Annotated in this window: 67 protein-coding genes and 2 pseudogenes; 44 read left to right on the top strand and 25 right to left on the bottom strand. The window is 49.8% G+C overall.

Going from position 1 to position 48,442, the window contains the following annotated elements:
- The first annotated feature begins 136 nt into the window (after positions 1-136).
- From J5M67_RS24255 to J5M67_RS24370, 25 genes and pseudogenes are all read left to right on the top strand, one after another.
- Positions 137-682, top strand: coding sequence for a DNA-packaging protein (locus tag J5M67_RS24255; protein WP_000453580.1), 546 nt, complete (start codon positions 137-139; stop codon positions 680-682).
- The gene (locus J5M67_RS24260) at positions 657-2,582 is read left to right on the top strand and encodes a phage terminase large subunit family protein (RefSeq protein ID WP_001027292.1); all 1,926 of its coding nucleotides are present in this window, start codon (positions 657-659) and stop codon (positions 2,580-2,582) included. Before J5M67_RS24255 ends, J5M67_RS24260 begins: the two co-directional genes overlap by 26 nt.
- A complete protein-coding gene (locus J5M67_RS24265) occupies positions 2,579-2,785 on the top strand; it encodes a phage head-tail joining protein (RefSeq protein ID WP_000198149.1) in 207 nt (68 codons plus the stop codon). The genes J5M67_RS24260 and J5M67_RS24265 overlap by 4 nt, the downstream gene beginning before the upstream one ends.
- Positions 2,782-4,383 carry a phage portal protein gene (locus J5M67_RS24270; protein ID WP_001359455.1) on the top strand — a complete coding sequence of 534 codons (1,602 nt, stop codon included), beginning with the start codon at positions 2,782-2,784 and terminating at the stop codon, positions 4,381-4,383. The genes J5M67_RS24265 and J5M67_RS24270 overlap by 4 nt, the downstream gene beginning before the upstream one ends.
- The gene (locus J5M67_RS24275; protein ID WP_000123343.1) at positions 4,364-5,683 is read left to right on the top strand and encodes a S49 family peptidase; all 1,320 of its coding nucleotides are present in this window, start codon (positions 4,364-4,366) and stop codon (positions 5,681-5,683) included. Before J5M67_RS24270 ends, J5M67_RS24275 begins: the two co-directional genes overlap by 20 nt.
- 9 nt (positions 5,684-5,692) lie before the next feature.
- Positions 5,693-6,025, top strand: a complete 333-nt coding sequence (locus J5M67_RS24280; protein WP_001297109.1) for a head decoration protein — start codon at positions 5,693-5,695, stop codon at positions 6,023-6,025.
- 55 nt (positions 6,026-6,080) lie between these two features.
- Entirely contained in the window at positions 6,081-7,106 is a 1,026-nt protein-coding gene (locus tag J5M67_RS24285) for a major capsid protein (protein ID WP_000063280.1), read from the top strand.
- Positions 7,107-7,147: 41 nt separating this feature from the next.
- The gene (locus tag J5M67_RS24290; protein ID WP_000158919.1) at positions 7,148-7,546 is read left to right on the top strand and encodes a DNA-packaging protein FI; all 399 of its coding nucleotides are present in this window, start codon (positions 7,148-7,150) and stop codon (positions 7,544-7,546) included.
- Positions 7,547-7,557: 11 nt separating this feature from the next.
- Positions 7,558-7,911, top strand: a complete 354-nt coding sequence (locus J5M67_RS24295; protein WP_000752979.1) for a head-tail joining protein — start codon at positions 7,558-7,560, stop codon at positions 7,909-7,911.
- A gap of 11 nt (positions 7,912-7,922) precedes the next feature.
- Positions 7,923-8,501 (top strand): phage tail protein, encoded by a 579-nt coding sequence (locus J5M67_RS24300; RefSeq protein ID WP_000975070.1) that lies wholly within the window; start codon positions 7,923-7,925, stop codon positions 8,499-8,501.
- Positions 8,498-8,893: a phage minor tail U family protein gene (locus J5M67_RS24305; protein WP_000683105.1), complete on the top strand. Its 396-nt coding sequence runs from the start codon at positions 8,498-8,500 to the stop codon at positions 8,891-8,893. Before J5M67_RS24300 ends, J5M67_RS24305 begins: the two co-directional genes overlap by 4 nt.
- Positions 8,894-8,900: 7 nt before the next feature.
- Positions 8,901-9,641, top strand: a complete 741-nt coding sequence (locus tag J5M67_RS24310; protein ID WP_001349920.1) for a phage tail protein — start codon at positions 8,901-8,903, stop codon at positions 9,639-9,641.
- 15 nt (positions 9,642-9,656) lie between these two features.
- A complete protein-coding gene (gene gpG, locus J5M67_RS24315) occupies positions 9,657-10,079 on the top strand; it encodes a phage tail assembly chaperone G (protein WP_000479153.1) in 423 nt (140 codons plus the stop codon).
- Positions 10,061-10,495: a phage tail assembly protein T gene (locus J5M67_RS24320; RefSeq protein WP_000459457.1), complete on the top strand. Its 435-nt coding sequence runs from the start codon at positions 10,061-10,063 to the stop codon at positions 10,493-10,495. Before gpG ends, J5M67_RS24320 begins: the two co-directional genes overlap by 19 nt.
- On the top strand, positions 10,488-13,049 hold the full coding sequence (locus J5M67_RS24325; protein ID WP_000840207.1) for a phage tail tape measure protein: 2,562 nt from the start codon (positions 10,488-10,490) through the stop codon (positions 13,047-13,049). The genes J5M67_RS24320 and J5M67_RS24325 overlap by 8 nt, the downstream gene beginning before the upstream one ends.
- Positions 13,046-13,375: a phage tail protein gene (locus tag J5M67_RS24330; protein ID WP_000847379.1), complete on the top strand. Its 330-nt coding sequence runs from the start codon at positions 13,046-13,048 to the stop codon at positions 13,373-13,375. The genes J5M67_RS24325 and J5M67_RS24330 overlap by 4 nt, the downstream gene beginning before the upstream one ends.
- The gene (locus J5M67_RS24335; RefSeq protein ID WP_001152639.1) at positions 13,375-14,073 is read left to right on the top strand and encodes a phage minor tail protein L; all 699 of its coding nucleotides are present in this window, start codon (positions 13,375-13,377) and stop codon (positions 14,071-14,073) included. The genes J5M67_RS24330 and J5M67_RS24335 overlap by 1 nt, the downstream gene beginning before the upstream one ends.
- Before the next feature lie 5 nt (positions 14,074-14,078).
- Positions 14,079-14,822: a C40 family peptidase gene (locus tag J5M67_RS24340; protein ID WP_000194780.1), complete on the top strand. Its 744-nt coding sequence runs from the start codon at positions 14,079-14,081 to the stop codon at positions 14,820-14,822.
- The gene (locus J5M67_RS24345) at positions 14,819-15,391 is read left to right on the top strand and encodes a tail assembly protein (RefSeq protein WP_001407644.1); all 573 of its coding nucleotides are present in this window, start codon (positions 14,819-14,821) and stop codon (positions 15,389-15,391) included. The genes J5M67_RS24340 and J5M67_RS24345 overlap by 4 nt, the downstream gene beginning before the upstream one ends.
- Before the next feature lie 60 nt (positions 15,392-15,451).
- A complete protein-coding gene (locus J5M67_RS24350; RefSeq protein WP_000515495.1) occupies positions 15,452-18,850 on the top strand; it encodes a host specificity protein J in 3,399 nt (1,132 codons plus the stop codon).
- 61 nt (positions 18,851-18,911) lie between these two features.
- A complete protein-coding gene (lom, locus tag J5M67_RS24355) occupies positions 18,912-19,532 on the top strand; it encodes an outer membrane beta-barrel protein Lom (protein WP_001246632.1) in 621 nt (206 codons plus the stop codon).
- 64 nt (positions 19,533-19,596) lie between these two features.
- Positions 19,597-19,986, top strand: a pseudogene (locus tag J5M67_RS29970) (prophage tail fiber N-terminal domain-containing protein); the annotation flags it as partial.
- Positions 19,987-20,634: 648 nt separating this feature from the next.
- Positions 20,635-20,802: a phage tail protein gene (locus J5M67_RS29975; RefSeq protein ID WP_080484622.1), complete on the top strand. Its 168-nt coding sequence runs from the start codon at positions 20,635-20,637 to the stop codon at positions 20,800-20,802.
- Positions 20,803-20,975: 173 nt separating this feature from the next.
- Complete coding sequence (locus J5M67_RS24365; protein WP_015979257.1) at positions 20,976-21,920, top strand: phage tail protein; 945 nt, start codon at positions 20,976-20,978, stop codon at positions 21,918-21,920.
- Positions 21,920-22,504: a tail fiber assembly protein gene (locus J5M67_RS24370; protein WP_015979258.1), complete on the top strand. Its 585-nt coding sequence runs from the start codon at positions 21,920-21,922 to the stop codon at positions 22,502-22,504. The genes J5M67_RS24365 and J5M67_RS24370 overlap by 1 nt, the downstream gene beginning before the upstream one ends.
- A 128-nt stretch (positions 22,505-22,632) precedes the next feature.
- Here J5M67_RS24370 and J5M67_RS24375 read toward each other — a convergent pair whose 3' ends face one another.
- From J5M67_RS24375 to J5M67_RS24460, 18 genes are all read right to left on the bottom strand, one after another.
- Complete coding sequence (locus J5M67_RS24375; RefSeq protein WP_000162952.1) at positions 22,633-23,865, bottom strand: hypothetical protein; 1,233 nt, start codon at positions 23,863-23,865, stop codon at positions 22,633-22,635.
- 590 nt (positions 23,866-24,455) lie between these two features.
- On the bottom strand, positions 24,456-25,346 hold the full coding sequence (locus J5M67_RS24380) for an HNH endonuclease (protein ID WP_000735931.1): 891 nt from the start codon (positions 25,344-25,346) through the stop codon (positions 24,456-24,458).
- Positions 25,343-26,920, bottom strand: a complete 1,578-nt coding sequence (locus tag J5M67_RS24385; protein ID WP_015979259.1) for an AAA family ATPase — start codon at positions 26,918-26,920, stop codon at positions 25,343-25,345. The genes J5M67_RS24380 and J5M67_RS24385 overlap by 4 nt, the downstream gene beginning before the upstream one ends.
- Before the next feature lie 838 nt (positions 26,921-27,758).
- Positions 27,759-28,829, bottom strand: a complete 1,071-nt coding sequence (locus J5M67_RS24390; RefSeq protein WP_000533640.1) for a tyrosine-type recombinase/integrase — start codon at positions 28,827-28,829, stop codon at positions 27,759-27,761.
- Complete coding sequence (locus tag J5M67_RS24395; protein ID WP_002414258.1) at positions 28,807-29,025, bottom strand: excisionase; 219 nt, start codon at positions 29,023-29,025, stop codon at positions 28,807-28,809. Before J5M67_RS24395 ends, J5M67_RS24390 begins: the two co-directional genes overlap by 23 nt.
- A 39-nt stretch (positions 29,026-29,064) precedes the next feature.
- The gene (locus tag J5M67_RS24400; protein WP_000545733.1) at positions 29,065-29,232 is read right to left on the bottom strand and encodes a hypothetical protein; all 168 of its coding nucleotides are present in this window, start codon (positions 29,230-29,232) and stop codon (positions 29,065-29,067) included.
- Between the two features lie 88 nt (positions 29,233-29,320).
- A complete protein-coding gene (locus J5M67_RS24405; protein WP_000026224.1) occupies positions 29,321-29,602 on the bottom strand; it encodes a hypothetical protein in 282 nt (93 codons plus the stop codon).
- 191 nt (positions 29,603-29,793) lie between these two features.
- Entirely contained in the window at positions 29,794-30,342 is a 549-nt protein-coding gene (locus J5M67_RS24410; protein WP_001289873.1) for an ead/Ea22-like family protein, read from the bottom strand.
- A complete protein-coding gene (locus J5M67_RS24415; RefSeq protein ID WP_000763367.1) occupies positions 30,339-30,560 on the bottom strand; it encodes a TraR/DksA family transcriptional regulator in 222 nt (73 codons plus the stop codon). The genes J5M67_RS24410 and J5M67_RS24415 overlap by 4 nt, the downstream gene beginning before the upstream one ends.
- Before the next feature lie 391 nt (positions 30,561-30,951).
- Positions 30,952-31,143 carry a DUF1382 family protein gene (locus tag J5M67_RS24420; protein WP_015979260.1) on the bottom strand — a complete coding sequence of 64 codons (192 nt, stop codon included), beginning with the start codon at positions 31,141-31,143 and terminating at the stop codon, positions 30,952-30,954.
- On the bottom strand, positions 31,116-31,304 hold the full coding sequence (locus J5M67_RS24425) for a DUF1317 domain-containing protein (RefSeq protein WP_001251812.1): 189 nt from the start codon (positions 31,302-31,304) through the stop codon (positions 31,116-31,118). The genes J5M67_RS24420 and J5M67_RS24425 overlap by 28 nt, the downstream gene beginning before the upstream one ends.
- Positions 31,295-31,975 (bottom strand): lambda exonuclease family protein, encoded by a 681-nt coding sequence (locus tag J5M67_RS24430; protein ID WP_000186853.1) that lies wholly within the window; start codon positions 31,973-31,975, stop codon positions 31,295-31,297. The genes J5M67_RS24425 and J5M67_RS24430 overlap by 10 nt, the downstream gene beginning before the upstream one ends.
- Entirely contained in the window at positions 31,972-32,757 is a 786-nt protein-coding gene (gene bet / locus J5M67_RS24435; protein WP_000100844.1) for a phage recombination protein Bet, read from the bottom strand. Before bet ends, J5M67_RS24430 begins: the two co-directional genes overlap by 4 nt.
- A gap of 5 nt (positions 32,758-32,762) precedes the next feature.
- On the bottom strand, positions 32,763-33,059 hold the full coding sequence (locus J5M67_RS24440; protein ID WP_000995451.1) for a host-nuclease inhibitor Gam family protein: 297 nt from the start codon (positions 33,057-33,059) through the stop codon (positions 32,763-32,765).
- Between the two features lie 74 nt (positions 33,060-33,133).
- Positions 33,134-33,277, bottom strand: a complete 144-nt coding sequence (gene kil, locus J5M67_RS24445; protein ID WP_000372937.1) for a host cell division inhibitory peptide Kil — start codon at positions 33,275-33,277, stop codon at positions 33,134-33,136.
- A complete protein-coding gene (locus J5M67_RS24450; RefSeq protein WP_001198861.1) occupies positions 33,246-33,410 on the bottom strand; it encodes a protease FtsH-inhibitory lysogeny factor CIII in 165 nt (54 codons plus the stop codon). Before J5M67_RS24450 ends, kil begins: the two co-directional genes overlap by 32 nt.
- Before the next feature lie 72 nt (positions 33,411-33,482).
- A complete protein-coding gene (locus J5M67_RS24455; RefSeq protein WP_000065374.1) occupies positions 33,483-33,851 on the bottom strand; it encodes a DUF2528 family protein in 369 nt (122 codons plus the stop codon).
- A gap of 182 nt (positions 33,852-34,033) precedes the next feature.
- Complete coding sequence (locus J5M67_RS24460; RefSeq protein ID WP_000213975.1) at positions 34,034-34,234, bottom strand: antirestriction Ral family protein; 201 nt, start codon at positions 34,232-34,234, stop codon at positions 34,034-34,036.
- Positions 34,235-34,500: 266 nt separating this feature from the next.
- On the opposite strand from J5M67_RS24460, the gene J5M67_RS24465 reads away from it, so the two are divergent.
- Positions 34,501-34,983, top strand: coding sequence for a superinfection exclusion B family protein (locus J5M67_RS24465; protein WP_000281856.1), 483 nt, complete (start codon positions 34,501-34,503; stop codon positions 34,981-34,983).
- Here J5M67_RS24465 and J5M67_RS24470 read toward each other — a convergent pair whose 3' ends face one another.
- The 4 genes from J5M67_RS24470 to J5M67_RS24485 all read right to left on the bottom strand — a co-directional run bounded on the left by J5M67_RS24470 (position 34,984) and on the right by J5M67_RS24485 (position 37,887).
- Positions 34,984-35,307, bottom strand: coding sequence for an antitermination protein N (locus J5M67_RS24470; protein ID WP_001564525.1), 324 nt, complete (start codon positions 35,305-35,307; stop codon positions 34,984-34,986). It lies immediately after the preceding gene.
- A 464-nt stretch (positions 35,308-35,771) separates the two neighbouring features.
- On the bottom strand, positions 35,772-36,206 hold the full coding sequence (locus J5M67_RS24475; protein ID WP_001245922.1) for a protein rexB: 435 nt from the start codon (positions 36,204-36,206) through the stop codon (positions 35,772-35,774).
- 15 nt (positions 36,207-36,221) lie between these two features.
- A complete protein-coding gene (locus tag J5M67_RS24480; protein WP_000788349.1) occupies positions 36,222-37,061 on the bottom strand; it encodes a protein rexA in 840 nt (279 codons plus the stop codon).
- Positions 37,062-37,173: 112 nt separating this feature from the next.
- A complete protein-coding gene (locus J5M67_RS24485; protein ID WP_000104864.1) occupies positions 37,174-37,887 on the bottom strand; it encodes a LexA family transcriptional regulator in 714 nt (237 codons plus the stop codon).
- A gap of 100 nt (positions 37,888-37,987) precedes the next feature.
- Between J5M67_RS24485 and J5M67_RS24490 the strand changes: the two genes are divergently transcribed.
- The 17 genes and pseudogenes from J5M67_RS24490 (at position 37,988) to rzpD (ending at position 46,374) form a co-directional block, all read left to right on the top strand.
- Positions 37,988-38,188: a Cro/CI family transcriptional regulator gene (locus J5M67_RS24490; RefSeq protein WP_000437875.1), complete on the top strand. Its 201-nt coding sequence runs from the start codon at positions 37,988-37,990 to the stop codon at positions 38,186-38,188.
- Between the two features lie 118 nt (positions 38,189-38,306).
- Positions 38,307-38,600: a lambda phage CII family protein gene (locus tag J5M67_RS24495; RefSeq protein ID WP_000251069.1), complete on the top strand. Its 294-nt coding sequence runs from the start codon at positions 38,307-38,309 to the stop codon at positions 38,598-38,600.
- 32 nt (positions 38,601-38,632) lie between these two features.
- Positions 38,633-39,532, top strand: a complete 900-nt coding sequence (locus J5M67_RS24500) for a replication protein (protein WP_000185505.1) — start codon at positions 38,633-38,635, stop codon at positions 39,530-39,532.
- Positions 39,529-40,230, top strand: coding sequence for a replication protein P (locus J5M67_RS24505; RefSeq protein ID WP_000788910.1), 702 nt, complete (start codon positions 39,529-39,531; stop codon positions 40,228-40,230). The genes J5M67_RS24500 and J5M67_RS24505 overlap by 4 nt, the downstream gene beginning before the upstream one ends.
- Positions 40,227-40,517, top strand: a complete 291-nt coding sequence (locus J5M67_RS24510; RefSeq protein WP_000145933.1) for a protein ren — start codon at positions 40,227-40,229, stop codon at positions 40,515-40,517. The genes J5M67_RS24505 and J5M67_RS24510 overlap by 4 nt, the downstream gene beginning before the upstream one ends.
- A 73-nt stretch (positions 40,518-40,590) precedes the next feature.
- A complete protein-coding gene (locus J5M67_RS24515) occupies positions 40,591-41,031 on the top strand; it encodes a recombination protein NinB (protein WP_000736903.1) in 441 nt (146 codons plus the stop codon).
- Positions 41,028-41,900: a phosphoadenosine phosphosulfate reductase family protein gene (locus J5M67_RS24520; RefSeq protein ID WP_000611491.1), complete on the top strand. Its 873-nt coding sequence runs from the start codon at positions 41,028-41,030 to the stop codon at positions 41,898-41,900. Before J5M67_RS24515 ends, J5M67_RS24520 begins: the two co-directional genes overlap by 4 nt.
- Positions 41,900-42,070: a protein NinD gene (gene ninD / locus J5M67_RS24525; RefSeq protein WP_223368622.1), complete on the top strand. Its 171-nt coding sequence runs from the start codon at positions 41,900-41,902 to the stop codon at positions 42,068-42,070. Before J5M67_RS24520 ends, ninD begins: the two co-directional genes overlap by 1 nt.
- A complete protein-coding gene (locus J5M67_RS24530; protein ID WP_000113775.1) occupies positions 42,037-42,219 on the top strand; it encodes a NinE family protein in 183 nt (60 codons plus the stop codon). Before ninD ends, J5M67_RS24530 begins: the two co-directional genes overlap by 34 nt.
- Positions 42,216-42,386, top strand: a complete 171-nt coding sequence (locus tag J5M67_RS29980) for a protein NinF (protein ID WP_000566997.1) — start codon at positions 42,216-42,218, stop codon at positions 42,384-42,386. Before J5M67_RS24530 ends, J5M67_RS29980 begins: the two co-directional genes overlap by 4 nt.
- Complete coding sequence (locus J5M67_RS24540; RefSeq protein ID WP_001108044.1) at positions 42,379-42,990, top strand: recombination protein NinG; 612 nt, start codon at positions 42,379-42,381, stop codon at positions 42,988-42,990. Before J5M67_RS29980 ends, J5M67_RS24540 begins: the two co-directional genes overlap by 8 nt.
- Positions 42,987-43,193, top strand: coding sequence for a phage NinH family protein (locus J5M67_RS24545; RefSeq protein WP_002901791.1), 207 nt, complete (start codon positions 42,987-42,989; stop codon positions 43,191-43,193). The genes J5M67_RS24540 and J5M67_RS24545 overlap by 4 nt, the downstream gene beginning before the upstream one ends.
- Complete coding sequence (locus J5M67_RS24550) at positions 43,171-43,836, top strand: serine/threonine protein phosphatase (RefSeq protein WP_001271136.1); 666 nt, start codon at positions 43,171-43,173, stop codon at positions 43,834-43,836. Before J5M67_RS24545 ends, J5M67_RS24550 begins: the two co-directional genes overlap by 23 nt.
- A complete protein-coding gene (locus J5M67_RS24555) occupies positions 43,833-44,456 on the top strand; it encodes an antitermination protein (protein WP_001235459.1) in 624 nt (207 codons plus the stop codon). Before J5M67_RS24550 ends, J5M67_RS24555 begins: the two co-directional genes overlap by 4 nt.
- Positions 44,457-45,138: 682 nt before the next feature.
- A pseudogene (locus J5M67_RS29660) lies at positions 45,139-45,456 on the top strand (phage holin, lambda family).
- Positions 45,440-45,916, top strand: a complete 477-nt coding sequence (locus J5M67_RS24570) for a glycoside hydrolase family protein (RefSeq protein ID WP_000229403.1) — start codon at positions 45,440-45,442, stop codon at positions 45,914-45,916. The pseudogene J5M67_RS29660 and the gene J5M67_RS24570 overlap by 17 nt, the downstream one beginning before the upstream one ends.
- The gene (rzpD, locus tag J5M67_RS24575; RefSeq protein WP_000092275.1) at positions 45,913-46,374 is read left to right on the top strand and encodes a prophage endopeptidase RzpD; all 462 of its coding nucleotides are present in this window, start codon (positions 45,913-45,915) and stop codon (positions 46,372-46,374) included. The genes J5M67_RS24570 and rzpD overlap by 4 nt, the downstream gene beginning before the upstream one ends.
- A gap of 31 nt (positions 46,375-46,405) precedes the next feature.
- Here rzpD and bor read toward each other — a convergent pair whose 3' ends face one another.
- On the bottom strand, positions 46,406-46,699 hold the full coding sequence (gene bor, locus J5M67_RS24580) for a serum resistance lipoprotein Bor (protein WP_000738492.1): 294 nt from the start codon (positions 46,697-46,699) through the stop codon (positions 46,406-46,408).
- 289 nt (positions 46,700-46,988) lie between these two features.
- Positions 46,989-47,441 (bottom strand): DUF1398 domain-containing protein, encoded by a 453-nt coding sequence (locus J5M67_RS24585; RefSeq protein WP_223248938.1) that lies wholly within the window; start codon positions 47,439-47,441, stop codon positions 46,989-46,991.
- Positions 47,442-47,684: 243 nt separating this feature from the next.
- On the opposite strand from J5M67_RS24585, the gene ybcW reads away from it, so the two are divergent.
- The gene (gene ybcW, locus J5M67_RS24590; RefSeq protein ID WP_001031427.1) at positions 47,685-47,891 is read left to right on the top strand and encodes a protein YbcW; all 207 of its coding nucleotides are present in this window, start codon (positions 47,685-47,687) and stop codon (positions 47,889-47,891) included.
- 164 nt (positions 47,892-48,055) lie between these two features.
- On the opposite strand, the gene J5M67_RS24595 is transcribed toward ybcW, so the two are convergent.
- Positions 48,056-48,250: a YlcI/YnfO family protein gene (locus J5M67_RS24595; RefSeq protein ID WP_001421937.1), complete on the bottom strand. Its 195-nt coding sequence runs from the start codon at positions 48,248-48,250 to the stop codon at positions 48,056-48,058.
- Between the last annotated feature and the right edge of the window lie 192 nt (positions 48,251-48,442).

A 48,442-nucleotide genomic window follows, 5' to 3' on the forward strand; every position in this document is an offset into this window, starting at 1 on the left:
GTTTCCGTTCTTCTTCGTCATAACTTAATGTTTTTATTTAAAATACCCTCTGAAAAGAAAGGAAACGACAGGTGCTGAAAGCGAGCTTTTTGGCCTCTGTCGTTTCCTTTCTCTGTTTTTGTCCGTGGAATGAACAATGGAAGTCAACAAAAAGCAGCTGGCTGACATTTTCGGTGCGAGTATCCGTACCATTCAGAACTGGCAGGAACAGGGAATGCCCGTTCTGCGAGGCGGTGGCAAGGGTAATGAGGTGCTTTATGACTCTGCCGCCGTCATAAAATGGTATGCCGAAAGGGATGCTGAAATTGAGAACGAAAAGCTGCGCCGGGAGGTTGAAGAACTGCGGCAGGCCAGCGAGGCAGATCTCCAGCCAGGAACTATTGAGTACGAACGCCATCGACTTACGCGTGCGCAGGCCGACGCACAGGAACTGAAGAATGCCAGAGACTCCGCTGAAGTGGTGGAAACCGCATTCTGTACTTTCGTGCTGTCGCGGATCGCAGGTGAAATTGCCAGTATTCTCGACGGGCTCCCCCTGTCGGTGCAGCGGCGTTTTCCGGAACTGGAAAACCGACATGTTGATTTCCTGAAACGGGATATCATCAAAGCCATGAACAAAGCAGCCGCGCTGGATGAACTGATACCGGGGTTGCTGAGTGAATATATCGAACAGTCAGGTTAACAGGCTGCGGCATTTTGTCCGCGCCGGGCTTCGCTCACTGTTCAGGCCGGAGCCACAGACCGCCGTTGAATGGGCGGATGCTAATTACTATCTCCCGAAAGAATCCGCATACCAGGAAGGGCGCTGGGAAACACTGCCCTTTCAGCGGGCCATCATGAATGCGATGGGCAGCGACTACATCCGTGAGGTGAATGTGGTGAAGTCTGCCCGTGTCGGTTATTCCAAAATGCTGCTGGGTGTTTATGCCTACTTTATAGAGCATAAGCAGCGCAACACCCTTATCTGGTTGCCGACGGATGGTGATGCCGAGAACTTTATGAAAACCCACGTTGAGCCGACTATTCGTGATATTCCGTCGCTGCTGGCGCTGGCCCCGTGGTATGGCAAAAAGCACCGGGATAACACGCTCACCATGAAGCGTTTCACTAATGGGCGTGGCTTCTGGTGCCTGGGCGGTAAAGCGGCAAAAAACTACCGTGAAAAGTCGGTGGATGTGGCGGGTTATGATGAACTTGCTGCTTTTGATGATGATATTGAACAGGAAGGCTCTCCGACGTTCCTGGGTGACAAGCGTATTGAAGGCTCGGTCTGGCCAAAGTCCATCCGTGGCTCCACGCCAAAAGTGAGAGGCACCTGTCAGATTGAGCGTGCAGCCAGTGAATCCCCGCATTTTATGCGTTTTCATGTTGCCTGCCCGCATTGCGGGGAGGAGCAGTATCTTAAATTTGGCGACAAAGAGACGCCGTTTGGCCTCAAATGGACGCCGGATGACCCCTCCAGCGTGTTTTATCTCTGCGAGCATAATGCCTGCGTCATCCGCCAGCAGGAGCTGGACTTTACTGATGCCCGTTATATCTGCGAAAAGACCGGGATCTGGACCCGTGATGGCATTCTCTGGTTTTCGTCATCCGGTGAAGAGATTGAGCCACCTGACAGTGTGACCTTTCACATCTGGACAGCGTACAGCCCGTTCACCACCTGGGTGCAGATTGTCAAAGACTGGATGAAAACGAAAGGGGATACGGGAAAACGTAAAACCTTCGTAAACACCACGCTCGGTGAGACGTGGGAGGCGAAAATTGGCGAACGTCCGGATGCTGAAGTGATGGCAGAGCGGAAAGAGCATTATTCAGCGCCCGTTCCTGACCGTGTGGCTTACCTGACCGCCGGTATCGACTCCCAGCTGGACCGCTACGAAATGCGCGTATGGGGATGGGGGCCGGGTGAGGAAAGCTGGCTGATTGACCGGCAGATTATTATGGGCCGCCACGACGATGAACAGACGCTGCTGCGTGTGGATGAGGCCATCAATAAAACCTATACCCGCCGGAATGGTGCAGAAATGTCGATATCCCGTATCTGCTGGGATACTGGCGGGATTGACCCGACCATTGTGTATGAACGCTCGAAAAAACATGGGCTGTTCCGGGTGATCCCCATTAAAGGGGCATCCGTCTACGGAAAGCCGGTGGCCAGCATGCCACGTAAGCGAAACAAAAACGGGGTTTACCTTACCGAAATCGGTACGGATACCGCGAAAGAGCAGATTTATAACCGCTTCACACTGACGCCGGAAGGGGATGAACCGCTTCCCGGTGCCGTTCACTTCCCGAATAACCCGGATATTTTTGATCTGACCGAAGCGCAGCAGCTGACTGCTGAAGAGCAGGTCGAAAAATGGGTGGATGGCAGGAAAAAAATACTGTGGGACAGCAAAAAGCGACGCAATGAGGCACTCGACTGCTTCGTTTATGCGCTGGCGGCGCTGCGCATCAGTATTTCCCGCTGGCAGCTGGATCTCAGTGCGCTGCTGGCGAGCCTGCAGGAAGAGGATGGTGCAGCAACCAACAAGAAAACACTGGCAGATTACGCCCGTGCCTTATCCGGAGAGGATGAATGACGCGACAGGAAGAACTTGCCGCTGCCCGTGCGGCACTGCATGACCTGATGACAGGTAAACGGGTGGCAACAGTACAGAAAGACGGACGAAGGGTGGAGTTTACGGCCACTTCCGTGTCTGACCTGAAAAAATATATTGCAGAGCTGGAAGTGCAGACCGGCATGACACAGCGACGCAGGGGACCTGCAGGATTTTATGTATGAAAACGCCCACCATTCCCACCCTTCTGGGGCCGGACGGCATGACATCGCTGCGCGAATATGCCGGTTATCACGGCGGTGGCAGCGGATTTGGAGGGCAGTTGCGGTCGTGGAACCCACCGAGTGAAAGTGTGGATGCAGCCCTGTTGCCCAACTTTACCCGTGGCAATGCCCGCGCAGACGATCTGGTACGCAATAACGGCTATGCCGCCAACGCCATCCAGCTGCATCAGGATCATATCGTCGGGTCTTTTTTCCGGCTCAGTCATCGCCCAAGCTGGCGCTATCTGGGCATCGGGGAGGAAGAAGCCCGTGCCTTTTCCCGCGAGGTTGAAGCGGCATGGAAAGAGTTTGCCGAGGATGACTGCTGCTGCATTGACGTTGAGCGAAAACGCACGTTTACCATGATGATTCGGGAAGGTGTGGCCATGCACGCCTTTAACGGTGAACTGTTCGTTCAGGCCACCTGGGATACCAGTTCGTCGCGGCTTTTCCGGACACAGTTCCGGATGGTCAGCCCGAAGCGCATCAGCAACCCGAACAATACCGGCGACAGCCGGAACTGCCGTGCCGGTGTGCAGATTAATGACAGCGGTGCGGCGCTGGGATATTACGTCAGCGAGGACGGGTATCCTGGCTGGATGCCGCAGAAATGGACATGGATACCCCGTGAGTTACCCGGCGGGCGCGCCTCGTTCATTCACGTTTTTGAACCCGTGGAGGACGGGCAGACTCGCGGTGCAAATGTGTTTTACAGCGTGATGGAGCAGATGAAGATGCTCGACACGCTGCAGAACACGCAGCTGCAGAGCGCCATTGTGAAGGCGATGTATGCCGCCACCATTGAGAGTGAGCTGGATACGCAGTCAGCGATGGATTTTATTCTGGGCGCGAACAGTCAGGAGCAGCGGGAAAGGCTGACCGGCTGGATTGGTGAAATTGCCGCGTATTACGCCGCAGCGCCGGTCCGGCTGGGAGGCGCAAAAGTACCGCACCTGATGCCGGGTGACTCACTGAACCTGCAGACGGCTCAGGATACGGATAACGGCTACTCCGTGTTTGAGCAGTCACTGCTGCGGTATATCGCTGCCGGGCTGGGTGTCTCGTATGAGCAGCTTTCCCGGAATTACGCCCAGATGAGCTACTCCACGGCACGGGCCAGTGCGAACGAGTCGTGGGCGTACTTTATGGGGCGGCGAAAATTCGTCGCATCCCGTCAGGCGAGCCAGATGTTTCTGTGCTGGCTGGAAGAGGCCATCGTTCGCCGCGTGGTGACGTTACCTTCAAAAGCGCGCTTCAGTTTTCAGGAAGCCCGCAGTGCCTGGGGGAACTGCGACTGGATAGGCTCCGGTCGTATGGCCATCGATGGTCTGAAAGAAGTTCAGGAAGCGGTGATGCTGATAGAAGCCGGACTGAGTACCTACGAGAAAGAGTGCGCAAAACGCGGTGACGACTATCAGGAAATTTTTGCCCAGCAGGTCCGTGAAACGATGGAGCGCCGTGCAGCCGGTCTTAAACCGCCCGCCTGGGCGGCTGCAGCATTTGAATCCGGGCTGCGACAATCAACAGAGGAGGAGAAGAGTGACAGCAGAGCTGCGTAATCTCCCGCATATTGCCAGCATGGCCTTTAATGAGCCGCTGATGCTTGAACCCGCCTATGCGCGGGTTTTCTTTTGTGCGCTTGCAGGCCAGCTTGGGATCAGCAGCCTGACGGATGCGGTGTCCGGCGACAGCCTGACTGCCCAGGAGGCACTCGCGACGCTGGCATTATCCGGTGATGATGACGGACCACGACAGGCCCGCAGTTATCAGGTCATGAACGGCATCGCCGTGCTGCCGGTGTCCGGCACGCTGGTCAGCCGGACGCGGGCGCTGCAGCCGTACTCGGGGATGACCGGTTACAACGGCATTATCGCCCGTCTGCAACAGGCTGCCAGCGATCCGATGGTGGACGGCATTCTGCTCGATATGGACACGCCCGGCGGGATGGTGGCGGGGGCATTTGACTGCGCTGACATCATCGCCCGTGTGCGTGACATAAAACCGGTATGGGCGCTTGCCAACGACATGAACTGCAGTGCAGGTCAGTTGCTTGCCAGTGCCGCCTCCCGGCGTCTGGTCACGCAGACCGCCCGGACAGGCTCCATCGGCGTCATGATGGCTCACAGTAATTACGGTGCTGCGCTGGAGAAACAGGGTGTGGAAATCACGCTGATTTACAGCGGCAGCCATAAGGTGGATGGCAACCCCTACAGCCATCTTCCGGATGACGTCCGGGAGACACTGCAGTCCCGGATGGACGCAACCCGCCAGATGTTTGCGCAGAAGGTGTCGGCATATACCGGCCTGTCCGTGCAGGTTGTGCTGGATACCGAGGCTGCAGTGTACAGCGGTCAGGAGGCCATTGATGCCGGACTGGCTGATGAACTTGTTAACAGCACCGATGCGATCACCGTCATGCGTGATGCACTGGATGCACGTAAATCCCGTCTCTCAGGAGGGCGAATGACCAAAGAGACTCAATCAACAACTGTTTCAGCCACTGCTTCGCAGGCTGACGTTACTGACGTGGTGCCAGCGACGGAGGGCGAGAACGCCAGCGCGGCGCAGCCGGACGTGAACGCGCAGATCACCGCAGCGGTTGCGGCAGAAAACAGCCGCATTATGGGGATCCTCAACTGTGAGGAGGCTCACGGACGCGAAGAACAGGCACGCGTGCTGGCAGAAACCCCCGGTATGACCGTGAAAACGGCCCGCCGCATTCTGGCCGCAGCACCACAGAGTGCACAGGCGCGCAGTGACACTGCGCTGGATCGTCTGATGCAGGGGGCACCGGCACCGCTGGCTGCAGGTAACCCGGCATCTGATGCCGTTAACGATTTGCTGAACACACCAGTGTAAGGGATGTTTATGACGAGCAAAGAAACCTTTACCCATTACCAGCCGCAGGGCAACAGTGACCCGGCTCATACCGCAACCGCGCCCGGCGGATTGAGTGCGAAAGCGCCTGCAATGACCCCGCTGATGCTGGACACCTCCAGCCGTAAGCTGGTTGCGTGGGATGGCACCACCGACGGTGCTGCCGTTGGCATTCTTGCGGTTGCTGCTGACCAGACCAGCACCACGCTGACGTTCTACAAGTCCGGCACGTTCCGTTATGAGGATGTGCTCTGGCCGGAGGCTGCCAGCGACGAGACGAAAAAACGGACCGCGTTTGCCGGAACGGCAATCAGCATCGTTTAACTTTACCCTTCATCACTAAAGGCCGCCTGTGCGGCTTTTTTTACGGGATTTTTTTATGTCGATGTACACAACCGCCCAACTGCTGGCGGCAAATGAGCAGAAATTTAAGTTTGATCCGCTGTTTCTGCGTCTCTTTTTCCGTGAGAGCTATCCCTTCACCACGGAGAAAGTCTATCTCTCACAAATTCCGGGACTGGTAAACATGGCGCTGTACGTTTCGCCGATTGTTTCCGGTGAGGTTATCCGTTCCCGTGGCGGCTCCACCTCTGAATTTACGCCGGGATATGTCAAGCCGAAGCATGAAGTGAATCCGCAGATGACCCTGCGTCGCCTGCCGGATGAAGATCCGCAGAATCTGGCGGACCCGGCTTACCGCCGCCGTCGCATCATCATGCAGAACATGCGTGACGAAGAGCTGGCCATTGCTCAGGTCGAAGAGATGCAGGCAGTTTCTGCCGTGCTTAAGGGCAAATACACCATGACCGGTGAAGCCTTCGATCCGGTTGAGGTGGATATGGGCCGCAGTGAGGAGAATAACATCACGCAGTCCGGCGGCACGGAGTGGAGCAAGCGTGACAAGTCCACGTATGACCCGACCGACGATATCGAAGCCTACGCGCTGAACGCCAGCGGTGTGGTGAATATCATCGTGTTCGATCCGAAAGGCTGGGCGCTGTTCCGTTCCTTCAAAGCCGTCAAGGAGAAGCTGGATACCCGTCGTGGCTCTAATTCCGAGCTGGAGACAGCGGTGAAAGACCTGGGCAAAGCGGTGTCCTATAAGGGGATGTATGGCGATGTGGCCATCGTCGTGTATTCCGGACAGTACGTGGAAAACGGCGTCAAAAAGAACTTCCTGCCGGACAACACGATGGTGCTGGGGAACACTCAGGCACGCGGTCTGCGCACCTATGGCTGCATTCAGGATGCGGACGCACAGCGCGAAGGCATTAACGCCTCTGCCCGTTACCCGAAAAACTGGGTGACCACCGGCGATCCGGCGCGTGAGTTCACCATGATTCAGTCAGCACCGCTGATGCTGCTGGCTGACCCTGATGAGTTCGTGTCCGTACAACTGGCGTAATCATGGCCCTTCGGGGCCATTGTTTCTCTGTGGAGGAGTCCATGACGAAAGATGAACTGATTGCCCGTCTCCGCTCGCTGGGTGAACAACTGAACCGTGATGTCAGCCTGACGGGGACGAAAGAAGAACTGGCGCTCCGTGTGGCAGAGCTGAAAGAGGAGCTTGATGACACGGATGAAACTGCCGGTCAGGACACCCCTCTCAGCCGGGAAAATGTGCTGACCGGACATGAAAATGAGGTGGGATCAGCGCAGCCGGATACCGTGATTCTGGATACGTCTGAACTGGTCACGGTCGTGGCACTGGTGAAGCTGCATACTGATGCACTTCACGCCACGCGGGATGAACCTGTGGCATTTGTGCTGCCGGGAACGGCGTTTCGTGTCTCTGCCGGTGTGGCAGCCGAAATGACAGAGCGCGGCCTGGCCAGAATGCAATAACGGGAGGCGCTGTGGCTGATTTCGATAACCTGTTCGATGCTGCCATTGCCCGCGCCGATGAAACGATACGCGGGTACATGGGAACGTCAGCCACCATTACATCCGGTGAGCAGTCAGGTGCGGTGATACGTGGTGTTTTTGATGACCCTGAAAATATCAGCTATGCCGGACAGGGCGTGCGCGTTGAAGGCTCCAGCCCGTCCCTGTTTGTCCGGACTGATGAGGTGCGGCAGCTGCGGCGTGGAGACACGCTGACCATCGGTGAGGAAAATTTCTGGGTAGATCGGGTTTCGCCGGATGATGGCGGAAGTTGTCATCTCTGGCTTGGACGGGGCGTACCGCCTGCCGTTAACCGTCGCCGCTGAAAGGGGGATGTATGGCCATAAAAGGTCTTGAGCAGGCCGTTGAAAACCTCAGCCGTATCAGCAAAACGGCGGTGCCTGGTGCCGCCGCAATGGCCATTAACCGCGTTGCTTCATCCGCGATATCGCAGTCGGCGTCACAGGTTGCCCGTGAGACAAAGGTACGCCGGAAACTGGTAAAGGAAAGGGCCAGGCTGAAAAGGGCCACGGTCAAAAATCCGCAGGCCAGAATCAAAGTTAACCGGGGGGATTTGCCCGTAATCAAGCTGGGTAATGCGCGGGTTGTCCTTTCGCGCCGCAGGCGTCGTAAAAAGGGGCAGCGTTCATCCCTGAAAGGTGGCGGCAGCGTGCTTGTGGTGGGTAACCGTCGTATTCCCGGCGCGTTTATTCAGCAACTGAAAAATGGCCGGTGGCATGTCATGCAGCGTGTGGCTGGGAAAAACCGTTACCCCATTGATGTGGTGAAAATCCCGATGGCGGTGCCGCTGACCACGGCGTTTAAACAAAATATTGAGCGGATACGGCGTGAACGTCTTCCGAAAGAGCTGGGCTATGCGCTGCAGCATCAACTGAGGATGGTAATAAAGCGATGAAACATACTGAACTCCGTGCAGCCGTACTGGATGCACTGGAGAAGCATGACACCGGGGCGACGTTTTTTGATGGTCGCCCCGCTGTTTTTGATGAGGCGGATTTTCCGGCAGTTGCCGTTTATCTCACCGGCGCTGAATACACGGGCGAAGAGCTGGACAGCGATACCTGGCAGGCGGAGCTGCATATCGAAGTTTTCCTGCCTGCTCAGGTGCCGGATTCAGAGCTGGATGCGTGGATGGAGTCCCGGATTTATCCGGTGATGAGCGATATCCCGGCACTGTCAGATTTGATCACCAGTATGGTGGCCAGCGGCTATGACTACCGGCGCGACGATGATGCGGGCTTGTGGAGTTCAGCCGATCTGACTTATGTCATTACCTATGAAATGTGAGGACGCTATGCCTGTACCAAATCCTACAATGCCGGTGAAAGGTGCCGGGACCACCCTGTGGGTTTATAAGGGGAGCGGTGACCCTTACGCGAATCCGCTTTCAGACGTTGACTGGTCGCGTCTGGCAAAAGTTAAAGACCTGACGCCCGGCGAACTGACCGCTGAGTCCTATGACGACAGCTATCTCGATGATGAAGATGCAGACTGGACTGCGACCGGGCAGGGGCAGAAATCTGCCGGAGATACCAGCTTCACGCTGGCGTGGATGCCCGGAGAGCAGGGGCAGCAGGCGCTGCTGGCGTGGTTTAATGAAGGCGATACCCGTGCCTATAAAATCCGCTTCCCGAACGGCACGGTCGATGTGTTCCGTGGCTGGGTCAGCAGTATCGGTAAGGCGGTGACGGCGAAGGAAGTGATCACCCGCACGGTGAAAGTCACCAATGTGGGACGTCCGTCGATGGCAGAAGATCGCAGCACGGTAACAGCGGCAACCGGCATGACCGTGACGCCTGCCAGCACCTCGGTGGTGAAAGGGCAGAGCACCACGCTGACCGTGGCCTTCCAGCCGGAGGGCGTAACCGACAAGAGCTTTCGTGCGGTGTCTGCGGATAAAACAAAAGCCACCGTGTCGGTCAGTGGTATGACCATCACCGTGAACGGCGTTGCTGCAGGCAAGGTCAACATTCCGGTTGTATCCGGTAATGGTGAGTTTGCTGCGGTTGCAGAAATTACCGTCACCGCCAGTTAATCCGGAGAGTCAGCGATGTTCCTGAAAACCGAATCATTTGAACATAACGGTGTGACCGTCACGCTTTCTGAACTGTCAGCCCTGCAGCGCATTGAGCATCTCGCCCTGATGAAACGGCAGGCAGAACAGGCGGAGTCAGACAGCAACCGGAAGTTTACTGTGGAAGACGCCATCAGAACCGGCGCGTTTCTGGTGGCGATGTCCCTGTGGCATAACCATCCGCAGAAGACGCAGATGCCGTCCATGAATGAAGCCGTTAAACAGATTGAGCAGGAAGTGCTTACCACCTGGCCCACGGAGGCAATTTCTCATGCTGAAAACGTGGTGTACCGGCTGTCTGGTATGTATGAGTTTGTGGTGAATAATGCCCCTGAACAGACAGAGGACGCCGGGCCCGCAGAGCCTGTTTCTGCGGGAAAGTGTTCGACGGTGAGCTGAGTTTTGCCCTGAAACTGGCGCGTGAGATGGGGCGACCCGACTGGCGTGCCATGCTTGCCGGGATGTCATCCACGGAGTATGCCGACTGGCACCGCTTTTACAGTACCCATTATTTTCATGATGTTCTGCTGGATATGCACTTTTCCGGGCTGACGTACACCGTGCTCAGCCTGTTTTTCAGCGATCCGGATATGCATCCGCTGGATTTCAGTCTGCTGAACCGGCGCGAGGCTGACGAAGAGCCTGAAGATGATGTGCTGATGCAGAAAGCGGCAGGGCTTGCCGGAGGTGTCCGCTTTGGCCCGGACGGGAATGAAGTTATCCCCGCTTCCCCGGATGTGGCGGACATGACGGAGGATGACGTAATGCTGATGACAGTATCAGAAGGGATCGCAGGAGGAGTCCGGTATGGCTGAACCGGTAGGCGATCTGGTCGTTGATTTGAGTCTGGATGCGGCCAGATTTGACGAGCAGATGGCCAGAGTCAGGCGTCATTTTTCTGGTACGGAAAGTGATGCGAAAAAAACAGCGGCAGTCGTTGAACAGTCGCTGAGCCGACAGGCGCTGGCTGCACAGAAAGCGGGGATTTCCGTCGGGCAGTATAAAGCCGCCATGCGTATGCTGCCTGCACAGTTCACCGACGTGGCCACGCAGCTTGCAGGCGGGCAAAGTCCGTGGCTGATCCTGCTGCAACAGGGGGGGCAGGTGAAGGACTCCTTCGGCGGGATGATCCCCATGTTCAGGGGGCTTGCCGGTGCGATCACCCTGCCGATGGTGGGGGCCACCTCGCTGGCGGTGGCGACCGGTGCGCTGGCGTATGCCTGGTATCAGGGCAACTCAACCCTGTCCGATTTCAACAAAACGCTGGTCCTTTCCGGCAATCAGGCGGGACTGACGGCAGATCGTATGCTGGTCCTGTCCAGAGCCGGGCAGGCGGCAGGGCTGACGTTTAACCAGACCAGCGAGTCACTCAGCGCACTGGTTAAGGCGGGGGTAAGCGGTGAGGCTCAGATTGCGTCCATCAGCCAGAGTGTGGCGCGTTTCTCCTCTGCATCCGGCGTGGAGGTGGACAAGGTCGCTGAAGCCTTCGGGAAGCTGACCACAGACCCGACGTCGGGGCTGACGGCGATGGCTCGCCAGTTCCATAACGTGTCGGCGGAGCAGATTGCGTATGTTGCTCAGTTGCAGCGTTCCGGCGATGAAGCCGGGGCATTGCAGGCGGCGAACGAGGCCGCAACGAAAGGGTTTGATGACCAGACCCGCCGCCTGAAAGAGAACATGGGCACGCTGGAGACCTGGGCAGACAGGACTGCGCGGGCATTCAAATCCATGTGGGATGCGGTGCTGGATATTGGTCGTCCTGATACCGCGCAGGAGATGCTGATTAAGGCAGAGGCTGCGTATAAGAAAGCAGACGACATCTGGAATCTGCGCAAGGATGATTATTTTGTTAACGATGAAGCGCGGGCGCGTTACTGGGATGATCGTGAAAAGGCCCGTCTTGCGCTTGAAGCCGCCCGAAAGAAGGCTGAGCAGCAGACTCAACAGGACAAAAATGCGCAGCAGCAGAGCGATACCGAAGCGTCACGGCTGAAATATACCGAAGAGGCGCAGAAGGCTTACGAACGGCTGCAGACGCCGCTGGAGAAATATACCGCCCGTCAGGAAGAACTGAACAAGGCACTGAAAGACGGGAAAATCCTGCAGGCGGATTACAACACGCTGATGGCGGCGGCGAAAAAGGATTATGAAGCGACGCTGAAAAAGCCGAAACAGTCCAGCGTGAAGGTGTCTGCGGGCGATCGTCAGGAAGACAGTGCTCATGCTGCCCTGCTGACGCTTCAGGCAGAACTCCGGACGCTGGAGAAGCATGCCGGAGCAAATGAGAAAATCAGCCAGCAGCGCCGGGATTTGTGGAAGGCGGAGAGTCAGTTCGCGGTACTGGAGGAGGCGGCGCAACGTCGCCAGCTGTCTGCACAGGAGAAATCCCTGCTGGCGCATAAAGATGAGACGCTGGAGTACAAACGCCAGCTGGCTGCACTTGGCGACAAGGTTACGTATCAGGAGCGCCTGAACGCGCTGGCGCAGCAGGCGGATAAATTCGCACAGCAGCAACGGGCAAAACGGGCCGCCATTGATGCGAAAAGCCGGGGGCTGACTGACCGGCAGGCAGAACGGGAAGCCACGGAACAGCGCCTGAAGGAACAGTATGGCGATAATCCGCTGGCGCTGAATAACGTCATGTCAGAGCAGAAAAAGACCTGGGCGGCTGAAGACCAGCTTCGCGGGAACTGGATGGCAGGCCTGAAGTCCGGCTGGAGTGAGTGGGAAGAGAGCGCCACGGACAGTATGTCGCAGGTAAAAAGTGCAGCCACGCAGACCTTTGATGGTATTGCACAGAATATGGCGGCGATGCTGACCGGCAGTGAGCAGAACTGGCGCAGCTTCACCCGTTCCGTGCTGTCCATGATGACAGAAATTCTGCTTAAGCAGGCAATGGTGGGGATTGTCGGGAGTATCGGCAGCGCCATTGGCGGGGCTGTTGGTGGCGGCGCATCCGCGTCAGGCGGTACAGCCATTCAGGCCGCTGCGGCGAAATTCCATTTTGCAACCGGAGGATTTACGGGAACCGGCGGCAAATATGAGCCAGCGGGGATTGTTCACCGTGGTGAGTTTGTCTTCACGAAGGAGGCAACCAGCCGGATTGGCGTGGGGAATCTTTACCGGCTGATGCGCGGCTATGCCACCGGCGGTTATGTCGGTACACCGGGCAGCATGGCAGACAGCCGGTCGCAGGCGTCCGGGACGTTTGAGCAGAATAACCATGTGGTGATTAACAACGACGGCACGAACGGGCAGATAGGTCCGGCTGCTCTGAAGGCGGTGTATGACATGGCCCGCAAGGGTGCCCGTGATGAAATTCAGACACAGATGCGTGATGGTGGCCTGTTCTCCGGAGGTGGACGATGAAGACCTTCCGCTGGAAAGTGAAACCCGGTATGGATGTGGCTTCGGTCCCTTCTGTAAGAAAGGTGCGCTTTGGTGATGGCTATTCTCAGCGAGCGCCTGCCGGGCTGAATGCCAACCTGAAAACGTACAGCGTGACGCTTTCTGTCCCCCGTGAGGAGGCCACGGTACTGGAGTCGTTTCTGGAAGAGCACGGGGGCTGGAAATCCTTTCTGTGGACGCCGCCTTATGAGTGGCGGCAGATAAAGGTGACCTGCGCAAAATGGTCGTCGCGGGTCAGTATGCTGCGTGTTGAGTTCAGCGCAGAGTTTGAACAGGTGGTGAACTGATGCAGGATATCCGGCAGGAAACACTGAATGAATGCACCCGTGCGGAGCAGTCGGCCAGCGTGGTGCTCTGGGAAATCGACCTGACAGAGGTCGGTGGAGAACGTTATTTTTTCTGTAATGAGCAGAACGAAAAAGGTGAGCCGGTCACCTGGCAGGGGCGACAGTATCAGCCGTATCCCATTCAGGGGAGCGGTTTTGAACTGAATGGCAAAGGCACCAGTACGCGCCCCACGCTGACGGTTTCTAACCTGTACGGTATGGTCACCGGGATGGCGGAAGATATGCAGAGTCTGGTCGGCGGAACGGTGGTCCGGCGTAAGGTTTACGCCCGTTTTCTGGATGCGGTGAACTTCGTCAACGGAAACAGTTACGCCGATCCGGAGCAGGAGGTGATCAGCCGCTGGCGCATTGAGCAGTGCAGCGAACTGAGCGCGGTGAGTGCCTCCTTTGTACTGTCCACGCCGACGGAAACGGATGGCGCTGTTTTTCCGGGACGTATCATGCTGGCCAACACCTGCACCTGGACCTATCGCGGTGACGAGTGCGGTTATAGCGGTCCGGCTGTCGCGGATGAATATGACCAGCCAACGTCCGATATCACGAAGGATAAATGCAGCAAATGCCTGAGCGGTTGTAAGTTCCGCAATAACGTCGGCAACTTTGGCGGCTTCCTTTCCATTAACAAACTTTCGCAGTAAATCCCATGACACAGACAGAATCAGCGATTCTGGCGCACGCCCGGCGATGTGCGCCAGCGGAGTCGTGCGGCTTCGTGGTAAGCACGCCGGAGGGGGAAAGATATTTCCCCTGCGTGAATATCTCCGGTGAGCCGGAGGCGTATTTCCGTATGTCGCCGGAAGACTGGCTGCAGGCAGAAATGCAGGGTGAGATTGTGGCGCTGGTCCACAGCCACCCCGGTGGTCTGCCCTGGCTGAGTGAGGCCGACCGGCGGCTGCAGGTGCAGAGTGATTTGCCGTGGTGGCTGGTCTGCCGGGGGACGATTCATAAGTTCCGCTGTGTGCCGCATCTCACCGGGCGGCGCTTTGAGCACGGTGTGACGGACTGTTACACACTGTTCCGGGATGCTTATCATCTGGCGGGGATTGAGATGCCGGACTTTCATCGTGAGGATGACTGGTGGCGTAACGGCCAGAATCTCTATCTGGATAATCTGGAGGCGACGGGGCTGTATCAGGTGCCGTTGTCAGCGGCACAGCCGGGCGATGTGCTGCTGTGCTGTTTTGGTTCATCAGTGCCGAATCACGCCGCAATTTACTGCGGCGACGGCGAGCTGCTGCACCATATTCCTGAACAACTGAGCAAACGAGAGAGGTACACCGACAAATGGCAGCGACGCACACACTCCCTCTGGCGTCACCGGGCATGGCGCGCATCTGCCTTTACGGGGATTTACAACGATTTGGTCGCCGCATCGACCTTCGTGTGAAAACGGGGGCTGAAGCCATCCGGGCACTGGCCACACAGCTCCCGGCGTTTCGTCAGAAACTGAGCGACGGCTGGTATCAGGTACGGATTGCCGGGCGGGACGTCAGCACGTCCGGGTTAACGGCGCAGTTACATGAGACTCTGCCTGATGGCGCTGTAATTCATATTGTTCCCAGAGTCGCCGGGGCCAAGTCAGGTGGCGTATTCCAGATTGTCCTGGGGGCTGCCGCCATTGCCGGATCATTCTTTACCGCCGGAGCCACCCTTGCAGCATGGGGGGCAGCCATTGGGGCCGGTGGTATGACCGGCATCCTGTTTTCTCTCGGTGCCAGTATGGTGCTCGGTGGTGTGGCGCAGATGCTGGCACCGAAAGCCAGAACTCCCCGTATACAGACAACGGATAACGGTAAGCAGAACACCTATTTCTCCTCACTGGATAACATGGTTGCCCAGGGCAATGTTCTGCCTGTTCTGTACGGGGAAATGCGCGTGGGGTCACGCGTGGTTTCTCAGGAGATCAGCACGGCAGACGAAGGGGACGGTGGTCAGGTTGTGGTGATTGGTCGCTGATGCAAAATGTTTTATGTGAAACCGCCTGCGGGCGGTTTTGTCATTTATGGAGCGTGAGGAATGGGTAAAGGAAGCAGTAAGGGGCATACCCCGCGCGAAGCGAAGGACAACCTGAAGTCCACGCAGTTGCTGAGTGTGATCGATGCCATCAGCGAAGGGCCGATTGAAGGTCCGGTGGATGGCTTAAAAAGCGTGCTGCTGAACAGTACGCCGGTGCTGGACACTGAGGGGAATACCAACATATCCGGTGTCACGGTGGTGTTCCGGGCTGGTGAGCAGGAGCAGACTCCGCCGGAGGGATTTGAATCCTCCGGCTCCGAGACGGTGCTGGGTACGGAAGTGAAATATGACACGCCGATCACCCGCACCATTACGTCTGCAAACATCGACCGTCTGCGCTTTACCTTCGGTGTACAGGCACTGGTGGAAACCACCTCAAAGGGTGACAGGAATCCGTCGGAAGTCCGCCTGCTGGTTCAGATACAACGTAACGGTGGCTGGGTGACGGAAAAAGACATCACCATTAAGGGCAAAACCACCTCGCAGTATCTGGCCTCGGTGGTGATGGGTAACCTGCCGCCGCGCCCGTTTAATATCCGGATGCGCAGGATGACGCCGGACAGCACCACAGACCAGCTGCAGAACAAAACGCTCTGGTCGTCATACACTGAAATCATCGATGTGAAACAGTGCTACCCGAACACGGCACTGGTCGGCGTGCAGGTGGACTCGGAGCAGTTCGGCAGCCAGCAGGTGAGCCGTAATTATCATCTGCGCGGGCGTATTCTGCAGGTGCCGTCGAACTATAACCCGCAGACGCGGCAATACAGCGGTATCTGGGACGGAACGTTTAAACCGGCATACAGCAACAACATGGCCTGGTGTCTGTGGGATATGCTGACCCATCCGCGCTACGGCATGGGGAAACGTCTTGGTGCGGCGGATGTGGATAAATGGGCGCTGTATGTCATCGGCCAGTACTGCGACCAGTCAGTGCCGGACGGCTTTGGCGGCACGGAGCCGCGCATCACCTGTAATGCGTACCTGACCACACAGCGTAAGGCGTGGGATGTGCTCAGCGATTTCTGCTCGGCGATGCGCTGTATGCCGGTATGGAACGGGCAGACGCTGACGTTCGTGCAGGACCGACCGTCGGATAAGACGTGGACCTATAACCGCAGTAATGTGGTGATGCCGGATGATGGCGCGCCGTTCCGCTACAGCTTCAGCGCCCTGAAGGACCGCCATAATGCCGTTGAGGTGAACTGGATTGACCCGAACAACGGCTGGGAGACGGCGACAGAGCTTGTTGAAGATACGCAGGCCATTGCCCGTTACGGTCGTAATGTTACGAAGATGGATGCCTTTGGCTGTACCAGCCGGGGGCAGGCACACCGCGCCGGGCTGTGGCTGATTAAAACAGAACTGCTGGAAACGCAGACCGTGGATTTCAGCGTCGGCGCAGAAGGGCTTCGCCATGTACCGGGCGATGTTATTGAAATCTGCGATGATGACTATGCCGGTATCAGCACCGGTGGTCGTGTGCTGGCGGTGAACAGCCAGACCCGGACGCTGACGCTCGACCGTGAAATCACGCTGCCATCCTCCGGTACCGCGCTGATAAGCCTGGTTGACGGAAGTGGCAATCCGGTCAGCGTGGAGGTTCAGTCCGTCACCGACGGCGTGAAGGTAAAAGTGAGCCGTGTTCCTGACGGTGTTGCTGAATACAGCGTATGGGAGCTGAAGCTGCCGACGCTGCGCCAGCGACTGTTCCGCTGCGTGAGTATCCGTGAGAACGACGACGGCACGTATGCCATCACCGCCGTGCAGCATGTGCCGGAAAAAGAGGCCATCGTGGATAACGGGGCGCACTTTGACGGCGAACAGAGTGGCACGGTGAATGGTGTCACGCCGCCAGCGGTGCAGCACCTGACCGCAGAAGTCACTGCAGACAGCGGGGAATATCAGGTGCTGGCGCGATGGGACACACCGAAGGTGGTGAAGGGCGTGAGTTTCCTGCTCCGTCTGACCGTAACAGCGGACGACGGCAGTGAGCGGCTGGTCAGCACGGCCCGGACGACGGAAACCACATACCGCTTCACGCAACTGGCGCTGGGGAACTACAGGCTGACAGTCCGGGCGGTAAATGCGTGGGGGCAGCAGGGCGATCCGGCGTCGGTATCGTTCCGGATTGCCGCACCGGCAGCACCGTCGAGGATTGAGCTGACGCCGGGCTATTTTCAGATAACCGCCACGCCGCATCTTGCCGTTTATGACCCGACGGTACAGTTTGAGTTCTGGTTCTCGGAAAAGCAGATTGCGGATATCAGACAGGTTGAAACCAGCACGCGTTATCTTGGTACGGCGCTGTACTGGATAGCCGCCAGTATCAATATCAAACCGGGCCATGATTATTACTTTTATATCCGCAGTGTGAACACCGTTGGCAAATCGGCATTCGTGGAGGCCGTCGGTCGGGCGAGCGATGATGCGGAAGGTTACCTGGATTTTTTCAAAGGCAAGATAACCGAATCCCATCTCGGCAAGGAGCTGCTGGAAAAAGTCGAGCTGACGGAGGATAACGCCAGCAGACTGGAGGAGTTTTCGAAAGAGTGGAAGGATGCCAGTGATAAGTGGAATGCCATGTGGGCTGTCAAAATTGAGCAGACCAAAGACGGCAAACATTATGTCGCGGGTATTGGCCTCAGCATGGAGGACACGGAGGAAGGCAAACTGAGCCAGTTTCTGGTTGCCGCCAATCGTATCGCATTTATTGACCCGGCAAACGGGAATGAAACGCCGATGTTTGTGGCGCAGGGCAACCAGATATTCATGAACGACGTGTTCCTGAAGCGCCTGACGGCCCCCACCATTACCAGCGGCGGCAATCCTCCGGCCTTTTCCCTGACACCGGACGGAAAGCTGACCGCTAAAAATGCGGATATCAGTGGCAGTGTGAATGCGAACTCCGGGACGCTCAGTAATGTGACGATAGCTGAAAACTGTACGATAAACGGTACGCTGAGGGCGGAAAAAATCGTCGGGGACATTGTAAAGGCGGCGAGCGCGGCTTTTCCGCGCCAGCGTGAAAGCAGTGTGGACTGGCCGTCAGGTACCCGTACTGTCACCGTGACCGATGACCATCCTTTTGATCGCCAGATAGTGGTGCTTCCGCTGACGTTTCGCGGAAGTAAGCGTACTGTCAGCGGCAGGACAACGTATTCGATGTGTTATCTGAAAGTACTGATGAACGGTGCGGTGATTTATGATGGCGCGGCGAACGAGGCGGTACAGGTGTTCTCCCGTATTGTTGACATGCCAGCGGGTCGGGGAAACGTGATCCTGACGTTCACGCTTACGTCCACACGGCATTCGGCAGATATTCCGCCGTATACGTTTGCCAGCGATGTGCAGGTTATGGTGATTAAGAAACAGGCGCTGGGCATCAGCGTGGTCTGAGTGTGTTACAGAGGTTCGTCCGGGAACGGGCGTTTTATTATAAAACAGTGAGAGGTGAACGATGCGTAATGTGTGTATTGCCGTTGCTGTCTTTGCCGCACTTGCGGTGACAGTCACTCCGGCCCGTGCGGAAGGTGGACATGGTACGTTTACGGTGGGCTATTTTCAAGTGAAACCGGGTACATTGCCGTCGTTGTCGGGCGGGGATACCGGTGTGAGTCATCTGAAAGGGATTAACGTGAAGTACCGTTATGAGCTGACGGACAGTGTGGGGGTGATGGCTTCCCTGGGGTTCGCCGCGTCGAAAAAGAGCAGCACAGTGATGACCGGGGAGGATACGTTTCACTATGAGAGCCTGCGTGGACGTTATGTGAGCGTGATGGCCGGACCGGTTTTACAAATCAGTAAGCAGGTCAGTGCGTACGCCATGGCCGGAGTGGCTCACAGTCGGTGGTCCGGCAGTACAATGGATTACCGTAAGACGGAAATCACTCCCGGGTATATGAAAGAGACGACCACTGCCAGGGACGAAAGTGCAATGCGGCATACCTCAGTGGCGTGGAGTGCAGGTATACAGATTAATCCGGCAGCGTCCGTCGTTGTTGATATTGCTTATGAAGGCTCCGGCAGTGGCGACTGGCGTACTGACGGATTCATCGTTGGGGTCGGTTATAAATTCTGATTAGCCAGGTAACACAGTGTTATGACAGCCCGCCGGAACCGGTGGGCTTTTTTGTGGGGTGAATATGGCAGTAAAGATTTCAGGAGTCCTGAAAGACGGCACAGGAAAACCGGTACAGAACTGCACCATTCAGCTGAAAGCCAGACGTAACAGCACCACGGTGGTGGTGAACACGGTGGGCTCAGAGAATCCGGATGAAGCCGGGCGTTACAGCATGGATGTGGAGTACGGTCAGTACAGTGTCATCCTGCAGGTTGACGGTTTTCCACCATCGCACGCCGGGACCATCACCGTGTATGAAGATTCACAACCGGGGACGCTGAATGATTTTCTCTGTGCCATGACGGAGGATGATGCCCGGCCGGAGGTGCTGCGTCGTCTTGAACTGATGGTGGAAGAGGTGGCGCGTAACGCGTCCGTGGTGGCACAGAGTACGGCAGACGCGAAGAAATCAGCCGGCGATGCCAGTGCATCAGCTGCTCAGGTCGCGGCCCTTGTGACTGATGCAACTGACTCAGCACGCGCCGCCAGCACGTCCGCCGGACAGGCTGCATCGTCAGCTCAGGAAGCGTCCTCCGGCGCAGAAGCGGCATCAGCAAAGGCCACTGAAGCGGAAAAAAGTGCCGCAGCCGCAGAGTCCTCAAAAAACGCGGCGGCCACCAGTGCCGGTGCGGCGAAAACGTCAGAAACGAATGCTGCAGCGTCACAACAATCAGCCGCCACGTCTGCCTCCACCGCGGCCACGAAAGCGTCAGAGGCCGCCACTTCAGCACGAGATGCGGTGGCCTCAAAAGAGGCAGCAAAATCATCAGAAACGAACGCATCATCAAGTGCCGGTCGTGCAGCTTCCTCGGCAACGGCGGCAGAAAATTCTGCCAGGGCGGCAAAAACGTCCGAGACGAATGCCAGGTCATCTGAAACAGCAGCGGAACGGAGCGCCTCTGCCGCGGCAGACGCAAAAACAGCGGCGGCGGGGAGTGCGTCAACGGCATCCACGAAGGCGACAGAGGCTGCGGGAAGTGCGGTATCAGCATCGCAGAGCAAAAGTGCGGCAGAAGCGGCGGCAATACGTGCAAAAAATTCGGCAAAACGTGCAGAAGATATAGCTTCAGCTGTCGCGCTTGAGGATGCGGACACAACGAGAAAGGGGATAGTGCAGCTCAGCAGTGCAACCAACAGCACGTCTGAAACGCTTGCTGCAACGCCAAAGGCGGTTAAGGTGGTAATGGATGAAACGAACAGAAAAGCCCACTGGACAGTCCGGCACTGACCGGAACGCCAACAGCACCAACCGCGCTCAGGGGAACAAACAATACCCAGATTGCGAACACCGCTTTTGTACTGGCCGCGATTGCAGATGTTATCGACGCGTCACCTGACGCACTGAATACGCTGAATGAACTGGCCGCAGCGCTCGGGAATGATCCAGATTTTGCTACCACCATGACTAACGCGCTTGCGGGTAAACAACCGAAGAATGCGACACTGACGGCGCTGGCAGGGCTTTCCACGGCGAAAAATAAATTACCGTATTTTGCGGAAAATGATGCCGCCAGCCTGACTGAACTGACTCAGGTTGGCAGGGATATTCTGGCAAAAAATTCCGTTGCAGATGTTCTTGAATACCTTGGGGCCGGTGAGAATTCGGCCTTTCCGGCAGGTGCGCCGATCCCGTGGCCATCAGATATCGTTCCGTCTGGCTACGTCCTGATGCAGGGGCAGGCGTTTGACAAATCAGCCTACCCAAAACTTGCTGTCGCGTATCCATCGGGTGTGCTTCCTGATATGCGAGGCTGGACAATCAAGGGGAAACCCGCCAGCGGTCGTGCTGTATTGTCTCAGGAACAGGATGGAATTAAGTCGCACACCCACAGTGCCAGTGCATCCGGTACGGATTTGGGGACGAAAACCACATCGTCGTTTGATTACGGGACGAAAACAACAGGCAGTTTCGATTACGGCACCAAATCGACGAATAACACGGGGGCTCATGCTCACAGTCTGAGCGGTTCAACAGGGGCCGCGGGTGCTCATGCCCACACAAGTGGTTTAAGGATGAACAGTTCTGGCTGGAGTCAGTATGGAACAGCAACCATTACAGGAAGTTTATCCACAGTTAAAGGAACCAGCACACAGGGTATTGCTTATTTATCGAAAACGGACAGTCAGGGCAGCCACAGTCACTCATTGTCCGGTACAGCCGTGAGTGCCGGTGCACATGCGCATACAGTTGGTATTGGTGCGCACCAGCATCCGGTTGTTATCGGTGCTCATGCCCATTCTTTCAGTATTGGTTCACACGGACACACCATCACCGTTAACGCTGCGGGTAACGCGGAAAACACCGTCAAAAACATTGCATTTAACTATATTGTGAGGCTTGCATAATGGCATTCAGAATGAGTGAACAACCACGGACCATAAAAATTTATAATCTGCTGGCCGGAACTAATGAATTTATTGGTGAAGGTGACGCATATATTCCGCCTCATACCGGTCTGCCTGCAAACAGTACCGATATTGCACCGCCAGATATTCCGGCTGGCTTTGTGGCTGTTTTCAACAGTGATGAGGCATCGTGGCATCTCGTTGAAGACCATCGGGGTAAAACCGTCTATGACGTGGCTTCCGGCGACGCGTTATTTATTTCTGAACTCGGTCCGTTACCGGAAAATTTTACCTGGTTATCGCCGGGAGGGGAATATCAGAAGTGGAACGGCACAGCCTGGGTGAAGGATACGGAAGCAGAAAAACTGTTCCGGATCCGGGAGGCGGAAGAAACAAAAAAAAGCCTGATGCAGGTAGCCAGTGAGCATATTGCGCCGCTTCAGGATGCTGCAGATCTGGAAATTGCAACGAAGGAAGAAACCTCGTTGCTGGAAGCCTGGAAGAAGTATCGGGTGTTGCTGAACCGTGTTGATACATCAACTGCACCTGATATTGAGTGGCCTGCTGTCCCTGTTATGGAGTAATCGTTTTGTGATATGCCGCAGAAACGTTGTATGAAATAACGTTCTGCGGTTAGTTAGTATATTGTAAAGCTGAGTATTGGTTTATTTGGCGATTATTATCTTCAGGAGAATAATGGAAGTTCTATGACTCAATTGTTCATAGTGTTTACATCACCGCCAATTGCTTTTAAGACTGAACGCATGAAATATGGTTTTTCGTCATGTTTTGAGTCTGCTGTTGATATTTCTAAAGTCGGTTTTTTTTCTTCGTTTTCTCTAACTATTTTCCATGAAATACATTTTTGATTATTATTTGAATCAATTCCAATTACCTGAAGTCTTTCATCTATAATTGGCATTGTATGTATTGGTTTATTGGAGTAGATGCTTGCTTTTCTGAGCCATAGCTCTGATATCCAAATGAAGCCATAGGCATTTGTTATTTTGGCTCTGTCAGCTGCATAACGCCAAAAAATATATTTATCTGCTTGATCTTCAAATGTTGTATTGATTAAATCAATTGGATGGAATTGTTTATCATAAAAAATTAATGTTTGAATGTGATAACCGTCCTTTAAAAAAGTCGTTTCTGCAAGCTTGGCTGTATAGTCAACTAACTCTTCTGTCGAAGTGATATTTTTAGGCTTATCTACCAGTTTTAGACGCTCTTTAATATCTTCAGGAATTATTTTATTGTCATATTGTATCATGCTAAATGACAATTTGCTTATGGAGTAATCTTTTAATTTTAAATAAGTTATTCTCCTGGCTTCATCAAATAAAGAGTCGAATGATGTTGGCGAAATCACATCGTCACCCATTGGATTGTTTATTTGTATGCCAAGAGAGTTACAGCAGTTATACATTCTGCCATAGATTATAGCTAAGGCATGTAATAATTCGTAATCTTTTAGCGTATTAGCGACCCATCGTCTTTCTGATTTAATAATAGATGATTCAGTTAAATATGAAGGTAATTTCTTTTGTGCAAGTCTGACTAACTTTTTTATACCAATGTTTAACATACTTTCATTTGTAATAAACTCAATGTCATTTTCTTCAATGTAAGATGAAATAAGAGTAGCCTTTGCCTCGCTATACATTTCTAAATCGCCTTGTTTTTCTATCGTATTGCGAGAATTTTTAGCCCAAGCCATTAATGGATCATTTTTCCATTTTTCAATAACATTATTGTTATACCAAATGTCATATCCTATAATCTGGTTTTTGTTTTTTTGAATAATAAATGTTACTGTTCTTGCGGTTTGGAGGAATTGATTCAAATTCAAGCGAAATAATTCAGGGTCAAAATATGTATCAATGCAGCATTTGAGCAAGTGCGATAAATCTTTAAGTCTTCTTTCCCATGGTTTTTTAGTCATAAAACTCTCCATTTTGATAGGTTGCATGCTAGATGCTGATATATTTTAGAGGTGATAAAATTAACTGCTTAACTGTCAATGTAATACAAGTTGTTTGATCTTTGCAATGATTCTTATCAGAAACCATATAGTAAATTAGTTACACAGGAAATTTTTAATATTATTATTATCATTCATTATGTATTAAAATTAGAGTTGTGGCTTGGCTCTGCTAACACGTTGCTCATAGGAGATATGGTAGAGCCGCAGACACGTCGTATGCAGGAACGTGCTGCGGCTGGCTGGTGAACTTCCGATAGTGCGGGTGTTGAATGATTTCCAGTTGCTACCGATTTTACATATTTTTTGCATGAGAGAATTTGTACCACCTCCCACCGACCATCTATGACTGTACGCCACTGTCCCTAGGACTGCTATGTGCCGGAGCGGACATTACAAACGTCCTTCTCGGTGCATGCCACTGTTGCCAATGACCTGCCTAGGAATTGGTTAGCAAGTTACTACCGGATTTTGTAAAAACAGCCCTCCTCATATAAAAAGTATTCGTTCACTTCCGATAAGCGTCGTAATTTTCTATCTTTCATCATATTCTAGATCCCTCTGAAAAAATCTTCCGAGTTTGCTAGGCACTGATACATAACTCTTTTCCAATAATTGGGGAAGTCATTCAAATCTATAATAGGTTTCAGATTTGCTTCAATAAATTCTGACTGTAGCTGCTGAAACGTTGCGGTTGAACTATATTTCCTTATAACTTTTACGAAAGAGTTTCTTTGAGTAATCACTTCACTCAAGTGCTTCCCTGCCTCCAAACGATACCTGTTAGCAATATTTAATAGCTTGAAATGATGAAGAGCTCTGTGTTTGTCTTCCTGCCTCCAGTTCGCCGGGCATTCAACATAAAAACTGATAGCACCCGGAGTTCCGGAAACGAAATTTGCATATACCCATTGCTCACGAAAAAAAATGTCCTTGTCGATATAGGGATGAATCGCTTGGTGTACCTCATCTACTGCGAAAACTTGACCTTTCTCTCCCATATTGCAGTCGCGGCACGATGGAACTAAATTAATAGGCATCACCGAAAATTCAGGATAATGTGCAATAGGAAGAAAATGATCTATATTTTTTGTCTGTCCTATATCACCACAAAATGGACATTTTTCACCTGATGAAACAAGCATGTCATCGTAATATGTTCTAGCGGGTTTGTTTTTATCTCGGAGATTATTTTCATAAAGCTTTTCTAATTTAACCTTTGTCAGGTTACCAACTACTAAGGTTGTAGGCTCAAGAGGGTGTGTCCTGTCGTAGGTAAATAACTGACCTGTCGAGCTTAATATTCTATATTGTTGTTCTTTCTGCAAAAAAGTGGGGAAGTGAGTAATGAAATTATTTCTAACATTTATCTGCATCATACCTTCCGAGCATTTATTAAGCATTTCGCTATAAGTTCTCGCTGGAAGAGGTAGTTTTTTCATTGTACTTTACCTTCATCTCTGTTCATTATCATCGCTTTTAAAACGGTTCGACCTTCTAATCCTATCTGACCATTATAATTTTTTAGAATGGTTTCATAAGAAAGCTCTGAATCAACGGACTGCGATAATAAGTGGTGGTATCCAGAATTTGTCACTTCAAGTAAAAACACCTCACGAGTTAAAACACCTAAGTTCTCACCGAATGTCTCAATATCCGGACGGATAATATTTATTGCTTCTCTTGACCGTAGGACTTTCCACATGCAGGATTTTGGAACCTCTTGCAGTACTACTGGGGAATGAGTTGCAATTATTGCTACACCATTGCGTGCATCGAGTAAGTCGCTTAATGTTCGTAAAAAAGCAGAGAGCAAAGGTGGATGCAGATGAACCTCTGGTTCATCGAATAAAACTAATGACTTTTCGCCAACGACATCTACTAATCTTGTGATAGTAAATAAAACAATTGCATGTCCAGAGCTCATTCGAAGCAGATATTTCTGGATATTGTCATAAAACAATTTAGTGAATTTATCATCGTCCACTTGAATCTGTGGTTCATTACGTCTTAACTCTTCATATTTAGAAATGAGGCTGATGAGTTCCATATTTGAAAAGTTTTCATCACTACTTAGTTTTTTGATAGCTTCAAGCCAGAGTTGTCTTTTTCTATCTACTCTCATACAACCAATAAATGCTGAAATGAATTCTAAGCGGAGATCGCCTAGTGATTTTAAACTATTGCTGGCAGCATTCTTGAGTCCAATATAAAAGTATTGTGTACCTTTTGCTGGGTCAGGTTGTTCTTTAGGAGGAGTAAAAGGATCAAATGCACTAAACGAAACTGAAACAAGCGATCGAAAATATCCCTTTGGGATTCTTGACTCGATAAGTCTATTATTTTCAGAGAAAAAATATTCATTGTTTTCTGGGTTGGTGATTGCACCAATCATTCCATTCAAAATTGTTGTTTTACCACACCCATTCCGCCCGATAAAAGCATGAATGTTCGTGCTGGGCATAGAATTAACCGTCACCTCAAAAGGTATAGTTAAATCACTGAATCCGGGAGCACTTTTTCTATTAAATGAAAAGTGGAAATCTGACAATTCTGGCAAACCATTTAACACACGTGCGAACTGTCCATGAATTTCTGAAAGAGTTACCCCTCTAAGTAATGAGGTGTTAAGGACGCTTTCATTTTCAATGTCGGCTAATCGATTTGGCCATACTACTAAATCCTGAATAGCTTTAAGAAGGTTATGTTTAAAACCATCGCTTAATTTGCTGAGATTAACATAGTAGTCAATGCTTTCACCTAAGGAAAAAAACATTTCAGGGAGTTGACTGAATTTTTTATCTATTAATGAATAAGTGCTTACTTCTTCTTTTTGACCTACAAAACCAATTTTAACATTTCCGATATCGCATTTTTCACCATGCTCATCAAAGACAGTAAGATAAAACATTGTAACAAAGGAATAGTCATTCCAACCATCTGCTCGTAGGAATGCCTTATTTTTTTCTACTGCAGGAATATACCCGCCTCTTTCAATAACACTAAACTCCAACATATAGTAACCCTTAATTTTATTAAAATAACCGCAATTTATTTGGCGGCAACACAGGATCTCTCTTTTAAGTTACTCTCTATTACATACGTTTTCCATCTAAAAATTAGTAGTATTGAACTTAACGGGGCATCGTATTGTAGTTTTCCATATTTAGCTTTCTGCTTCCTTTTGGATAACCCACTGTTATTCATGTTGCATGGTGCACTGTTTATACCAACGATATAGTCTATTAATGCATATATAGTATCGCCGAACGATTAGCTCTTCAGGCTTCTGAAGAAGCGTTTCAAGTACTAATAAGCCGATAGATAGCCACGGACTTCGTAGCCATTTTTCATAAGTGTTAACTTCCGCTCCTCGCTCATAACAGACATTCACTACAGTTATGGCGGAAAGGTATGCATGCTGGGTGTGGGGAAGTCGTGAAAGAAAAGAAGTCAGCTGCGTCGTTTGACATCACTGCTATCTTCTTACTGGTTATGCAGGTCGTAGTGGGTGGCACACAAAGCTTTGCACTGGATTGCGAGGCTTTGTGCTTCTCTGGAGTGCGACAGGTTTGATGACAAAAAATTAGCGCAAGAAGACAAAAATCACCTTGCGCTAATGCTCTGTTACAGGTCACTAATACCATCTAAGTAGTTGATTCATAGTGACTGCATATGTTGTGTTTTACAGTATTATGTAGTCTGTTTTTTATGCAAAATCTAATTTAATATATTGATATTTATATCATTTTACGTTTCTCGTTCAGCTTTTTTATACTAAGTTGGCATTATAAAAAAGCATTGCTTATCAATTTGTTGCAACGAACAGGTCACTATCAGTCAAAATAAAATCATTATTTGATTTCAATTTTGTCCCACTCCCTGCCTCTGTCATCACGATACTGTGATGCCATGGTGTCCGACTTATGCCCGAGAAGATGTTGAGCAAACTTATCGCTTATCTGCTTCTCATAGAGTCTTGCAGACAAACTGCGCAACTCGTGAAAGGTAGGCGGATCCCCTTCGAAGGAAAGACCTGATGCTTTTCGTGCGCGCATAAAATACCTTGATACTGTGCCGGATGAAAGCGGTTCGCGACGAGTAGATGCAATTATGGTTTCTCCGCCAAGAATCTCTTTGCATTTATCAAGTGTTTCCTTCATTGATATTCCGAGAGCATCAATATGCAATGCTGTTGGGATGGCAATTTTTACGCCTGTTTTGCTTTGCTCGACATAAAGATATCCATCTACGATATCAGACCACTTCATTTCGCATAAATCACCAACTCGTTGCCCGGTAACAACAGCCAGTTCCATTGCAAGTCTGAGCCAACATGGTGATGATTCTGCTGCTTGATAAATTTTCAGGTATTCGTCAGCCGTAAGTCTTGATCTCCTTACCTCTGATTTTGCTGCGCGAGTGGCAGCGACATGGTTTGTTGTTATATGGCCTTCAGCTATTGCCTCTCGGAATGCATCGCTCAGTGTTGATCTGATTAACTTGGCTGACGCCGCCTTGCCCTCGTCTATGTATCCATTGAGCATTGCCGCAATTTCTTTTGTGGTGATGTCTTCAAGTGGAGCATCAGGCAGACCCCTCCTTATTGCTTTAATTTTGCTCATGTAATTTATGAGTGTCTTCTGCTTGATTCCTCTGCTGGCCAGGATTTTTTCGTAGCGATCAAGCCATGAATGTAACGTAACGGAATTATCACTGTTGATTCTCGCTGTCAGAGGCTTGTGTTTGTGTCCTGAAAATAACTCAATGTTGGCCTGTATAGCTTCAGTGATTGCGATTCGCCTGTCTCTGCCTAATCCAAACTCTTTACCCGTCCTTGGGTCCCTGTAGCAGTAATATCCATTGTTTCTTATATAAAGGTTAGGGGGTAAATCCCGGCGCTCATGACTTCGCCTTCTTCCCATTTCTGATCCTCTTCAAAAGGCCACCTGTTACTGGTCGATTTAAGTCAACCTTTACCGCTGATTCGTGGAACAGATACTCTCTTCCATCCTTAACCGGAGGTGGGAATATCCTGCATTCCCGAACCCATCGACGAACTGTTTCAAGGCTTCTTGGACGTCGCTGGCGTGCGTTCCACTCCTGAAGTGTCAAGTACATCGCAAAGTCTCCGCAATTACACGCAAGAAAAAACCGCCATCAGGCGGCTTGGTGTTCTTTCAGTTCTTCAATTCGAATATTGGTTACGTCTGCATGTGCTATCTGCGCCCATATCATCCAGTGGTCGTAGCAGTCGTTGATGTTCTCCGCTTCGATAACTCTGTTGAATGGCTCTCCATTCCATTCTCCTGTGACTCGGAAGTGCATTTATCATCTCCATAAAACAAAACCCGCCGTAGCGAGTTCAGATAAAATAAATCCCCGCGAGTGCGAGGATTGTTATGTAATATTGGGTTTAATCATCTATATGTTTTGTACAGAGAGGGCAAGTATCGTTTCCACCGTACTCGTGATAATAATTTTGCACGGTATCAGTCATTTCTCGCACATTGCAGAATGGGGATTTGTCTTCATTAGACTTATAAACCTTCATGGAATATTTGTATGCCGACTCTATATCTATACCTTCATCTACATAAACACCTTCGTGATGTCTGCATGGAGACAAGACACCGGATCTGCACAACATTGATAACGCCCAATCTTTTTGCTCAGACTCTAACTCATTGATACTCATTTATAAACTCCTTGCAATGTATGTCGTTTCAGCTAAACGGTATCAGCAATGTTTATGTAAAGAAACAGTAAGATAATACTCAACCCGATGTTTGAGTACGGTCATCATCTGACACTACAGACTCTGGCATCGCTGTGAAGACGACGCGAAATTCAGCATTTTCACAAGCGTTATCTTTTACAAAACCGATCTCACTCTCCTTTGATGCGAATGCCAGCGTCAGACATCATATGCAGATACTCACCTGCATCCTGAACCCATTGACCTCCAACCCCGTAATAGCGATGCGTAATGATGTCGATAGTTACTAACGGGTCTTGTTCGATTAACTGCCGCAGAAACTCTTCCAGGTCACCAGTGCAGTGCTTGATAACAGGAGTCTTCCCAGGATGGCGAACAACAAGAAACTGGTTTCCGTCTTCACGGACTTCGTTGCTTTCCAGTTTAGCAATACGCTTACTCCCATCCGAGATAACACCTTCGTAATACTCACGCTGCTCGTTGAGTTTTGATTTTGCTGTTTCAAGCTCAACACGCAGTTTCCCTACTGTTAGCGCAATATCCTCGTTCTCCTGGTCGCGGCGTTTGATGTATTGCTGGTTTCTTTCCCGTTCATCCAGCAGTTCCAGCACAATCGATGGTGTTACCAATTCATGGAAAAGGTCTGCGTCAAATCCCCAGTCGTCATGCATTGCCTGCTCTGCCGCTTCACGCAGTGCCTGAGAGTTAATTTCGCTCACTTCGAACCTCTCTGTTTACTGATAAGTTCCAGATCCTCCTGGCAACTTGCACAAGTCCGACAACCCTGAACGACCAGGCGTCTTCGTTCATCTATCGGATCGCCACACTCACAACAATGAGTGGCAGATATAGCCTGGTGGTTCAGGCGGCGCATTTTTATTGCTGTGTTGCGCTGTAATTCTTCTATTTCTGATGCTGAATCAATGATGTCTGCCATCTTTCATTAATCCCTGAACTGTTGGTTAATACGCTTGAGGGTGAATGCGAATAATAAAAAAGGAGCCTGTAGCTCCCTGATGATTTTGCTTTTCATGTTCATCGTTCCTTAAAGACGCCGTTTAACATGCCGATTGCCAGGCTTAAATGAGTCGGTGTGAATCCCATCAGCGTTACCGTTTCGCGGTGCTTCTTCAGTACGCTACGGCAAATGTCATCGACGTTTTTATCCGGAAACTGCTGTCTGGCTTTTTTTGATTTCAGAATTAGCCTGACGGGCAATGCTGCGAAGGGCGTTTTCCTGCTGAGGTGTCATTGAACAAGTCCCATGTCGGCAAGCATAAGCACACAGAATATGAAGCCCGCTGCCAGAAAAATGCATTCCGTGGTTGTCATACCTGGTTTCTCTCATCTGCTTCTGCTTTCGCCACCATCATTTCCAGCTTTTGTGAAAGGGATGCGGCTAACGTATGAAATTCTTCGTCTGTTTCTACTGGTATTGGCACAAACCTGATTCCAATTTGAGCAAGGCTATGTGCCATCTCGATACTCGTTCTTAACTCAACAGAAGATGCTTTGTGCATACAGCCCCTCGTTTATTATTTATCTCCTCAGCCAGCCGCTGTGCTTTCAGTGGATTTCGGATAACAGAAAGGCCGGGAAATACCCAGCCTCGCTTTGTAACGGAGTAGACGAAAGTGATTGCGCCTACCCGGATATTATCGTGAGGATGCGTCATCGCCATTGCTCCCCAAATACAAAACCAATTTCAGCCAGTGCCTCGTCCATTTTTTCGATGAACTCCGGCACGATCTCGTCAAAACTCGCCATGTACTTTTCATCCCGCTCAATCACGACATAATGCAGGCCTTCACGCTTCATACGCGGGTCATAGTTGGCAAAGTACCAGGCATTTTTTCGCGTCACCCACATGCTGTACTGCACCTGGGCCATGTAAGCTGACTTTATGGCCTCGAAACCACCGAGCCGGAACTTCATGAAATCCCGGGAGGTAAACGGGCATTTCAGTTCAAGGCCGTTGCCGTCACTGCATAAACCATCGGGAGAGCAGGCGGTACGCATACTTTCGTCGCGATAGATGATCGGGGATTCAGTAACATTCACGCCGGAAGTGAATTCAAACAGGGTTCTGGCGTCGTTCTCGTACTGTTTTCCCCAGGCCAGTGCTTTAGCGTTAACTTCCGGAGCCACACCGGTGCAAACCTCAGCAAGCAGGGTGTGGAAGTAGGACATTTTCATGTCAGGCCACTTCTTTCCGGAGCGGGGTTTTGCTATCACGTTGTGAACTTCTGAAGCGGTGATGACGCCGAGCCGTAATTTGTGCCACGCATCATCCCCCTGTTCGACAGCTCTCACATCGATCCCGGTACGCTGCAGGATAATGTCCGGTGTCATGCTGCCACCTTCTGCTCTGCGGCTTTCTGTTTCAGGAATCCAAGAGCTTTTACTGCTTCGGCCTGTGTCAGTTCTGACGATGCACGAATGTCGCGGCGAAATATCTGGGAACAGAGCGGCAATAAGTCGTCATCCCATGTTTTATCCAGGGCGATCAGCAGAGTGTTAATCTCCTGCATGGTTTCATCGTTAACCGGAGTGATGTCGCGTTCCGGCTGACGTTCTGCAGTGTATGCAGTATTTTCGACAATGCGCTCGGCTTCATCCTTGTCATAGATACCAGCAAATCCGAAGGCCAGACGGGCACACTGAATCATGGCTTTATGACGTAACATCCGTTTGGGATGCGACTGCCACGGCCCCGTGATTTCTCTGCCTTCGCGAGTTTTGAATGGTTCGCGGCGGCATTCATCCATCCATTCGGTAACGCAGATCGGATGATTACGGTCCTTGCGGTAAATCCGGCATGTACAGGATTCATTGTCCTGCTCAAAGTCCATGCCATCAAACTGCTGGTTTTCATTGATGATGCGGGACCAGCCATCAACGCCCACCACCGGAACGATGCCATTCTGCTTATCAGGAAAGGCGTAAATTTCTTTCGTCCACGGATTAAGGCCGTACTGGTTGGCAACGATCAGTAATGCGATGAACTGCGCATCGCTGGCATCACCTTTAAATGCCGTCTGGCGAAGAGTGGTGATCAGTTCCTGTGGGTCGACAGAATCCATGCCGACACGTTCAGCCAGCTTCCCAGCCAGCGTTGCGAGTGCAGTACTCATTCGTTTTATACCTCTGAATCAATATCAACCTGGTGGTGAGCAATGGTTTCAACCATGTACCGGATGTGTTCTGCCATGCGCTCCTGAAACTCAACATCGTCATCAAACGCACGGGTAATGGATTTTTTGCTGGCCCCGTGGCGTTGCAAATGATCGATGCATAGCGATTCAAACAGGTGCTGGGGCAGGCCTTTTTCCATGTCGTCTGCCAGTTCTGCCTCTTTCTCTTCACGGGCGAGCTGCTGGTAGTGACGCGCCCAGCTCTGAGCCTCAAGACGATCCTGAATGTAATAAGCGTTCATGGCTGAACTCCTGAAATAGCTGTGAAAATATCGCCCGCGAAATGCCGGGCTGATTAGGAAAACAGGAAAGGGGGTTAGTGAATGCTTTTGCTTGATCTCAGTTTCAGTATTAATATCCATTTTTTATAAGCGTCGACGGCTTCACGAAACATCTTTTCATCGCCAATAAAAGTGGCGATAGTGAATTTAGTCTGGATAGCCATAAGTGTTTGATCCATTCTTTGGGACTCCTGGCTGATTAAGTATGTCGATAAGGCGTTTCCATCCGTCACGTAATTTACGGGTGATTCGTTCAAGTAAAGATTCGGAAGGGCAGCCAGCAACAGGCCACCCTGCAATGGCATATTGCATGGTGTGCTCCTTATTTATACATAACGAAAAACGCCTCGAGTGAAGCGTTATTGGTATGCGGTAAAACCGCACTCAGGCGGCCTTGATAGTCATATCATCTGAATCAAATATTCCTGATGTATCGATATCGGTAATTCTTATTCCTTCGCTACCATCCATTGGAGGCCATCCTTCCTGACCATTTCCATCATTCCAGTCGAACTCACACACAACACCATATGCATTTAAGTCGCTTGAAATTGCTATAAGCAGAGCATGTTGCGCCAGCATGATTAATACAGCATTTAATACAGAGCCGTGTTTATTGAGTCGGTATTCAGAGTCTGACCAGAAATTATTAATCTGGTGAAGTTTTTCCTCTGTCATTACGTCATGGTCGATTTCAATTTCTATTGATGCTTTCCAGTCGTAATCAATGATGTATTTTTTGATGTTTGACATCTGTTCATATCCTCACAGATAAAAAATCGCCCTCACACTGGAGGGCAAAGAAGATTTCCAATAATCAGAACAAGTCGGCTCCTGTTTAGTTACGAGCGACATTGCTCCGTGTATTCACTCGTTGGAATGAATACACAGTGCAGTGTTTATTCTGTTATTTATGCCAAAAATAAAGGCCACTATCAGGCAGCTTTGTTGTTCTGTTTACCAAGTTCTCTGGCAATCATTGCCGTCGTTCGTATTGCCCATTTATCGACATATTTCCCATCTTCCATTACAGGAAACATTTCTTCAGGCTTAACCATGCATTCCGATTGCAGCTTGCATCCATTGCATCGCTTGAATTGTCCACACCATTGATTTTTATCAATAGTCGTAGTCATACGGATAGTCCTGGTATTGTTCCATCACATCCTGAGGATGCTCTTCGAACTCTTCAAATTCTTCTTCCATATATCACCTTAAATAGTGGATTGCGGTAGTAAAGATTGTGCCTGTCTTTTAACCACATCAGGCTCGGTGGTTCTCGTGTACCCCTACAGCGAGAAATCGGATAAACTATTACAACCCCTACAGTTTGATGAGTATAGAAATGGATCCACTCGTTATTCTCGGACGAGTGTTCAGTAATGAACCTCTGGAGAGAACCATGTATATGATCGTTATCTGGGTTGGACTTCTGCTTTTAAGCCCAGATAACTGGCCTGAATATGTTAATGAGAGAATCGGTATTCCTCATGTGTGGCATGTTTTCGTCTTTGCTCTTGCATTTTCGCTAGCAATTAATGTGCATCGATTATCAGCTATTGCCAGCGCCAGATATAAGCGATTTAAGCTAAGAAAACGCATTAAGATGCAAAACGATAAAGTGCGATCAGTAATTCAAAACCTTACAGAAGAGCAATCTATGGTTTTGTGCGCAGCCCTTAATGAAGGCAGGAAGTATGTGGTTACATCAAAACAATTCCCATACATTAGTGAGTTGATTGAGCTTGGTGTGTTGAACAAAACTTTTTCCCGATGGAATGGAAAGCATATATTATTCCCTATTGAGGATATTTACTGGACTGAATTAGTTGCCAGCTATGATCCATATAATATTGAGATAAAGCCAAGGCCAATATCTAAGTAACTAGATAAGAGGAATCGATTTTCCCTTAATTTTCTGGCGTCCACTGCATGTTATGCCGCGTTCGCCAGGCTTGCTGTACCATGTGCGCTGATTCTTGCGCTCAATACGTTGCAGGTTGCTTTCAATCTGTTTGTGGTATTCAGCCAGCACTGTAAGGTCTATCGGATTTAGTGCGCTTTCTACTCGTGATTTCGGTTTGCGATTCAGCGAGAGAATAGGGCGGTTAACTGGTTTTGCGCTTACCCCAACCAACAGGGGATTTGCTGCTTTCCATTGAGCCTGTTTCTCTGCGCGACGTTCGCGGCGGCGTGTTTGTGCATCCATCTGGATTCTCCTGTCAGTTAGCTTTGGTGGTGTGTGGCAGTTGTAGTCCTGAACGAAAACCCCCCGCGATTGGCACATTGGCAGCTAATCCGGAATCGCACTTACGGCCAATGCTTCGTTTCGTATCACACACCCCAAAGCCTTCTGCTTTGAATGCTGCCCTTCTTCAGGGCTTAATTTTTAAGAGCGTCACCTTCATGGTGGTCAGTGCGTCCTGCTGATGTGCTCAGTATCACCGCCAGTGGTATTTATGTCAACACCGCCAGAGATAATTTATCACCGCAGATGGTTATCTGTATGTTTTTTATATGAATTTATTTTTTGCAGGGGGGCATTGTTTGGTAGGTGAGAGATCTGAATTGCTATGTTTAGTGAGTTGTATCTATTTATTTTTCAATAAATACAATTGGTTATGTGTTTTGGGGGCGATCGTGAGGCAAAGAAAACCCGGCGCTGAGGCCGGGTTATTCTTGTTCTCTGGTCAAATTATATAGTTGGAAAACAAGGATGCATATATGAATGAACGATGCAGAGGCAATGCCGATGGCGATAGTGGGTATCATGTAGCCGCTTATGCTGGAAAGAAGCAATAACCCGCAGAAAAACAAAGCTCCAAGCTCAACAAAACTAAGGGCATAGACAATAACTACCGATGTCATATACCCATACTCTCTAATCTTGGCCAGTCGGCGCGTTCTGCTTCCGATTAGAAACGTCAAGGCAGCAATCAGGATTGCAATCATGGTTCCTGCATATGATGACAATGTCGCCCCAAGACCATCTCTATGAGCTGAAAAAGAAACACCAGGAATGTAGTGGCGGAAAAGGAGATAGCAAATGCTTACGATAACGTAAGGAATTATTACTATGTAAACACCAGGCATGATTCTGTTCCGCATAATTACTCCTGATAATTAATCCTTAACTTTGCCCACCTGCCTTTTAAAACATTCCAGTATATCACTTTTCATTCTTGCGTAGCAATATGCCATCTCTTCAGCTATCTCAGCATTGGTGACCTTGTTCAGAGGCGCTGAGAGATGGCCTTTTTCTGATAGATAATGTTCTGTTAAAATATCTCCGGCCTCATCTTTTGCCCGCAGGCTAATGTCTGAAAATTGAGGTGACGGGTTAAAAATAATATCCTTGGCAACCTTTTTTATATCCCTTTTAAATTTTGGCTTAATGACTATATCCAATGAGTCAAAAAGCTCCCCTTCAATATCTGTTGCCCCTAAGACCTTTAATATATCGCCAAATACAGGTAGCTTGGCTTCTACCTTCACCGTTGTTCGGCCGATGAAATGCATATGCATAACATCGTCTTTGGTGGTTCCCCTCATCAGTGGCTCTATCTGAACGCGCTCTCCACTGCTTAATGACATTCCTTTCCCGATTAAAAAATCTGTCAGATCGGATGTGGTCGGCCCGAAAACAGTTCTGGCAAAACCAATGGTGTCGCCTTCAACAAACAAAAAAGATGGGAATCCCAATGATTCGTCATCTGCGAGGCTGTTCTTAATATCTTCAACTGAAGCTTTAGAGCGATTTATCTTCTGAACCAGACTCTTGTCATTTGTTTTGGTAAAGAGAAAAGTTTTTCCATCGATTTTATGAATATACAAATAATTGGAGCCAACCTGCAGGTGATGATTATCAGCCAGCAGAGAATTAAGGAAAACAGACAGGTTTATTGAGCGCTTATCTTTCCCTTTATTTTTGCTGCGGTAAGTCGCATAAAAACCATTCTTCATAATTCAATCCATTTACTATGTTATGTTCTGAGGGGAGTGAAAATTCCCCTAATTCGATGAAGATTCTTGCTCAATTGTTATCAGCTATGCGCCGACCAGAACACCTTGCCGATCAGCCAAACGTCTCTTCAGGCCACTGACTAGCGATAACTTTCCCCACAACGGAACAACTCTCATTGCATGGGATCATTGGGTACTGTGGGTTTAGTGGTTGTAAAAACACCTGACCGCTATCCCTGATCAGTTTCTTGAAGGTAAACTCATCACCCCCAAGTCTGGCTATGCAGAAATCACCTGGCTCAACAGCCTGCTCAGGGTCAACGAGAATTAACATTCCGTCAGGAAAGCTTGGCTTGGAGCCTGTTGGTGCGGTCATGGAATTACCTTCAACCTCAAGCCAGAATGCAGAATCACTGGCTTTTTTGGTTGTGCTTACCCATCTCTCCGCATCACCTTTGGTAAAGGTTCTAAGCTTAGGTGAGAACATCCCTGCCTGAACATGAGAAAAAACAGGGTACTCATACTCACTTCTAAGTGACGGCTGCATACTAACCGCTTCATACATCTCGTAGATTTCTCTGGCGATTGAAGGGCTAAATTCTTCAACGCTAACTTTGAGAATTTTTGTAAGCAATGCGGCGTTATAAGCATTTAATGCATTGATGCCATTAAATAAAGCACCAACGCCTGACTGCCCCATCCCCATCTTGTCTGCGACAGATTCCTGGGATAAGCCAAGTTCATTTTTCTTTTTTTCATAAATTGCTTTAAGGCGACGTGCGTCCTCAAGCTGCTCTTGTGTTAATGGTTTCTTTTTTGTGCTCATACGTTAAATCTATCACCGCAAGGGATAAATATCTAACACCGTGCGTGTTGACTATTTTACCTCTGGCGGTGATAATGGTTGCATGTACTAAGGAGGTTGTATGGAACAACGCATAACCCTGAAAGATTATGCAATGCGCTTTGGGCAAACCAAGACAGCTAAAGATCTCGGCGTATATCAAAGCGCGATCAACAAGGCCATTCATGCAGGCCGAAAGATTTTTTTAACTATAAACGCTGATGGAAGCGTTTATGCGGAAGAGGTAAAGCCCTTCCCGAGTAACAAAAAAACAACAGCATAAATAACCCCGCTCTTACACATTCCAGCCCTGAAAAAGGGCATCAAATTAAACCACACCTATGGTGTATGCATTTATTTGCATACATTCAATCAATTGTTATCTAAGGAAATACTTACATATGGTTCGTGCAAACAAACGCAACGAGGCTCTACGAATCGAGAGTGCGTTGCTTAACAAAATCGCAATGCTTGGAACTGAGAAGACAGCGGAAGCTGTGGGCGTTGATAAGTCGCAGATCAGCAGGTGGAAGAGGGACTGGATTCCAAAGTTCTCAATGCTGCTTGCTGTTCTTGAATGGGGGGTCGTTGACGACGACATGGCTCGATTGGCGCGACAAGTTGCTGCGATTCTCACCAATAAAAAACGCCCGGCGGCAACCGAGCGTTCTGAACAAATCCAGATGGAGTTCTGAGGTCATTACTGGATCTATCAACAGGAGTCATTATGACAAATACAGCAAAAATACTCAACTTCGGCAGAGGTAACTTTGCCGGACAGGAGCGTAATGTGGCAGATCTCGATGATGGTTACGCCAGACTATCAAATATGCTGCTTGAGGCTTATTCGGGCGCAGATCTGACCAAGCGACAGTTTAAAGTGCTGCTTGCCATTCTGCGTAAAACCTATGGGTGGAATAAACCAATGGACAGAATCACCGATTCTCAACTTAGCGAGATTACAAAGTTACCTGTCAAACGGTGCAATGAAGCCAAGTTAGAACTCGTCAGAATGAATATTATCAAGCAGCAAGGCGGCATGTTTGGACCAAATAAAAACATCTCAGAATGGTGCATCCCTCAAAACGAGGGAAAATCCCCTAAAACGAGGGATAAAACATCCCTCAAATTGGGGGATTGCTATCCCTCAAAACAGGGGGACACAAAAGACACTATTACAAAAGAAAAAAGAAAAGATTATTCGTCAGAGAATTCTGGCGAATCCTCTGACCAGCCAGAAAACGACCTTTCTGTGGTGAAACCGGATGCTGCAATTCAGAGCGGCAGCAAGTGGGGGACAGCAGAAGACCTGACCGCCGCAGAGTGGATGTTTGACATGGTGAAGACTATCGCACCATCAGCCAGAAAACCGAATTTTGCTGGGTGGGCTAACGATATCCGCCTGATGCGTGAACGTGACGGACGTAACCACCGCGACATGTGTGTGCTGTTCCGCTGGGCATGCCAGGACAACTTCTGGTCCGGTAACGTGCTGAGCCCGGCCAAACTCCGCGATAAGTGGACCCAACTCGAAATCAACCGTAACAAGCAACAGGCAGGCGTGACAGCCAGCAAACCAAAACTCGACCTGACAAACACAGACTGGATTTACGGGGTGGATCTATGAAAAACATCGCCGCACAGATGGTTAACTTTGACCGTGAGCAGATGCGTCGGATCGCCAACAACATGCCGGAACAGTACGACGAAAAGCCGCAGGTACAGCAGGTAGCGCAGATCATCAACGGTGTGTTCAGCCAGTTACTGGCAACTTTCCCGGCGAGCCTGGCTAACCGTGACCAGAACGAAGTGAACGAAATCCGTCGCCAGTGGGTTCTGGCTTTTCGGGAAAACGGGATCACCACGATGGAACAGGTTAACGCAGGAATGCGCGTAGCCCGTCGGCAGAATCGACCATTTCTGCCATCACCCGGGCAGTTTGTTGCATGGTGCCGGGAAGAAGCATCCGTTACCGCCGGACTGCCAAACGTCAGCGAGCTGGTTGATATGGTTTACGAGTATTGCCGGAAGCGAGGCCTGTATCCGGATGCGGAGTCTTATCCGTGGAAATCAAACGCGCACTACTGGCTGGTTACCAACCTGTATCAGAACATGCGGGCCAATGCGCTTACTGATGCGGAATTACGCCGTAAGGCCGCAGATGAGCTTGTCCATATGACTGCGAGAATTAACCGTGGTGAGGCGATCCCTGAACCAGTAAAACAACTTCCTGTCATGGGCGGTAGACCTCTAAATCGTGCACAGGCTCTGGCGAAGATCGCAGAAATCAAAGCTAAGTTCGGACTGAAAGGAGCAAGTGTATGACGGGCAAAGAGGCAATTATTCATTACCTGGGGACGCATAATAGCTTCTGTGCGCCGGACGTTGCCGCGCTAACAGGCGCAACAGTAACCAGCATAAATCAGGCCGCGGCTAAAATGGCACGGGCAGGTCTTCTGGTTATCGAAGGTAAGGTCTGGCGAACGGTGTATTACCGGTTTGCTACCAGGGAAGAACGGGAAGGAAAGATGAGCACGAACCTGGTTTTTAAGGAGTGTCGCCAGAGTGCCGCGATGAAACGGGTATTGGCGGTATATGGAGTTAAAAGATGACCATCTACATTACTGAGCTAATAACAGGCCTGCTGGTAATCGCAGGCCTTTTTATTTGGGGGAGAGGGAAGTCATGAAAAAACTAACCTTTGAAATTCGATCTCCAGCACATCAGCAAAACGCTATTCACGCAGTACAGCAAATCCTTCCAGACCCAACCAAACCAATCGTAGTAACCATTCAGGAACGCAACCGCAGCTTAGACCAAAACAGGAAGCTATGGGCCTGCTTAGGTGACGTCTCTCGTCAGGTTGAATGGCATGGTCGCTGGCTGGATGCAGAAAGCTGGAAGTGTGTGTTTACCGCAGCATTAAAGCAGCAGGATGTTGTTCCTAACCTTGCCGGGAATGGCTTTGTGGTAATAGGCCAGTCAACCAGCAGGATGCGTGTAGGCGAATTTGCGGAGCTATTAGAGCTTATACAGGCATTCGGTACAGAGCGTGGCGTTAAGTGGTCAGACGAAGCGAGACTGGCTCTGGAGTGGAAAGCGAGATGGGGAGACAGGGCTGCATGATAAATGTCGTTAGTTTCTCCGGTGGCAGGACGTCAGCATATTTGCTCTGGCTAATGGAGCAAAAGCGACGGGCAGGTAAAGACGTGCATTACGTTTTCATGGATACAGGTTGTGAACATCCAATGACATATCGGTTTGTCAGGGAAGTTGTGAAGTTCTGGGATATACCGCTCACCGTATTGCAGGTTGATATCAACCCGGAGCTTGGACAGCCAAATGGTTATACGGTATGGGAACCAAAGGATATTCAGACGCGAATGCCTGTTCTGAAGCCATTTATCGATATGGTAAAGAAATATGGCACTCCATACGTCGGCGGCGCGTTCTGCACTGACAGATTAAAACTCGTTCCCTTCACCAAATACTGTGATGACCATTTCGGGCGAGGGAATTACACCACGTGGATTGGCATCAGAGCTGATGAACCGAAGCGGCTAAAGCCAAAGCCTGGAATCAGATATCTTGCTGAACTGTCAGACTTTGAGAAGGAAGATATCCTCGCATGGTGGAAGCAACAACCATTCGATTTGCAAATACCGGAACATCTCGGTAACTGCATATTCTGCATTAAAAAATCAACGCAAAAAATCGGACTTGCCTGCAAAGATGAGGAGGGATTGCAGCGTGTTTTTAATGAGGTCATCACGGGATCCCATGTGCGTGACGGACATCGGGAAACGCCAAAGGAGATTATGTACCGAGGAAGAATGTCGCTGGACGGTATCGCGAAAATGTATTCAGAAAATGATTATCAAGCCCTGTATCAGGACATGGTACGAGCTAAAAGATTCGATACCGGCTCTTGTTCTGAGTCATGCGAAATATTTGGAGGGCAGCTTGATTTCGACTTCGGGAGGGAAGCTGCATGATGCGATGTTATCGGTGCGGTGAATGCAAAGAAGATAACCGCTTCCGACCAAATCAACCTTACTGGAATCGATGGTGTCTCCGGTGTGAAAGAACACCAACAGGGGTGTTACCACTACCGCAGGAAAAGGAGGACGTGTGGCGAGACAGCGACGAAGTATCACCGACATAATCTGCGAAAACTGCAAATACCTTCCAACGAAACGCACCAGAAATAAACCCAAGCCAATCCCAAAAGAATCTGACGTAAAAACCTTCAACTACACGGCTCACCTGTGGGATATCCGGTGGCTAAGACGTCGTGCGAGGAAAACAAGGTGATTGACCAAAATCGAAGTTACGAACAAGAAAGCGTCGAGCGAGCTTTAACGTGCGCTAACTGCGGTCAGAAGCTGCATGTGCTGGAAGTTCACGTGTGTGAGCACTGCTGCGCAGAACTGATGAGCGATCCGAATAGCTCGATGCACGAGGAAGAAGATGATGGCTAAACCAGCGCGAAGACGATGTAAAAACGATGAATGCCGGGAATGGTTTCACCCTGCATTCGCTAATCAGTGGTGGTGCTCTCCAGAGTGTGGAACCAAGATAGCACTCGAACGACGAAGTAAAGAACGCGAAAAAGCGGAAAAAGCAGCAGAGAAGAAACGACGACGAGAGGAGCAGAAACAGAAAGATAAACTTAAGATTCGAAAACTCGCCTTAAAGCCCCGCAGTTACTGGATTAAACAAGCCCAACAAGCCGTAAACGCCTTCATCAGAGAAAGAGACCGCGACTTACCATGTATCTCGTGCGGAACGCTCACGTCTGCTCAGTGGGATGCCGGACATTACCGGACAACTGCTGCGGCACCTCAACTCCGATTTAATGAACGCAATATTCACAAGCAATGCGTGGTGTGCAACCAGCACAAAAGCGGAAATCTCGTTCCGTATCGCGTCGAACTGATTAGCCGCATCGGGCAGGAAGCAGTAGACGAAATCGAATCAAACCATAACCGCCATCGCTGGACTATCGAAGAGTGCAAGGCGATCAAGGCAGAGTACCAACAGAAACTCAAAGACCTGCGAAATAGCAGAAGTGAGGCCGCATGACGTTCTCAGTAAAAACCATTCCAGACATGCTCGTTGAAACATACGGAAATCAGACAGAAGTAGCACGCAGACTGAAATGTAGTCGCGGTACGGTCAGAAAATACGTTGATGATAAAGACGGGAAAATGCACGCCATCGTCAACGACGTTCTCATGGTTCATCGCGGATGGAGTGAAAGAGATGCGCTATTACGAAAAAATTGATGGCAGCAAATACCGAAATATTTGGGTAGTTGGCGATCTGCACGGATGCTACACGAACCTGATGAACAAACTGGATACGATTGGATTCGACAACAAAAAAGACCTGCTTATCTCGGTGGGCGATTTGGTTGATCGTGGTGCAGAGAACGTTGAATGCCTGGAATTAATCACATTCCCCTGGTTCAGAGCTGTACGTGGAAACCATGAGCAAATGATGATTGATGGCTTATCAGAGCGTGGAAACGTTAATCACTGGCTGCTTAATGGCGGTGGCTGGTTCTTTAATCTCGATTACGACAAAGAAATTCTGGCTAAAGCTCTTGCCCATAAAGCAGATGAACTTCCGTTAATCATCGAACTGGTGAGCAAAGATAAAAAATATGTTATCTGCCACGCCGATTATCCCTTTGACGAATACGAGTTTGGAAAGCCAGTTGATCATCAGCAGGTAATCTGGAACCGCGAACGAATCAGCAACTCACAAAACGGGATCGTGAAAGAAATCAAAGGCGCGGACACGTTCATCTTTGGTCATACGCCAGCAGTGAAACCACTCAAGTTTGCCAACCAAATGTATATCGATACCGGCGCAGTGTTCTGCGGAAACCTAACATTGATTCAGGTACAGGGAGAAGGCGCATGAGACTCGAAAGCGTAGCTAAATTTCATTCGCCAAAAAGCCCGATGATGAGCGACTCACCACGGGCCACGGCTTCTGACTCTCTTTCCGGTACTGATGTGATGGCTGCTATGGGGATGGCGCAATCACAAGCCGGATTCGGTATGGCTGCATTCTGCGGTAAGCACGAACTCAGCCAGAACGACAAACAAAAGGCTATCAACTATCTGATGCAATTTGCACACAAGGTATCGGGGAAATACCGTGGTGTGGCAAAGCTTGAAGGAAATACTAAGGCAAAGGTACTGCAAGTGCTCGCAACATTCGCTTATGCGGATTATTGCCGTAGTGCCGCGACGCCGGGGGCAAGATGCAGAGATTGCCATGGTACAGGCCGTGCGGTTGATATTGCCAAAACAGAGCTGTGGGGGAGAGTTGTCGAGAAAGAGTGCGGAAGATGCAAAGGCGTCGGCTATTCAAGGATGCCAGCAAGCGCAGCATATCGCGCTGTGACGATGCTAATCCCAAACCTTACCCAACCCACCTGGTCACGCACTGTTAAGCCGCTGTATGACGCTCTGGTGGTGCAATGCCACAAAGAAGAGTCAATCGCAGACAACATTTTGAATGCGGTCACACGTTAGCAGCATGATTGCCACGGATGGCAACATATTAACGGCATGATATTGACTTATTGAATAAAATTGGGTAAATTTGACTCAACGATGGGTTAATTCGCTCGTTGTGGTAGTGAGATGAAAAGAGGCGGCGCTTACTACCGATTCCGCCTAGTTGGTCACTTCGACGTATCGTCTGGAACTCCAACCATCGCAGGCAGAGAGGTCTGCAAAATGCAATCCCGAAACAGTTCGCAGGTAATAGTTAGAGCCTGCATAACGGTTTCGGGATTTTTTATATCTGCACAACAGGTAAGAGCATTGAGTCGATAATCGTGAAGAGTCGGCGAGCCTGGTTAGCCAGTGCTCTTTCCGTTGTGCTGAATTAAGCGAATACCGGAAGCAGAACCGGATCACCAAATGCGTACAGGCGTCATCGCCGCCCAGCAACAGCACAACCCAAACTGAGCCGTAGCCACTGTCTGTCCTGAATTCATTAGTAATAGTTACGCTGCGGCCTTTTACACATGACCTTCGTGAAAGCGGGTGGCAGGAGGTCGCGCTAACAACCTCCTGCCGTTTTGCCCGTGCATATCGGTCACGAACAAATCTGATTACTAAACACAGTAGCCTGGATTTGTTCTATCAGTAATCGACCTTATTCCTAATTAAATAGAGCAAATCCCCTTATTGGGGGTAAGACATGAAGATGCCAGAAAAACATGACCTGTTGGCCGCCATTCTCGCGGCAAAGGAACAAGGCATCGGGGCAATCCTTGCGTTTGCAATGGCGTACCTTCGCGGCAGATATAATGGCGGTGCGTTTACAAAAACAGTAATCGACGCAACGATGTGCGCCATTATCGCCTAGTTCATTCGTGACCTTCTCGACTTCGCCGGACTAAGTAGCAATCTCGCTTATATAACGAGCGTGTTTATCGGCTACATCGGTACTGACTCGATTGGTTCGCTTATCAAACGCTTCGCTGCTAAAAAAGCCGGAGTAGAAGATGGTAGAAATCAATAATCAACGTAAGGCGTTCCTCGATATGCTGGCGTGGTCGGAGGGAACTGATAACGGACGTCAGAAAACCAGAAATCATGGTTATGACGTCATTGTAGGCGGAGAGCTATTTACTGATTACTCCGATCACCCTCGCAAACTTGTCACGCTAAACCCAAAACTCAAATCAACAGGCGCCGGACGCTACCAGCTTCTTTCCCGTTGGTGGGATGCCTACCGCAAGCAGCTTGGCCTGAAAGACTTCTCTCCGAAAAGTCAGGACGCTGTGGCATTGCAGCAGATTAAGGAGCGTGGCGCTTTACCTATGATTGATCGTGGTGATATCCGTCAGGCAATCGACCGTTGCAGCAATATCTGGGCTTCACTGCCGGGCGCTGGTTATGGTCAGTTCGAGCATAAGGCTGACAGCCTGATTGCAAAATTCAAAGAAGCGGGCGGAACGGTCAGAGAGATTGATGTATGAGCAGAGTCACCGCGATTATCTCCGCTCTGGTTATCTGCATCATCGTCTGCCTGTCATGGGCTGTTAATCATTACCGTGATAACGCCATTACCTACAAAGCCCAGCGCGACAAAAATGCCAGAGAACTGAAGCTGGCGAACGCGGCAATTACTGACATGCAGATGCGTCAGCGTGATGTTGCTGCGCTCGATGCAAAATACACGAAGGAGTTAGCTGATGCTAAAGCTGAAAATGATGCTCTGCGTGATGATGTTGCCGCTGGTCGTCGTCGGTTGCACATCAAAGCAGTCTGTCAGTCAGTGCGTGAAGCCACCACCGCCTCCGGCGTGGATAATGCAGCCTCCCCCCGACTGGCAGACACCGCTGAACGGGATTATTTCACCCTCAGAGAGAGGCTGATCACTATGCAAAAACAACTGGAAGGAACCCAGAAGTATATTAATGAGCAGTGCAGATAGAGTTGCCCATATCGATGGGCAACTCATGCAATTATTGTGAGCAATACACACGCGCTTCCAGCGGAGTATAAATGCCTAAAGTAATAAAACCGAGCAATCCATTTACGAATGTTTGCTGGGTTTCTGTTTTAACAACATTTTCTGCGCCGCCACAAATTTTGGCTGCATCGACAGTTTTCTTCTGCCCAATTCCAGAAACGAAGAAATGATGGGTGATGGTTTCCTTTGGTGCTACTGCTGCCGGTTTGTTTTGAACAGTAAACGTCTGTTGAGCACATCCTGTAATAAGCAGGGCCAGCGCAGTAGCGAGTAGCATTTTTTTCATGGTGTTATTCCCGATGCTTTTTGAAGTTCGCAGAATCGTATGTGTAGAAAATTAAACAAACCCTAAACAATGAGTTGAAATTTCATATTGTTAATATTTATTAATGTATGTCAGGTGCGATGAATCGTCATTGTATTCCCGGATTAACTATGTCCACAGCCCTGACGGGGAACTTCTCTGCGGGAGTGTCCGGGAATAATTAAAACGATGCACACAGGGTTTAGCGCGTACACGTATTGCATTATGCCAACGCCCCGGTGCTGACACGGAAGAAACCGGACGTTATGATTTAGCGTGGAAAGATTTGTGTAGTGTTCTGAATGCTCTCAGTAAATAGTAATGAATTATCAAAGGTATAGTAATATCTTTTATGTTCATGGATATTTGTAACCCATCGGAAAACTCCTGCTTTAGCAAGATTTTCCCTGTATTGCTGAAATGTGATTTCTCTTGATTTCAACCTATCATAGGACGTTTCTATAAGATGCGTGTTTCTTGAGAATTTAACATTTACAACCTTTTTAAGTCCTTTTATTAACACGGTGTTATCGTTTTCTAACACGATGTGAATATTATCTGTGGCTAGATAGTAAATATAATGTGAGACGTTGTGACGTTTTAGTTCAGAATAAAACAATTCACAGTCTAAATCTTTTCGCACTTGATCGAATATTTCTTTAAAAATGGCAACCTGAGCCATTGGTAAAACCTTCCATGTGATACGAGGGCGCGTAGTTTGCATTATCGTTTTTATCGTTTCAATCTGGTCTGACCTCCTTGTGTTTTGTTGATGATTTATGTCAAATATTAGGAATGTTTTCACTTAATAGTATTGGTTGCGTAACAAAGTGCGGTCCTGCTGGCATTCTGGAGGGAAATACAACCGACAGATGTATGTAAGGCCAACGTGCTCAAATCTTCATACAGAAAGATTTGAAGTAATATTTTAACCGCTAGATGAAGAGCAAGCGCATGGAGCGACAAAATGAATAAAGAACAATCTGCTGATGATCCCTCCGTGGATCTGATTCGTGTAAAAAATATGCTTAATAGCACCATTTCTATGAGTTACCCTGATGTTGTAATTGCATGTATAGAACATAAGGTGTCTCTGGAAGCATTCAGAGCAATTGAGGCAGCGTTGGTGAAGCACGATAATAATATGAAGGATTATTCCCTGGTGGTTGACTGATCACCATAACTGCTAATCATTCAAACTATTTAGTCTGTGACAGAGCCAACACGCAGTCTGTCACTGTCAGGAAAGTGGTAAAACTGCAACTCAATTACTGCAATGCCCTCGTAATTAAGTGAATTTACAATATCGTCCTGTTCGGAGGGAAGAACGCGGGATGTTCATTCTTCATCACTTTTAATTGATGTATATGCTCTCTTTTCTGACGTTAGTCTCCGACGGCAGGCTTCAATGACCCAGGCTGAGAAATTCCCGGACCCTTTTTGCTCAAGAGCGATGTTAATTTGTTCAATCATTTGGTTAGGAAAGCGGATGTTGCGGGTTGTTGTTCTGCGGGTTCTGTTCTTCGTTGACATGAGGTTGCCCCGTATTCAGTGTCGCTGATTTGTATTGTCTGAAGTTGTTTTTACGTTAAGTTGATGCAGATCAATTAATACGATACCTGCGTCATAATTGATTATTTGACGTGGTTTGATGGCCTCCACGCACGTTGTGATATGTAGATGATAATCATTATCACTTTACGGGTCCTTTCCGGTGATCCGACA

The sequence above is a fragment of the Pseudomonas sp. 30_B genome (genome assembly GCF_017491605.1).
Taxonomy (GTDB): domain Bacteria; phylum Pseudomonadota; class Gammaproteobacteria; order Pseudomonadales; family Pseudomonadaceae; genus Pseudomonas.

What these genes read in the sequence shown, in the direction of transcription:
- J5M67_RS24255 (WP_000453580.1), top strand. Translation starts at nt 137, where the DNA reads ATGGAAGTCAACAAAAAGCAGCTGGCTGACATTTTCGGTGCGAGTATC.
- J5M67_RS24265 (WP_000198149.1), top strand. Translation starts at nt 2,579, where the DNA reads ATGACGCGACAGGAAGAACTTGCCGCTGCCCGTGCGGCACTGCATGAC.
- J5M67_RS24270 (WP_001359455.1), top strand. Translation starts at nt 2,782, where the DNA reads ATGAAAACGCCCACCATTCCCACCCTTCTGGGGCCGGACGGCATGACA.
- J5M67_RS24280 (WP_001297109.1), top strand. Translation starts at nt 5,693, where the DNA reads ATGACGAGCAAAGAAACCTTTACCCATTACCAGCCGCAGGGCAACAGT.
- J5M67_RS24285 (WP_000063280.1), top strand. Translation starts at nt 6,081, where the DNA reads ATGTCGATGTACACAACCGCCCAACTGCTGGCGGCAAATGAGCAGAAA.
- J5M67_RS24290 (WP_000158919.1), top strand. Translation starts at nt 7,148, where the DNA reads ATGACGAAAGATGAACTGATTGCCCGTCTCCGCTCGCTGGGTGAACAA.
- J5M67_RS24300 (WP_000975070.1), top strand. Translation starts at nt 7,923, where the DNA reads ATGGCCATAAAAGGTCTTGAGCAGGCCGTTGAAAACCTCAGCCGTATC.
- J5M67_RS24305 (WP_000683105.1), top strand. Translation starts at nt 8,498, where the DNA reads ATGAAACATACTGAACTCCGTGCAGCCGTACTGGATGCACTGGAGAAG.
- J5M67_RS24310 (WP_001349920.1), top strand. Translation starts at nt 8,901, where the DNA reads ATGCCTGTACCAAATCCTACAATGCCGGTGAAAGGTGCCGGGACCACC.
- gpG (WP_000479153.1), top strand. Translation starts at nt 9,657, where the DNA reads ATGTTCCTGAAAACCGAATCATTTGAACATAACGGTGTGACCGTCACG.
- J5M67_RS24325 (WP_000840207.1), top strand. Translation starts at nt 10,488, where the DNA reads ATGGCTGAACCGGTAGGCGATCTGGTCGTTGATTTGAGTCTGGATGCG.
- J5M67_RS24330 (WP_000847379.1), top strand. Translation starts at nt 13,046, where the DNA reads ATGAAGACCTTCCGCTGGAAAGTGAAACCCGGTATGGATGTGGCTTCG.
- J5M67_RS24335 (WP_001152639.1), top strand. Translation starts at nt 13,375, where the DNA reads ATGCAGGATATCCGGCAGGAAACACTGAATGAATGCACCCGTGCGGAG.
- J5M67_RS24340 (WP_000194780.1), top strand. Translation starts at nt 14,079, where the DNA reads ATGACACAGACAGAATCAGCGATTCTGGCGCACGCCCGGCGATGTGCG.
- J5M67_RS24350 (WP_000515495.1), top strand. Translation starts at nt 15,452, where the DNA reads ATGGGTAAAGGAAGCAGTAAGGGGCATACCCCGCGCGAAGCGAAGGAC.
- lom (WP_001246632.1), top strand. Translation starts at nt 18,912, where the DNA reads ATGCGTAATGTGTGTATTGCCGTTGCTGTCTTTGCCGCACTTGCGGTG.
- J5M67_RS24365 (WP_015979257.1), top strand. Translation starts at nt 20,976, where the DNA reads ATGACTAACGCGCTTGCGGGTAAACAACCGAAGAATGCGACACTGACG.
- J5M67_RS24370 (WP_015979258.1), top strand. Translation starts at nt 21,920, where the DNA reads ATGGCATTCAGAATGAGTGAACAACCACGGACCATAAAAATTTATAAT.
- J5M67_RS24375 (WP_000162952.1), bottom strand. Translation starts at nt 23,865, where the DNA reads ATGACTAAAAAACCATGGGAAAGAAGACTTAAAGATTTATCGCACTTG.
- J5M67_RS24380 (WP_000735931.1), bottom strand. Translation starts at nt 25,346, where the DNA reads ATGAAAAAACTACCTCTTCCAGCGAGAACTTATAGCGAAATGCTTAAT.
- J5M67_RS24385 (WP_015979259.1), bottom strand. Translation starts at nt 26,920, where the DNA reads ATGTTGGAGTTTAGTGTTATTGAAAGAGGCGGGTATATTCCTGCAGTA.
- J5M67_RS24390 (WP_000533640.1), bottom strand. Translation starts at nt 28,829, where the DNA reads ATGGGAAGAAGGCGAAGTCATGAGCGCCGGGATTTACCCCCTAACCTT.
- J5M67_RS24395 (WP_002414258.1), bottom strand. Translation starts at nt 29,025, where the DNA reads ATGTACTTGACACTTCAGGAGTGGAACGCACGCCAGCGACGTCCAAGA.
- J5M67_RS24400 (WP_000545733.1), bottom strand. Translation starts at nt 29,232, where the DNA reads ATGCACTTCCGAGTCACAGGAGAATGGAATGGAGAGCCATTCAACAGA.
- J5M67_RS24405 (WP_000026224.1), bottom strand. Translation starts at nt 29,602, where the DNA reads ATGAGTATCAATGAGTTAGAGTCTGAGCAAAAAGATTGGGCGTTATCA.
- J5M67_RS24415 (WP_000763367.1), bottom strand. Translation starts at nt 30,560, where the DNA reads ATGGCAGACATCATTGATTCAGCATCAGAAATAGAAGAATTACAGCGC.
- J5M67_RS24420 (WP_015979260.1), bottom strand. Translation starts at nt 31,143, where the DNA reads ATGCACAAAGCATCTTCTGTTGAGTTAAGAACGAGTATCGAGATGGCA.
- J5M67_RS24425 (WP_001251812.1), bottom strand. Translation starts at nt 31,304, where the DNA reads ATGGCGATGACGCATCCTCACGATAATATCCGGGTAGGCGCAATCACT.
- J5M67_RS24430 (WP_000186853.1), bottom strand. Translation starts at nt 31,975, where the DNA reads ATGACACCGGACATTATCCTGCAGCGTACCGGGATCGATGTGAGAGCT.
- bet (WP_000100844.1), bottom strand. Translation starts at nt 32,757, where the DNA reads ATGAGTACTGCACTCGCAACGCTGGCTGGGAAGCTGGCTGAACGTGTC.
- J5M67_RS24440 (WP_000995451.1), bottom strand. Translation starts at nt 33,059, where the DNA reads ATGAACGCTTATTACATTCAGGATCGTCTTGAGGCTCAGAGCTGGGCG.
- kil (WP_000372937.1), bottom strand. Translation starts at nt 33,277, where the DNA reads ATGGATCAAACACTTATGGCTATCCAGACTAAATTCACTATCGCCACT.
- J5M67_RS24450 (WP_001198861.1), bottom strand. Translation starts at nt 33,410, where the DNA reads ATGCAATATGCCATTGCAGGGTGGCCTGTTGCTGGCTGCCCTTCCGAA.
- J5M67_RS24455 (WP_000065374.1), bottom strand. Translation starts at nt 33,851, where the DNA reads ATGTCAAACATCAAAAAATACATCATTGATTACGACTGGAAAGCATCA.
- J5M67_RS24460 (WP_000213975.1), bottom strand. Translation starts at nt 34,234, where the DNA reads ATGACTACGACTATTGATAAAAATCAATGGTGTGGACAATTCAAGCGA.
- J5M67_RS24465 (WP_000281856.1), top strand. Translation starts at nt 34,501, where the DNA reads ATGTATATGATCGTTATCTGGGTTGGACTTCTGCTTTTAAGCCCAGAT.
- J5M67_RS24470 (WP_001564525.1), bottom strand. Translation starts at nt 35,307, where the DNA reads ATGGATGCACAAACACGCCGCCGCGAACGTCGCGCAGAGAAACAGGCT.
- J5M67_RS24475 (WP_001245922.1), bottom strand. Translation starts at nt 36,206, where the DNA reads ATGCGGAACAGAATCATGCCTGGTGTTTACATAGTAATAATTCCTTAC.
- J5M67_RS24480 (WP_000788349.1), bottom strand. Translation starts at nt 37,061, where the DNA reads ATGAAGAATGGTTTTTATGCGACTTACCGCAGCAAAAATAAAGGGAAA.
- J5M67_RS24485 (WP_000104864.1), bottom strand. Translation starts at nt 37,887, where the DNA reads ATGAGCACAAAAAAGAAACCATTAACACAAGAGCAGCTTGAGGACGCA.
- J5M67_RS24490 (WP_000437875.1), top strand. Translation starts at nt 37,988, where the DNA reads ATGGAACAACGCATAACCCTGAAAGATTATGCAATGCGCTTTGGGCAA.
- J5M67_RS24495 (WP_000251069.1), top strand. Translation starts at nt 38,307, where the DNA reads ATGGTTCGTGCAAACAAACGCAACGAGGCTCTACGAATCGAGAGTGCG.
- J5M67_RS24500 (WP_000185505.1), top strand. Translation starts at nt 38,633, where the DNA reads ATGACAAATACAGCAAAAATACTCAACTTCGGCAGAGGTAACTTTGCC.
- J5M67_RS24505 (WP_000788910.1), top strand. Translation starts at nt 39,529, where the DNA reads ATGAAAAACATCGCCGCACAGATGGTTAACTTTGACCGTGAGCAGATG.
- J5M67_RS24510 (WP_000145933.1), top strand. Translation starts at nt 40,227, where the DNA reads ATGACGGGCAAAGAGGCAATTATTCATTACCTGGGGACGCATAATAGC.
- J5M67_RS24515 (WP_000736903.1), top strand. Translation starts at nt 40,591, where the DNA reads ATGAAAAAACTAACCTTTGAAATTCGATCTCCAGCACATCAGCAAAAC.
- J5M67_RS24520 (WP_000611491.1), top strand. Translation starts at nt 41,028, where the DNA reads ATGATAAATGTCGTTAGTTTCTCCGGTGGCAGGACGTCAGCATATTTG.
- ninD (WP_223368622.1), top strand. Translation starts at nt 41,900, where the DNA reads ATGCGATGTTATCGGTGCGGTGAATGCAAAGAAGATAACCGCTTCCGA.
- J5M67_RS24540 (WP_001108044.1), top strand. Translation starts at nt 42,379, where the DNA reads ATGGCTAAACCAGCGCGAAGACGATGTAAAAACGATGAATGCCGGGAA.
- J5M67_RS24545 (WP_002901791.1), top strand. Translation starts at nt 42,987, where the DNA reads ATGACGTTCTCAGTAAAAACCATTCCAGACATGCTCGTTGAAACATAC.
- J5M67_RS24550 (WP_001271136.1), top strand. Translation starts at nt 43,171, where the DNA reads ATGCGCTATTACGAAAAAATTGATGGCAGCAAATACCGAAATATTTGG.
- J5M67_RS24555 (WP_001235459.1), top strand. Translation starts at nt 43,833, where the DNA reads ATGAGACTCGAAAGCGTAGCTAAATTTCATTCGCCAAAAAGCCCGATG.
- J5M67_RS24570 (WP_000229403.1), top strand. Translation starts at nt 45,440, where the DNA reads ATGGTAGAAATCAATAATCAACGTAAGGCGTTCCTCGATATGCTGGCG.
- rzpD (WP_000092275.1), top strand. Translation starts at nt 45,913, where the DNA reads ATGAGCAGAGTCACCGCGATTATCTCCGCTCTGGTTATCTGCATCATC.
- bor (WP_000738492.1), bottom strand. Translation starts at nt 46,699, where the DNA reads ATGAAAAAAATGCTACTCGCTACTGCGCTGGCCCTGCTTATTACAGGA.
- J5M67_RS24585 (WP_223248938.1), bottom strand. Translation starts at nt 47,441, where the DNA reads ATGCAAACTACGCGCCCTCGTATCACATGGAAGGTTTTACCAATGGCT.
- ybcW (WP_001031427.1), top strand. Translation starts at nt 47,685, where the DNA reads ATGAATAAAGAACAATCTGCTGATGATCCCTCCGTGGATCTGATTCGT.
- J5M67_RS24595 (WP_001421937.1), bottom strand. Translation starts at nt 48,250, where the DNA reads ATGTCAACGAAGAACAGAACCCGCAGAACAACAACCCGCAACATCCGC.